The following is a 57,671-nucleotide window of genomic DNA, read 5'->3' on the forward strand; positions in this document are numbered from 1 at the left end:
AAGTGCCTTAACTTCTGAATCTATTTTGAAAGCTATCTGTTCACTAAAGTTTCTACTTTTACCTAAATCTCTTCCAAGGAATACTTCATTATGATCATTACCAAAAGATATTGGTCCAAGTTCATCACTCATACCATATTCCATAATCATTTTTCTTGCAATAGCTGATGCTCTATCAATATCATTCTTAGCACCGGTACTAATATCTTGAAGTATTAATTTTTCTGCAACTCTACCACCGAGAAGTCCAACCATTTCATCTTTAAGTTTTAATTTTGAAGTATAAGCAGTATCTTCTTCAGGTAGGTGCATTGTGTATCCACCCGCCATACCTCTTGGTATAATACTTATTTGATGAATTGGATCTGAAAGTGGTGAATATTTCATAACTACAGCATGCCCCGCTTCATGATAGGCAGTTAATTTTCTATCTTTTTCGCTGATAACCTTGCTCTTCTTTTCAGGACCTGCAATAACCCTAGTTACGGCTTCATCTAACTCTTTCATCTCTATAACTGTTTTATTATTTCTTACTGTAAGAAGCGCAGCTTCGTTCATTAAATTTTCTAAGTCTGCACCAGTGAACCCAGGTGTTCTTTTTGCTAATACTTGAAGACTTACTTGATCTGATAAATGTTTACCTTTAGAATGTACCTTAAGAATTTCTTCTCTTCCTTTAACATCAGGTGCACCGACTAATATATGTCTATCAAATCTACCCGGTCTTAAAAGAGCAGGATCCAATATGTCTGGTCTATTAGTAGCAGCTATCATGATTATACCTTCATTTACGCCAAATCCATCCATTTCAACTAATAGTTGATTTAGCGTTTGTTCTCTTTCATCATGACCACCACCAAGACCTGCTCCCCTTTGTCTACCTACTGCATCAATTTCATCAATAAATATTATACAAGGAGCGCTTTTTTTCGCTTGTTCAAATAAATCTCTTACTCTCGAAGCTCCAACACCTACAAACATCTCTACAAACTCAGAACCTGATATGCTATAGAAAGGCACTCCGGCTTCTCCTGATACGGCTCTCGCAAGTAAAGTCTTACCTGTACCTGGTGGTCCTACAAGAAGAATCCCTTTAGGAATTCTTGCGCCGGCTTCCAAATATTTTTTAGGTTGTTTTAAGAAATCAACAACTTCTGCCAGTTCTTCTTTTTCTTCATCTTCTCCTGCTACATCATCAAATGTAACTTTCTTTTTATCCGGTGTAGCTATTTTGGCTCTACTTTTTCCAAAATTCATTACACCTCTATTACCACCACCGCCACCACCTTGTGATTGCTGCATATACATAAACCAAAATGCTACTAACATTAGAATTATAAGCAATGTTGGTACTATTTGTAACCACATTGGCATGGTAGCGGGTTTTATATATGTTTCTTGGACATCTTTGTTTGGATTTTGGTCCATAACTTGCAATAATCTTTGTAATGGAACTATTGTTTCGTATTTTGTTCCGTCCTTTAATTCTCCTACTACAGTTTTATCTTCTCTTACTTGAACGCTTTTAATTTCTTTTTTATTCCAATATTCTTGAAATTTATCAACTCTAATTGTGCTAGCATCTTTACTAGTTTCACTTAAGGCTAATGCTGCTAAAATCACAAGTACAAGTACTACGAGCCAAATTGATGCACTCGAAATTTTTTTCATTAAAAACCCCCCTCTCTATTTAGCTACTTTAAAATTTTATCACATTAAAAATCACTTGACAATAAAATATATATTAATTATTGATTAATATATTATATGTTTTGTACATATTTACTTATAAATTTCTTCTTTAAGTATTCCTATGTATGGTAAGTTTCTATATTTCTCTGCAAAATCTAATCCATATCCTACAAGAAAATAATCTGGCACATTATAGCCCAAATATTTAACATCTATGTCTACGGCTCTTCTATCTGGTTTATTCAGTAAGCATATAATTTCTAAACTGCAGGGGTTCCTAGCGGATAGATACTTCATTAGATATTTAAGTGTAACCCCAGAGTCTATAATATCTTCTACTATTAGAACATCCTTTCCTTCAATTTCAAAGTCTAAATCCTTTAAAATTTTCACAACTCCTGAGGTTTTAGTGGAATTACCATAACTTGAAACTGCCATAAAATCCATTTTACAAGGAATTGTAATTTCTTTTAACAAATCCGACATAAATATAACGGATCCCTTTAAAATACCAATTAGTATAAGATCTCTTCCAGCATAATCATTACTTATCTTTGCGCCCATTTGCCTGACTTTATCTCTTAATTCATCTTCATTGTACAATACCTCTTTAATATCATTGTTCATTTTTATTCCTCGCTTCCAATTCTAATCTGCAATATATTTTTAGTATTCTTTGATACCTTGAATTTTTCACTAATTCTATATCCAACTACCCATGCTATATCGTTGCCAAAGCATATTAGAGGGATTTCGTTTCTCTTATCTTTATGTATTTTTAAATCCATAAATAAATCCTTTAATTTCTTATTTCCCTTCATACCAAGTGGCGTGAACTTATCCCCTTGTTTCCTATATCTGAGTGTTATTGGCTGAGCAATCTTATCATAGTCAAAATAAACAATAAAATCATTTCCTTTAACTTCCTCAAATTGCAAATATGATTTAACATCGATTTCTATTACTCTATTTAAAGATTGAATAGTATTTTTCTCATTAACCAATAGATCATACTCTTTATTATTAACTTCGGTAACTTTTTTATGTATATGTATATGTATATTTCCATAACAGTTTTCAGCTATTATATCCTGAGGTAACATTGTGGTTTTACCGGTATTATGTTTTTGAAGTTCTATAATGTTCCATACATGAATTTTCTCAAAGTTATATAAATTATGATTTACAGAAAGAAGCGCGCGTCGTATAATCCTACTTATGATTGCTTCATGCTGCAAAAAAGCACTCTTATTTATTATAACCATTTGCTCACCTATCACACAATGTTTTTTATATTCTTTATCAGAAATATTTTCTAAATAATCATTATCATTTTTAAGAATACCAGATAAGCGATTTAGTGTATTAATTATGTCACTATTAAAATTATCTTCGATATATGGAATTAAATCTAACCTAACTTTATTTCTAGCATAAATTGTTTCTAAATTTGATTTATCTATTCTTGGATGAATATTATTATCCTCACAATATTTTTCTATTTCACTTCTACTAATGTGAAGTATAGGCCGAACATATATTTTATCCCTGACAGGCTTGATACCTACCATTCCTTCAATACCTGTTCCCCTCATTATCCTCATTAAAATAGTTTCAGCTTGATCGTTAGCATTATGCGCTAATGCAATTTTACTTGCATTAAATTTAATCATAAGCTCTTCAAAAAATTCATATCTTACTTCTCGTCCTGCCATTTCACAAGATATATTCTTTTCCTGCGATATTCTATGTATATCCACTTTCTTGCTATAGAACTCTATATTCAAACTCTCACAAGTTTTTTTTGCATATTCCTCATCTTTATCAGCTTCAAGACCTCTAAGGCAATGGTTTAGATGAGCACCAAGGAGTGTGATTCCCATTTCCTCCTTAAATTCATTTAAAATATAAAGCAAACATGTGGAGTCAGGACCGCCAGAAAGTGCTACTATAACCTTATCACCCTTATCAAACATATAATTTTCCACTATAAAATTTTTAACCTTATCCCGCAAAACTTTCACTTCCCAAGTATAATTTTTAAAAACATATTGATTTACTATGTTTCTATCTTCACAATCTCTTATTACTATATCATATTACCATATAATTTAATAATATATATTTTTCGTTTTTTTTAACATTACTATAAAAAAGAAAAAAATGAAGAATGTAAATGAGGTTGCTCTCCTACAAATTCTTTTCTTCATTTTTTACTTTTATTTATATAGATATACCTTAAATCTTAGAAAAAATTTAATTTTTTTAAAATCCATTAATATAAACTATATATCTTTGAAACAAGAACCGTCATATCGTCTTTTACTCTATTTCCACTTAATTTTTTAGCTTCGCTTAGTAGCCCCTCTGCTAAGTCTTTTGGATTGTTACAATTATTTTTACCCAAATAATCAACTATCCAGTCCACTCTACCTACATTTTCATCATTATAATCTAATACTCCGTCACTAAGCATAACTATAATATCCCCATTTTTTAGTTTTGTTTGCTGTATGTCTATATCCGCCTTGTCTAAAACACCAATCGGCAGAGATTTTGATTTTATAATTTGTAAGCTATCACCAGATTTTAAGAAAGTTGCAACAGCTCCTACTTTCATGAAATCAATTTCTCCAGTATATAAGTCTATGCTACTTAAATCTATAGTTGAAAATTTTTCTTCCTGGGAAAATCTCAGTGTCATTATTGAGTTTACAGTATTAATAGCCGTAATTTTACTAAAACCTGCGGATGTAAATTTTTCTATTAATTCAACGGCTGCCTCACTCTCTCTCCCTGCCTCCGGACCAGATCCCATACCATCACTGATAATTGACATATAACTACCGTCCAAAAGCTTTCCAAAACTATAGCTATCTCCATTATACTTTTCACCATCTTTACACTGCCTAGCCACATTAGATACCACATGGAACTTAGGTGTTTCTTCAATAGTTACTTTGCACACATTAGTCTTTGGATTTATACTGCAGCCCTCATCACTAACACACATACACTTCCCAGTGACATCATTTATAATAGGCAATAATTCTTTAACACACATTTGCCTTCCACTACACGCATCAAGTGAAAATTTAATGCTCATTCTTCCCATCTTGTCATTTAAACACATAATATCATTATACTTAATTCTATTTTTATCTAAGGCTCTACAAATAAGCTTTTCCATAGAAGTATCTATTTGAATCTCAGAATTAAAATCTTCAACGATTTCAGAAACAGAATCCGCCATATTACTAATCTGATTTGCTAAAAGTTCTCTACCTTCACTAAGTCTTGTTCTCCACATTTCATTTATAATATGCTTATTAACAATGTCCTCTGTATTTTTAAGTAGTGCAGTTCTCTTTATACATTTTCTTTCAATTTCTTCCGGTACAAGATCGCTCTTCCTTTCAAAATTTTGAATCAACTCTTCAAATGCTGCATATGTATAATGTAATTCTCTTTTCCAACACATAGACTTCATATTACAATTACTACACACACGATCTGCAAGATTTTCAACTAAAGCACTACTTTTGCCCTTCATCGCCAACTTTTCATTATCCACTAAATTATTTAGTATATCTGACATATTAGAAAGTACATCGGAAAAATTATTTAGCCTTCCTACAAATGTATCTTTGATTTTATTTATATATCCTTGCTCAACATATTCCCTTTTTTTATCTGAGTTAAACTCTGTAGATAATTCCGCATATACTTTTAGTGGTATTGTCAAAAATATCACCGCTGCCAGCATTGCCTCAAATATTATAAACTCGGACCCTGTGATGCAATATATTTTTATTATTGAAAAAGCTACAAGGTAAGCTGCTACACTAAGCCACTTTCCAGTTTCTTTAAACACACCTGTTATTAGCCCACAAATACCATACATTCCTATAAATATAATCATATTTTCAGAAGACATTCCTACAATAATACCCATAGCAACTCCAGATGCCGCGCCCGCTCCACTTCCGTTAATATAAGCTATTATTATAACAAAAGCTAGCCCTAAAACATTTGTAATTGATATGTTAAAAATACTAAGTCCCCAAGTTCCTGCTATTATTAGTGAACTTATAATGGACATACTTATTATCTCTTCATTGGAAAATATATGCTTTGTTTTGATTTCCTTAAAGCATAAAAGACTATAATCTAGAATAAAATATAAAGGAAAGATACATAAAACTAGAAATATTGAATTTAAGGAAGCCATTAATCCGCTTAACTTAAGGATAAAAAAATTATAGATAAACAATTCAAATATAATAATGGAAAACATGAAAGCTAAAGCTCTAGTTTTCGCCTGTATCTTATTGAAAGTATTACTTAAAACAGCAATGGTAATTACTAATACCAAATATGATGGCAAATTTGCTATGCTCCGGTATAAAGTAATATAGCCTAAAAATGTACCACTTGCTGTAATTATTAAAATTTTTTCATTATTAATAAATATTGTAGCTATCAAAAAAGCTATACCAAATGGTGCCGTATTATTAATAAGCAACACCCTACTTATTAATAAACTTACTGTAAAATAAACAATTGCTCTAATAATCAAATTAATATTTAATGCATTTTTCTTTTGTACTTCCTCTTTTATCTTTCTAAGTCTTTGGTATGGAAATATATCAATACCGTATTGCATTTTACAAATCACCCACCTTTGTTAATTAGGATTTCATTATAACAAAGGCTTTTGGAAATAATTGTCATAAGATGAGATGATTGTACATTTTTTTTGAGACATTGTTTTGTATATTTTTTACAATTACATTTTACAATCTCCTATAATATAAAAAAACCTACTATATTTATATAGCGGGTTTTAAAATATTAAATGAAGCTTGTCACTTCATGCCATTATATATTTGTGAAAATTATACTTATATGTTTTTACCTACCGATATATTAAAATGCAAATTTTTCTGTACAAATAAAAAATAACTCAGAAGTTTCCTTTTGAGTTATGGTAGCGGAAATAGGACTTGAACCTACGACCCTTCGGGTATGAACCGAATGCTCTAGCCAGCTGAGCTATTCCGCCATGTTTGGTTGCGGGAGCAGGACTTGAACCTGCGACCTTCGGGTTATGAGCCCGACGAGCTACCAACTGCTCCATCCCGCGATATTTGGTGCTGAAGACCGGAATCGAACCGGTACGGTGTTTAACCACCGCAGGATTTTAAGTCCTGTGCGTCTGCCAGTTCCGCCACTCCAGCTTATTGGCTTTTAGGTGTTAATTTAGCGTATTAAAGTTTCCAAACTTATTGGTTGCGGGAGTAGGACTTGAACCTGCGACCTTCGGGTTATGAGCCCGACGAGCTACCAACTGCTCCATCCCGCGATATTGGTGCTGAAGACCGGAATCGAACCGGTACGGTGTTTAACCACCGCAGGATTTTAAGTCCTGTGCGTCTGCCAGTTCCGCCACTCCAGCTTACTTAATTCTAGCATATTTGTTATGAAATTTTATTTAACCGACGTATTCAGTAATTTAAAATTCATTGGTTGCGGGGACAGGACTTGAACCTGTGACCTTCGGGTTATGAGCCCGACGAGCTACCAACTGCTCCACCCCGCGATATTAGTGCACAAGACCCTATAAGAATTAGTATGGTGTTTTAACACTTTAGGATTTTAAATCCTTCCTATTTCTAATTTTTGCTTTGCAACTTAGTATGAATTTTTATTTAACTTACATAATGAGTAATTTTAAACTCATTGGTTGCGGGGACAGGACTTGAACCTGTGACCTTCGGGTTATGAGCCCGACGAGCTACCAACTGCTCCACCCCGCGATGTTATTAATGAGATCCTAAACCAAATTATTATGGTGTTTTAGATTTTTTTGTTTCTTTAGTTTTAGTTTACTAACTTGACATGAATTTTTATAAAAGCACTTATAATATTACACTTATGCTCTTACTCTGTCAATAGTTTTTCATAAACCCAAATTGGATTTATAATGGTAGCGGAAATAGGACTTGAACCTACGACCCTTCGGGTATGAACCGAATGCTCTAGCCAGCTGAGCTATTCCGCCACGTTTGGTTGCGGGAGCAGGACTTGAACCTGCGACCTTCGGGTTATGAGCCCGACGAGCTACCAACTGCTCCATCCCGCGATATTTGGTGCTGAAGACCGGAATCGAACCGGTACGGTGTTTAACCACCGCAGGATTTTAAGTCCTGTGCGTCTGCCAGTTCCGCCACTCCAGCTTATTGGTTAGCAGTTACTTGTTATCTGCTACCTGTTAGCTTACTTACTAGCATATAAAGTGTTGCCTCGTAGCAACATTTTTTATTATATATGATGTACAAACTATTGTCAATAACTTTTTGTTTTTTTTAAAATAGGAACTAAATACTTAGTTCCTAAAATTTATTAATAACTTGAAGTTTTTTTACTATAACCTCTGCCTTTGCCCTCTTGATGTTTTTTAACATCTTGAAATCTTTCTTCACTGTCTTTTAAAAACTTAGTCATTATATCTTCAAACCCACTTGCATTTGCTTTACTTTTTTCCTTTTCCCAATCTATTTCCATTGGTTTAATAGACTTTTTAGGTACTCCAGCTTGTTTTATGGATAAACTTATTTTACCATTATCATCTACAGAAATTACTTTAACTTTTACTATATCATTTTCTTTAAGATGATCATTAACATTTTTAACGAATGTATCTGAAACCTCAGATATATGCACTAATCCTGTTTTGCCCTCCACTTCTACGAATGCACCGAAATTGGTGATATTTACTACTTTACCTTCTACAATACTTCCAGCCATTAAGGTCATATTAAAAAGTTCCTCCTCAAAATAATGTTTTTTATTTTATATATTAATTTAATAATAAGCATAACAACGATTATAATCATAACAACAATTATAGCATTTAGTTTTTATTATCTATTACAGGAGTTTCACCTTCTTTAACAAGACCTAAAATTTCTCTTGCCAATTTTTCTATATATTTGTCAGTTTTAGATAATTCTACTTCATCCTTCAATATTTCTTTTTCGTCTTTTTTCTTTTGCAATTCAACATTATACTTTTGTAGCTCTTTCTTTTGTCTTACCATAGTTGCCTGTTGATGAATTAAAACATAACATACATATACAACAGCAAAAACTAATACCACACTTTTAATAGTAAATTTTTTTTTCATACATTATACCCTTTTCCTTTCAATGGAATGAGTATTTTTAAGTTACATAAATCTATTTTAATTTGTATTTCACATTTCTTCAAGCTATTTCTTTATAATTTATTTATTTTTTTTTATTCTTAGCTTATAAAGTAATAAATCTGCTGGATATAAAACGAGATTCCATACAACTCTAAATGATTTCCCATGGAATTTTAACAATTTATATTGCACCTTTATAAAAACTCTGCTTAAGAGTTTTAAATATAAGTATGCTCCTATTATTAAACAAACATACACATAGAAGTTTATGTACCCATCATTAGTATACATCAAAAATATAAAAACAACTATAGAAGTTAATGTCCAAAATAGCAAATCTTGTATTACTGTTAAAATCTTATTAGGATTTTCAAATCCTCTTATTAATCTATATACATCAAAAAGTATTCCAGTTATTATTCCAGACAATACACCGAAAATTATAAGCTTAACTTGGTTTATAAGTGAAATTATCATAACCCTTTACCTAAACAATCTGGATATTATACTATCTTTTTTAACTTTTCTTTTGTCCGTAGTATACACAAACGCATCCACTTTACCAGATATTATCACGTCTCCATTTTGAACATCTAGCTTGTTCATCTTTAATTGTTGTCCTTTTACTATCATCATTCCAACATCTGTGTTCAATAATATTTGATTTTCATTAAAATTTATAACCTCAATAACTCCATTAATAGTTAATTTTTTTCTGTTTTCAAGCAATAAATTGCTTCTCTTATCTTCTATTTTTATTTCTTTTTTTACTTCCATAATATCCTCCTTATTAATTTTAATAATTAAAATTGGGAATTGTGAAACTAATCCTACTTTCAATCCGCAACTGGCATATACCTTTATATTCCTATAAAATATATATGCTTATTAAACTTAATTAAGAATTATATTTAGTAACATTTATTCTTTGTCTTCTCTTCCTGAAACTATTTCATACATTTCTTTTGCACTGTCTTTTGTTACGTGCTCTGCAATATTCACAATTTTAGCTTTTAAAATTTGATTTGCAAATTTAATTTCTATAGTATCGCCTTCCGCTACTACAGTACCTGCCTTTGCAACCTTATTATTTATAGCTACTCTACCACTTTCGCAAGCTTCCTTTGCTATGGTTCTTCTCTTAATAATTCTAGAAACTTTTAAATATTTATCGAGTCTCATATAATCTTCTCCTTTTTTAATATTATTTAGCATTATAAGCCTTTATAAAAAAAAATTATTAAAATAAAAAACCTAGATATACATCCAGGTTTTTTACATCATAGTAAATTTATTTATTTACTATATCTTTAAATTCTTTACCAGCTTTAAATACTGGAACTGTTGATGCTGAAATTTGAATTTCTTCTTTTGTTCTTGGGTTTCTACCCATTCTAGCAGCTCTTGCTCTTGTTTCGAAAGTTCCAAATCCAACCAATTGAACTTTTTCACCTTTTTCTAATGTTTCTTCAATACTTTCTATAATTCCTTTTAGCGCCGCTTCTGCATCTTTTTTTGTTAACTTAGATTTTTCTGCAATACTTGTTATTAATTCTGATTTATTCACTTTTGTTACCTCCTTATTATTGAGTACACTACCTAGTAGTGAGTACACTATTAAATAGCATATTCTTCGCCATTAGATAGCATATTCTTCACCGATTTAGAAATTCCTTCTTTTTGGTGTAGATTTTATTTTTTAAATAAATTTATCAGCTTTTAGATTCATTCCATAAAGCATCCATTTCTGCAAGGGACATATCCTTTAAATCTAAGTTTCTATGCCTTGCATTTTCTTCTATGTACTGAAAGCGATTAATAAATTTATCTATAGTATAATTTACTGCAAATTCAGGGTCTATGTCAAGTATTCTCGCAACATTTACAGTAGTAAATACCAAATCTCCCACTTCTTCTAGTATTTTTGCCCTATTTTTACCTTTATATACATCTTTTACTTCCTGTAGTTCTTCTAATACTTTCTCCATGGCAGGCTCAGCTGAGTCAAAGTCAAACCCTAATTTTGATGCTTTTTCTTGAACCTTATAGGCTCTCATTAAGCCCGGAAGATTTTTAGGAACATGCTTTAATGTATCCGTATAATTATTAAAGCCTTTTTCTTCAATTTTAATCTTTTCCCAACTTTCTAAAACTTGCTGAGAATTTTTACTTTCGATATTTTTAAAAATATGAGGATGCCTGTTTATCATTTTGCTCGTAACACCTTTAATAACGTCATTTATATTAAAATAGCCCTGCTCTTTTCCTATTTGAGCATGAAAAACCACCTGTAGTAATACATCTCCTAGCTCCTCAATAATTTTATCTTCGTCCTTCTCGTCAATGGCTTCCAAAACTTCATAACATTCTTCAATAAGAAATTTTTTCATAGATTCATGGGTTTGCTCCCTATCCCATGCACATCCATTTTCATCTCTTAAGGTATTCATAACTTCGATTAAATCATGAAAATCCAATGTAGCTTCTAATTCTTTGGGGATATATATAGAGGTTAGGTAGTCAATGTCTTCTTGCCTATCTAGTTCATATAATTTAATTTTTCTGGTACACTCGAGCCCTTTTACACCTGCAGCCCTAACAAAATAAATTTCCATATCATCTTTATAATACTCGAGTAGGGCAAGTTTAGTATCCGTTGCTATAGATTTATTGTAAACTTGTGTTAATAAAAGTCCTACTCTTTTGTCTAAAACTTGATTTTTTATATCAAAGGCATCTATAATTTTTAGTCCCTCAATAGGATCTAATTTTAAGCTTCCAATAACTGCATCTATAAAACTAACTGCGGGAAGAATTTCTATATCTATTTTATTTTTTGCGCAAAGCTTTATTAAAAGTTTAACAGTAGTTTCTGCCACTAGAGGATGCCCTGGAACCCCATAAATAATATCTTCATACATTTCATGTTTTTTGATGAGATCCTCTGCAATAGACCTATATACATCATCAAAACTATTATATTCTTCGTATCTATCATCATAGGTTTCAAATTGAATTGATAGGGATTTTAGGTAGTCCACCGTAGGATGTTTTTCTGTTCTCAAATAAATTTTTTTACCGTTTTTAAGAATTTCCAATGTCTCTATAGTTAGTGATCCTATAGCGCCAGGTCCGAGTCCCACTACTCTAATCATTAGCTTTCACTCCTTTGTTTTTTTATTTTCGTTTTAAACTATCACTTAACCTCTTCTTAATTTATTTTTAATTTCCTCATATTCAAATATTCTAAGAATAAAAATGAATAACAAATAAACAATAATGCCAATTAATATGGAAATAACACAAGATAATTCCGTGCTCATTGTATAATTATAGACAGTATCGTTGCTAAATACAACTGCAATTATCATTATACCGGCAGCAATAGCTGGTTTTATAAAAGCATCCGCTTTGTTTATTTTTATATTTAAGGCACTCTTTAAATCCTTCATATTTAATAAGCAACTTGCAGCATATCCCAAAATAGTTCCTATAACTGCACCATAGATATTTACAAACGAAAATGAAACCAATACATATGTTACAATAACCTTAATTATGCACCCTAGCGCTAAATTATATACAGGCTTCATATAATTGCCTATACCTTGAAGTATTGCTGTACTGGTTTGTGTTAAGATTAAAAAAGGTATGGATATTGATATATATTTCAAAATTTCAGATCCCGCTGCGTCCTTCATAAAAATCAAATGCATTATAGGATAAGCCATAAAAAACATGCCGAGAGCTGATGGTAATGAAATAACATTAGACAATTTCACAGCCATAGCTACCCTTTTAACCAGTTCGCGCCGTTTGCCTAAATAAAAGGCTTCGGCGATTATTGGCATCAGAGACGCGCATAGTGCCACGGAAAGAGCTAAAGGTACATTCATCAAGGTAAACACCTTTCCAGTCAATTGACCATACATCACAGCTGATTGTGTTTGTGTGAATCCTGCTTTTAGTAGCTGCTGCGGTACTAAAACAGAATCTATTAATGACATAATAGTTCCAACTGCAGCCCCTAAAGATATTGGAAAGGCAGCCTTACCTAAATCCGCTAAAATATGCTTATGCTTTGATACTTTTCTTACTGGTAGCTCTTTTTTCACCTTAAAGTAAGTTAAGATTAAATATACACTTCCCATAATTGCGCCAACTAGGGTTCCAAGAGCCGCTCCTCCAGCCGCATATTCAATTCCCTTTGGAAACAATAAATATGCAAATAAAACTCCAGCCACAACTCTTCCAACCTGTTCTACTATTTGAGAAATTGCAGTTGGTCTAACATTCTGTAGACCTTGGAAAAAGCCCCTAAAGGTACACATAATAGAAACAAAAATTGGTGCTATAGCAATTATCGAAAAAGAGTAATAGGATTTAGGATCCCATTTTAATATAGAAATAATAGGCCTTGCAAAGGCTAACATTAGTATTGTAACTACTGAGCCTAATGTAATCATAAAAAAAAGTGTTTGTCTTAATACTTGCACTACTCCATCTCTATCGTTTTTAGCATTCATCTCCGCAATAAGTTTAGACATAGCTAGTGGTACACCTGAAGCTAATGCTACAAAAGTCAGAAAAAGTGGATAGGACATCTGGTAGTATCCCATGCCCTCATCTTTTATTAGTGCCTGTATTGGGATTCTAAAAAATAATCCTAAAAATCTCGCAAATATTCCTGCTAGTCCAAGTATAATAGTCCCTTTAATCAATGAATGTTTCTTCATAACAGCCTCCTTGTATTCCTGTGATGCATATAACAATTACATTCTATGATTATAATTATTTAATTTAAGGGTTTATTATTACTAATACTTCAAAAAAATAAAAGTATATATTACTGCAAATATGTTTCACTTTGCTAAGTAATATATACTTTTTATGCTCTCTCTTTATTGTTCCATTTGTTTTCCTAAAAAAGATGCTGCTGTTTCTGCTAGTTTTAATTCTAAATTTCCAAATTTAATTCCTGGCTCTGTAGAAATTATTAGTACTGCTCCAATTGCATCGCCTTCTGTTATTATAGGAGCAATTACTTGGGCATTATATTTATTTTCCATTTCATCATCATACAATGCAATAACTTTTTCCGATCCTTCACCAAGCACAATAGCTTTTCTATCTTCCATTGCTTTTTCTAATTCATTACTGACTTTTTTATCAACATACTCTTTTTTAAGTCCTCCGCTTACAGATATTATGTTATCTTTATCGCAAATAATTATTATGTTACCTATAGTTTGTTGTAATGATTCAGCATATTCTCTAGAAAATTCACTTAATTCACCTATAGGGGAGTATTTCTTTAAAATAACTCCACCTTCTCTATCAGTAAATATTTCTAGTGGATCTCCTTCTCGTATTCTCAAAGTTCTTCTTATTTCTTTTGGAATAACAACTCTTCCTAAATCATCTATACGTCTTACTATGCCAGTTGCTTTCATTTAAATAATTCCCTCCTTATATAAAATTTCATATAATATACTTGCACTATTATTATCTTTCTAAACTTGAAATTTTATGCACATTTGTATATGTTTAATTTTAATATAAGAAAAAAATATATAAAAATAAAGAATACCCCCTACTAGAGATATTCTTTATACTATTTTGAATGTAAAATTCTAAAGATTTTTTTCGTATTTGGTTATTTTAGCTTCTTCAGTCCATTTTTTCATAGCTGCAGTCCATGCTGCTTCTTTGTCCTTTGCTATAAGTGTTTTTTCTACTTCTGCCTTAACCGCTTCAAATTTCTTTACAGGAAACTCTTCTTTTGCAATAGCTTTTATTATATGCCATCCATATTGAGTGTTGACCGGTGCTGAAATCTTACCTACCTCGAGCGCTGAGGCCGCTGCCATAAAAGTTTTATCCATTTTAGGCTCATTGTATTCTACAAATCCTAAATCTCCACCATTATCTTTAGCAGTTTGGTCTATACTTTTTTCTTTTGCTACCTTTGCAAAGTCTTCGCCAGCATCTAATTGTTTTTTAACAGCTACTGCTTCAGCTTCAGTTTTAACTAAAATATGAGCTGCGTGAACTCTGTTTGGTTTTTCTGTATATAGTGTTAAATTACTATTGTAGTATGCTTTTTCTTTTGTCTCATCAGTTTTAACGTTTTTTGTAATTTCAGTGTATAATGCATCTTGAATAATACTTGGTCTTATTCTTGCTTTTAGTTGATCTTCTGTAAGGTTAGCCTGCGCTAGTGCTTCTTTATACTTAGCATCTGTTTCTAAACTTTTCTTAATTTCTGCTATTTGCTTGTTAACTTCTTCAGTTAATTTAGCTTCCGTAGGCATTACTTTTAACTCTTCGGCTTTATATTTTACTATTTCTTCATTAATTAGGCCTTCTAACACCTGTTGTTTTTGAGTTGTTATTTGAGTCATAGCTTCAGCATTATCTTTATAATTTGCTCCATACTGTGTTTGTATTTGTTTAATAACTGCGCCTAGTTGTTCGTCCACCTGGCCTCTAGTTACTTTAGCATTAAAAACCTTAGCTACTGTACTTTTAGCAATACCTGCTGGTGTTTTTTCAATCATATTACAACCAACTAATGATGTAGCAAGTATAGTTATTAAAGCAGCACTAATTAATTTTTTTACGTTTTTCATTTTAATTCCCTCGCTTTCGTATGTAATATTGCCATTTAAAGTTTTGTTACATTACATATCAATTTTAATAGAAATTTTAATACATAGAAATTTTAATACATACTAATCTTATCACAAATTCACTTTATTTCAACTTTAATTTATACCACACTTTTTATATACTTAACAATCTCAATTAGATTTGCAAGCATTTCTTCTTTATTTAAATTTTTATATTTATACGCAAAGGCTGGTTTAGTACCTAATTTAAATACAATGCTTCTATTATATTTACTAACCAAGGCTTTAACTAATGCTCCATTTATTCTTTCGCTACTATCAAATTGTAGCACTATCTCCTCCTTTTCCTCTTTAATTTCTACTATTCCCACCTGTTTAGATATAGATCTGAGATAGGCAATATCCATAAGACTTGCAACTGACGATGGTATATCTGAGAACCTATCCTCTATTTCCTCTTGTATATCCATCATATCCTCATGGCTATCAATAGCTGCGATTTTTTTATAAATTTCAATTTTTTGAGTCTCATCTTCAATGTAGGTACTAGGAATATATGCATCTATTTTGATTTCAACGGAAGTTTCAATAGGTTCCACTTCCACATCACCTCTTATTTTTTTAACTGTATCTTCTAGCATCCTACAATACAAATCGTATCCTACCGCAGCCATATGTCCATGTTGAGCCGCCCCCATCATATTTCCAGCGCCCCGAATTTCAAGATCTCTCATTGCAATTTTAAAACCTGACCCTAGCTCTGTAAAATCCTTAATTGCTTTAAGTCTTTTTTCAGCCACCTCAGTTAATACCTTGTCTTTTCTATAAGTAAAATATGCATAGGCTATTCTATTTGAACGCCCTACTCTACCCCTTAATTGATAAAGCTGAGAAAGCCCCATCTTATCTGCTTCGTATATTATTATGGTATTTGTGTTTTGGATATCTATCCCAGTCTCGATAATGGTAGTACACATTAATATATCATACTTATTCTCCATAAAATCCAACATGACAGATTCTAATTCTCTTTCTGTCATTTGTCCATGACCAATACCTATCCTGGCTTCTGGAACTAGTTTACCAATGTACGCTGCCATGTCCTTGATTGTTTCTACTCTATTGTACACAAAGAAAACTTGACCATTTCTATTTATTTCTCTGAGTATTGCATCCCTTATTAGTTGGTCATTAAACTCCACTACATAGGTTTGTATTGGATACCTTTCCTCTGGAGGGGTTTCAATTACACTTATATCTCTAACTCCAGTAAGAGACATATGTAGCGTTCTTGGAATTGGAGTGGCAGTTAGAGTGATTACATCTATATTCTTTCTTATACTCTTGATTTTTTCCTTGTGCGTAACTCCAAATCGTTGCTCTTCGTCTATAATTAATACCCCTAAATCTTTGAATTTTACATCTTGTTGAATTATTCTGTGGGTTCCTATCAATATATCCACATTTCCTTCTTTTGTAGCCTTAAGCACAACCTGCTGCTGGGCTGGTGTTCTAAACCTACTTACCATTTCAACCTTTACTGGAAAATCTGAAAATCTTTTGGTGAGATTTTTATAATGTTGCTCAGCTAGTATAGTAGTTGGTACTAAGAATGCTACTTGTTTGCCATCCATAACTGCTTTAAAGGCAGCCCTAACAGCTACTTCTGTTTTACCATATCCAACGTCACCACATATCAATCTATCCATAGGTTTATCAGATTCCATATCTTTCTTTATCTCTTCAATTGCAATTAATTGGTCTGGCGTTTCTTCAAATGGGAATTCTTCCTCAAATTGTTTTTGCCATACAGTATCCTTGCTATATCTGTATCCCTTAAGAGTAGCCCTCGATGCGTAAAGCTTTACTAAATCCTCTGCAATATCAGCTATAGAGTTTTTAACCTTATTCTTAGCCTTAGTCCATTCTACTCCACCTAGCTTAGTAATCTTTGGTGCTTTTCCTTCACTTCCGATATATTTTTGAACTAAATCTAATTGTTCTACTGGAACATAAAGAGTATCCCCGGAATTATATCCAAGTTCTAAATAATCTCTTTTATGGCCATGAACCTCTAACTGCTTAATTCCTTTGTATACTCCTATACCATGATTTACGTGAACAACATAATCTCCCAATTTCAGCTCTGTAAAACTTTTAATCTTACTTACGCCCTTTTTACTGGAACGACTAGTAGTTTTTCTTTTTGATTGTCCAAAAACCTCTTTATCTGAGATAACACATAGTTTTAATTCTGGGTATTCAAAGCCTTTTAATTGGTTCCCAAAGGTTATAACCACCTGACCTAACTGAATTTCCGAGATATTGTCCTTATACACACTTTCAATTCCCCTATCCCTTAGGATATCTATTAATCTTTCCCCTCTAGTTCTTGTACCAGAAAGGATTACTGTCTTGTAGCCTTTAAACTTTTTATCTTTTATATCTTCAATAAGTATATCTAATTGGCCATGATAATCATTAATTGTAATTTGAGAAAAAGATACAATAGACCTTGGCTTTAGAATTTTTGTGCTTTTGGCGATAGCATTTATTGTCATAACTTCCCTAGTATCTAAGTCTTCATATATACTTTCCTTATTAATTAAAAGTCCTGCTTGACTCGGCAGTATACTTCCTCTTTTTAGAAAGTTTTCGTAATTTTCCTGGAACTCAAAATATACGCTATCCAGTTTTCCAACGCACCTTTGTGCATCATCAACTATTATAAATGAATCCTTCATATAATCTAAAAAGGTAGAGGTAGCATCATAAAAATAAGGCATATAACTATCAATGGCTTCGAATCTCCAAGTTTCTTTTAGTGATTCTAAGTTAATATTAACTAACGAAGTTATTCTTTCTATAGTTTCCTTGTCTTTTTTTTTATTAAAGCTGCCTACTACATTTTCTAAATCTTCCTTTATTTTATTGTACCCGCTTTCCATGCTTTCCTGAGTTAGTATTATTTCCTTTGCTGGGAATACTTCTATTTCGGATACCTTGTCAATACTTCTTTGAGTTTCGCTATTAAAGGTTCTTATAGAATCTATTTCTTCATCAAAGAGCTCTATTCTAAAAGGCAACGATGATATAGGGGGGTATAAATCTATTATTCCCCCCCTTATAGAAAATTGACCTTTAGTATCGACTCTATCTACTCTCTCATATCCACACTGAATTAATTTTTCTGTGAAATCCTTCAAATTCAATGTGCTTCCTACAGATAATTCAAAAATATACTTTTGCAATAAATCTATAGGCATATAAGTAGAAGCCAGAGCTTCGATACAAGTAATTATAATTTTTTTACCCTTTTGCGTAATCTTTTTCATTACCTTAAGTCTTTCCCATCTAAGATCCCCAGATATGGCATCTGCATTATAAAAGCCCACTTCTCTGGTTGGAAAATAGTACACATCATTCACATAAAAAGACAGGTCATCGTAAATATTTTTAGCCTCTACATCACTATGTGTTAAAATTAGTAAGGATTTATCTAATTGCTCGTACACACCATTTATTAAATAGTTCTTAGCTGATTCTGAAAGCCCATATAGTCCAATTGGGTAATTTTCATCTTCTATATTCTTTAGTATATTTTTAAATTGAATACTATTTTTTAAAGGCTCCATAAGCCCACTCAGTCTCATTTTAACACCTCTCACTCACTGCATAAATATAAAAATAATAATTTCATTTAAGCATTAAACCCATTAAATTCGTTCATAGCCTCAGTGCTTCCTTTTGCTATTATAGCTTCAACAGCTTTTATAGTCGCTTCAAAGGTCTTTTCTACCAGTATTCGGTCCCCACTTCCAAATCGTCCTAAAACGTAAGATACTCGCGACCTTTCTGGTTGTCCTACACCTATTTTTATTCTTGGAAATATGTCTGAGCCCATACTCGCAATAATGCTTTTTATCCCATTATGTCCCCCAGCACTGCCTTTACTTCTTATCCTTAATTTACCTACATCCAAACTAATATCATCATATATTATGATGATATTTTCATTAGGAATCTTATAAAAAGAAGCTGCTTGCTGCGCACTCTCTCCACTTAAATTCATATATGTACTAGGTTTTAAAAGGATAACCTTTTGGGATGATATATTAATTTCTCCATACACACCTTTAAATTTTACCCTATTAACTGAAACATTATACTTGCCTGCCATTAAATCAATTACATCAAATCCTACATTATGCCTTGTATGTTTATATTCGTCTCCTGGATTTCCTAGTCCAATTACCAAGTACATTATTGCCTCCAAATATTATTATGTTTAAGCCATTTATCCACCACATAATATTTTTTTATTTTATTTATAATATTATACTAAAAAAAAGTTTAATCCACAACTTTATATAAAATTTACGGACTAAAATTATGGTAATAATATTATTACCATAATTTTTATTTAATATCTTTAAATTGTAATTTTATATCAATATTTTATTGTATTTTTAATTCAGAGAGAACTATGCTAATCTCCTTAATTTTTCCACCTCTCCAAATTTTACAGGATAAGCGCCCTCCAACTTTGTATTTCTCCAGAATTCTGCTTAGCTGCTCCATGTTTTTAACACTTTTTCCACCTATTTCAGTTATTATATCAGTAGGCATAATTCCAGCTACAGCAGCACCACTTCCCCTAACAACTTCTTGTACATACACGCCCTCTACACCATTATTGCCCACCGAAATCGCAGTTCCTCCATAAATGCCTATTGCCGGTCTAATAACTTTACCATAAGTCATTAAATCATTAATAATTTCTTTAGCTGCATTTGTACTTATAGCAAAACCCGTGCCTTCATTTCCAATGACTGAATTAATTTTCAAACTATTTATACCAATAACTTCTCCATAGATATTGCATAATGGTCCCCCACTATTCCCTGGATTTATAACTGCATCAGTTTGTATTACTTTATAGATTGTTTGTTCCCCAGTTTTTTTATTAACTATATTAATTTTTCTGTCTAGTGCGCTTATAATACCCGCAGTAACAGTTCCTGAAAACTGCTCCCCAAGTGGATTACCAATAGCAACAGATAAATCTCCTACCTTGACCTTTGATGAATCACCAAATTTTGCAGTAGGCAGATTGTTAGCTTCAACTTTTATAACCGCTAAATCCGATATAGCATCCCCACCTATAACTTTTGCTTTCAAAACGTTATCATTACTCAATTTTACTTTTATTTCTGTTGCACCTTCAATTACATGATAATTAGTAATAATAAACCCATCGCTTTTATATATAATTCCTGAACCACTTCCTTCTGGAGTGTTCCACAATTCTTCTTCTTTGTTACTTATGCCAACTACTGTTGGTGATACTTTTTGAGCAACTTGCGAAATAGAATTTTCAAATATTCCCTGGATGCCACTCCCTGAAGCATTTGAGTTTAAAATACCACTAACATCTTTTGGTGCTTTATCTTTATTAATTGCATACTGGGCTGTAATTCCCCCAGAAAGGGATGCTATTAGTATAAAAGTAAATACTTTCGTAAATGATTTAAAATAATTTTTTTTATTGTTTTTTCTAAATTTAATTTCTCCAAACATATTATTACTAGACTCTGCATTCTTCCAAAAAGCATCTTTTATTTCTTCACGAACCTTATAGTTATTCTTATTACCCATAACATCACCCCCCTAATGGTTATAACTAAATCACGGAAAAAGTATTTTATTTTACTCTCATCAATGTAAAAGTAAAGTAAACACCATTATCCTTATTTTCAACCCATATATCTTCCTGTAATTGAGTTATTATATTTCTCACTATAGATAATCCAAGTCCAGTACTATCCTTCGCTGTTCTTGCTTTATCTGCTTTATAAAATCTATCCCAAATATGCAATAAATCTTCCTCTGCTATTTTGGGGCCATCATTGAAAACAGTTATAAAGGCTTTTTTTCCTTTAATTTTTGAGCTGATTTTTATTTTACCGCCTTCATTTACATATTTTATTGAATTATCTAATAAATTTGTAATCACTTGAACTAACCTATCCTTGTCTCCCGCTACAAATAAATTATCCTCATCAAAGCATACATCTACAGATGCCCTTTTCTCTTTAATTTTTCTTTCATAATTTATAACTGTAAGTCTAATTATTTCGTTAATATCCACTTCCATAATTCTTAAACTAAACTCCCCTGCTTCAATTGCAGACATATCTAGTAAGTCATTTACAAGTCTAGTTAACCTTTGAATTTCTTCATAGGCGATAGACAAGTAGTATTTTTCCTTTTCCTTTGGAATTACACCATCTAGTATTCCACTAATAAACCCCTTAATTGAGGTTATTGGAGATCTAATCTCATGGGATACATTGGATATAAATTCACGTCTATTTTTCTCATTTTTCTCTATAGAATCAGCCATAGAATTAAAAGATTGAGCGAGTTCTCCGATTTCATCATCCGATTTCAAATAAACTCTCTTATCTACATCTCCATTAGATATTCTTCTAGCTACAGAATTAATCTCTGCTAAGGGCTTTATGATTATCTTTTGTGAAAAATAATATATAACGACACAAGAGAATATTATTGCAAAAATTGAAGATACCCAAATTATCTCATAAACTCGTTTTAAGGATTGGCTTAATTCTTCAACAGAATTGTACAATATTATAGAACCCTTAAATGTCCCTGCCGCTGTCATTATGGGTGTTCCATAAACTCTTACGGCTTTATCAAATATTCCAGCATAAGGTCCTGTAACCTCGAAAGTGTTACCAAGCCTAAGCTGCTCTAGTTCCTTAACAAAGACCTGTTTATACATAAATTCTTTATGCTCTTTATTTGATACAGCATAAACAAATCCGTTACTATCTGTAAGCCAAATATCAGACTTTATATAATCACCAATTATTGTTATTATATCGTTCACTTGCTCGGAAGTAACATCCCCCGCCATATATTTCTTAGCATAATCTTGTATCATATTGGACTTATCGAGAAATTGATCTTTCCGCTCATTGAAAAAATAATTTTGAAACCAATAGGATAGAAAAGAAGCAATAATTATAAGGCTCATGGATATTATAATAGTATAGGTTGCTAGCATCTTAGAAAATAGTCCTTTTTTAACCATCTATTTCACCTCGAATTTATATCCTACTCCCCAAACAGTCTCAATTTGCCAATTCGGACCTCCTTGAAGCTTTTCTCTTACTCTTTTAACATGCACATCCACGGTTCTAGAATCTCCTGGATAATCGTATCCCCAAACCTCACATAGTAGCTGCTGCCTAGTAAAAACCCTATTCTTATTAAGAGCTAAATAATGTACTAATTCAAATTCCTTAGGTGGCATTTTTACTTCTTCACCTTTATAAGTAACATTATAAGAATTAATATCAATTTCTAAATCCTCAAAATTCAAAACTTCTTTACCACCATTATCTAAGTTGTAACGCCTAAGCACAGCCTTAACTCTTGCAATTATTTCCTTTGGCTCAAAAGGTTTTACTACATAGTCATCAGCTCCTAATTCTAGCCCTAGTACCTTATCAAAGGTTTCTCCCTTGGCAGTAAGCATAATAACCGGCGTTTCATGTTCTTTTCTTATCCACTTCAAAACATCTATACCATCAATATAAGGCAACATTATATCCAGTAGTACCAAATCTGGTTTATAGCTTAGAAAAGCTTCCTGTGCAGCCCTACCATCATGTACTACTTTTGTTGCATACCCTGAACTTTCAAGATACATTTTGATTACCTCAGCAATATTTTTATCATCATCAACTATTAGTATTTTCCCTATAGTTCCTTCCATATCCTTACCTCCAAAATATTTTCTCTATTATTTTTTCTATTATTTTTTGTATTATCATATTGTAAAAATAGCTAACAAATTATTCTTGTTTATTTTTTTGAAAATTTTTAACAAATAATTTATCTTATTATTAATTTATCATACTTTAATGTCAACTGATTAGCTTTTTTGAAAATGTTACAAATTATTCACTGTTGTGATTATCTAATTGCTGCTTTTACATGTTTATTTCTTATGTATAGTATAATCATTATCTCACTTGTATATAAATATTACAAAAAATATATTTTTGCAAACTTCATAATTAGCAGTAAGGCCACCCATATAAATATTATAGATTATAAAAAAATAGCGATACTTAATTATAAAAATAATTAAGCATCGCTATTTTAACCTATGTATTTATAAATTAGAGTCTTCCTCGAATAGTTTGCTTACAGAAACATCCTCGTATATTCTCTTTATGGCCTCAGCCAAAATTGGTGCTACAGATAATGTAACGAATTTATCACAATGTTTATCTTCTGGCAAATCAATGGTATTTAATATTATTAATTCTTTTATTACTGAATCATTTATTCTTTGAATAGCAGGTCCGGATAGTACACCATGACTACAACAAGCATAAACATCTTTTGCTCCCAGTTTAACTAGTGCATTAGCTCCATTAGTTATAGTTCCAGCTGTATCTATCATGTCATCCATCATAATACATGTTTTTCCTTTAATATCCCCTATAACATTCATAACCTCTGTAACATTAGCCTTTGGTCTTCTCTTATCAATTATAGCTATTGAAGCATGTAATTTATCTGCAAACTTTCTTGATCTAGCAACGCTTCCAAGGTCTGGCGCAACTACAACTACATCATCTCTATCCTTAAATCCTTTTTGGATATAATATTTTGCAAGTATAGGTGTACCCATTAAATTATCAACAGGAATATTAAAATATCCTTGTATTTGAGCTGCATGTAAGTCCATAGTAAGTACTCTATCTGCTCCTGCAGTTGTTAAAATATCTGCCACAAGTTTCGCTGTGATTGGATCTCTAGCTTTTGCTTTTCTATCTTGCCTTGCATACCCATAGTATGGTATAACCGCAGTTATTCTTCCTGCAGATGCTCTCTTAAAGGCGTCAATCATAATAAGTAATTCCATTAAATTGTCATTTACTGGAGCATTAGTTGATTGAACAACAAATACATCTGCGCCCCTAACAGTTTCATGAATATTAACAGATATTTCACCATCACTAAAAGTTCCTACGTTTGAATCTCCAACTTTTAGTCCTAGTATTTCAGCAATATCTGTTGCCAATTTAGGATTTGAATTACCTGTAAAAATCTTAATATTTTTGCCGTGGTTTATCATCTGTAATCCTGATTTCCAAAATCATATAAATTATATTTTATTATACTTTATATAAATTTTCATTCCATCCACTAAATAGAATGGTAGTAACATATATATCCCTTTTACTACAAAAATCAGTTTTCCACCTCCCTTTATTATTTACTTATTAAATCATCACCTTTGGTGCTGAAATATGGTTAACTATTTTGACTTGTTACTTTGTTTCATAGGTCCTTTTTCTACTACCCAATTTTCAATATTCACTTGCCTTGCTCTAGCTATGGCCAATGCATTTTTAGGAACTTCATTTGTAATTGTAGAACCAGCTGCGATATATGAATTATCATTAACTTTTACAGGTGATACAAGGTTAGTATTGCATCCTATAAAAGTATTATTGCCTATTATTGTTTTGAATTTTGATTTTCCATCATAATTTACAACTACAGTGCCGCAGCCAAAATTACAGCCACTTCCAACCTCAGCGTCACCTATATAAGTAAGATGGGATACCTTTGTATTATCTCCAATAGTTGATTTTTTAATTTCAACAAAATCTCCTATTCTAGCATTTTCACCTATATTACTTTCTGGTCTAATGTAGGCATATGGTCCCACAGTTGTTCCCTTGCCTACCTTACTTTCGATTATTACAGAACTTTGAACTGAAACTCCATTTTGAATAATACTATCCACAATTCTATTGTTCTGATAAAGAACACAGTTTTCTTTAATAATTGTCTTGCCTTGTAGTATATTCCCTGGGTATATAATCGTATCTTTTCCTATTATAACTTCTGAGTCAATATAGGTGTTATTCGGATCCATTATTGTAACTCCATTTTCCATATGCATTCTATTTATTCTCGTTCGCATAATTAATTCTGCATCTGCAAGCTCTACCTTGGAGTTAACAGCAGTAATTTCTTCAATGGGAACATCAAAAGCTCCAATTTTAAGCCCTTGACTTTTTAATATACCAATAACATCTGTTAAATAGTATTCCCTTTGGGCATTATTATTATTTAATTTATCTAGACCATTGTGTAATTCTTCTATATTAAAGCAATACATTCCTGAATTTATTTCTTGAACTAATACTTCTTCAGGAGTACAGTCTTTAAACTCAACTATTTTTTCAACATCATCAATTTCATTCCTAATTATTCTACCATACTTTCCAGGTTCCTTCATGGTTGAAGTTAATATAGTAGCTTTAAACTCTCCCTTTTCATGATAATCTAAGAGTTCTCTTACAGTTTTTTCAGTAATTAGTGGCCCATCTCCAACAAATATGGCTACCGTGCCTTTATGACCAGACAAAAATTCACTAGCACACATTACTGCATGTCCTGTTCCTAACTGATCTTCTTGAAGGGAATAGTTGATTTTTCTGTCTTCTGTTGCTTTTTCAACTTTCTCGGCTCCTCTTCCAATTACCACATCAACCATTTCAATATCTGCACTTCTAATAGTGTCAATAACATGATTTATCATTTCTTTACCACAAACCTTATGTAGAACCTTAGGAGTATTAGAATTCATTCTTTTCCCTTCACCTGCAGCTAATATTATAGCGCATTTATACAAATTAAACACCTCTTTATACATTAATTCGACACATTTAAACATTTTAATTACATTATATTCAATTAAATTACTTCTTACATTATATTTTATATTATATTTAATTGCAAGAAGCCTTGTGGCTTTTTAAATGTTTTCTTTCAAAAAAATAAAAAGGGGTTTTCACCCTTTTTATACTTCTGGATTTTCTACTTCTTTTTCTTCTTCTTTTTCTTCTACTTTGTCCTCTAAATTTTCTACTGTTTTTACTACTTTTACAGGTTCTTCACTTTTTACTTTTTCATACTCTTCCAAAATAGCTGTTTGAATCTTTTCCCTTGTTTGAGTATTTATTGGGTGTGCTATATCCTTGAATTCTCCATCTGGAGTTTTCCTACTCGGCATAGCGATAAAAAGTCCACTTTGTCCTTCTATAACTTTAATATCATGAACAACAAATTCATTATCAAAAGTTATTGATACAATGGCTTTCATTTTACCCTCTGTAGCTATTTTCCTGATTCTAACGTCTGTAATTTCCATATACTCCACCTCCAAGTTGCATTATATTGCGTTATAATTATACTATTTCTCTATAACTTGGCTTATTCCTTCTTAAATTGTAAAAAAATATTAAATCTTTTGAATATTATGCTTTTTCAAAGGTTTTTGATGGAGTTAACTGAGATTTACCTTCTGTATTTATTCCTTTAAACTGAATAATTGATATATACTCTTCTATTAATTTATGCCCACTTTCAATATTCTCAATGAAAACTCCAATACCTAAAAGTTCACTTTCAAACTCTAAAAGCAAATTAATTATGCCTCTTGCAGTTCCCCCAGCTTTCATAAAGTCGTCTATAAAAATGCATTTGCTTCCTTTTTTTATAGAGTTTCTTGTAAGCGACATAGTTTGAATTCTATTGGTAGAACCAGATACATAGTTGATGCTAACGGTACTTCCCTCAGTAACCTTAGGGTCACGCCTAACTATAACTAATTGAACCCCTAGCATTTTTGCCACTTCATACGCCAGTGGTATTCCTTTAGTCTCTACAGTTACTACATAGTCTATATGCAGTTCATTAAAAGCAGATGCAAGAATTACTCCTGCTTTGTGTACTATTTCTGGATTATACATAATATCAGTCATATATATAAAATTTCCTGGTATTACTCTATCTTTGTGGCTTAAAACCTCACATAGATCCTCTGCGAATGTTCTACTTTCCTCCTGGGAGACTCCACAAATATACTTTACTCCACCAGCTGCGCCTGCAACTGTTTCCACTCTTCCCATTGATAGGGCACTTAGCGTTTCGCGGACAATAACAATGTCCTCGCTAATTGTGGATTTAGCTGCATTAAACATTTCTGTAAATTTTTTTAAATTAATTGTCTTATTAGGATTTTCTGTTAATATTTTAGTAATTCCTGTAACTCTTTGATTTCTACTATATTTATTCATTAATTATCACCCATATCTTTATTTTACGAATTTTACCTAGCAAAAATTTAACTATCATTCGTAATTTTATTGTAAATCTTTTTAATAACTATTACAATGCTTATCTAAGTAATTTCAAAACATTGTATTTATTGCTTGCTAACCATCACCTTCCATTCCCCTATAATTTCCTATGAGACACCTTAAAAAAAATATTGTTCTATATCTGTGTTGTTTTTGCGAGATTTTGTATATAATTAAGAAGAAGCTTTAAACATATGAAAATAGACTAGCTTCATGATTTGTTATTTATTCGAATGTGCCTTATGTTCATTAATTTGTTATAATCAATATTAATGGGACTTGCATATACTAAATAAGTGTAATAATTTATAAGGAGTTGATATAATGTCTTTTGATTTTATAAAAGATAAAAACAAGAAAATTCATTTTATAGGTATTGGCGGTATAAGCATGAGCGGCCTTGCTGAAATACTTATAAAAAATAATTATAAGGTTTCTGGTTCAGACATGCAGTCATCACATATAACAAATAAACTTATTAAAAATGGTGCTGAAATTTCTATAGGCCACAATGCCGATAACATAAAGGACGCAGATTTAGTTGTTTACACTGCTGCTATTTCTCCTGAAAATCCTGAATACCTTAAAGCTATGGAGTTAAATCTCCCTTTAATGGATAGAGCTGAATTTTTAGGTCATATTATGAAAGGCCATAAGTACAATGTTGCTGTATCAGGTACACATGGTAAAACTACTACAACATCCATGGTAGCCCACATTATTTTGAAGGAAAATGTGGACCCTACAATCCTTGTGGGTGGGGAACTGGATGTTATTTCCGGTAATGTTTTAGCTGGAAATGGTGACTATTTTATTACGGAAGCTTGCGAATATAAAGCGTCATTTTTAAAGTTCTTTCCCTATATTGCAACAATAACAAATATAGATGCGGATCACCTAGATTACTATAGAGATATAAATCACATTAAAGAGACTTTTGTAAAATTTATTAATCTTATACCTAAGGAAGGTTATTTAATTGCAAATATAGATGATGATAATGTTAAAGAAATTCTAAATAATAATTCTTATAACTGTAATATACTTACTTATGGGATAAATGAAGGAATGCTTAAGGCCAAAGATATTAGCTATAATGAATTGGGCTGTGCAACTTTTGACGTATATAAAAATGATCATTTACTATTTAAAATAGATCTTAATGTACCAGGACAGCATAATGTTCTAAATGCGCTTGCAGGTATAGGAACCGCTCTATGCCTTGATTTTACTGAGGACTCAATTACTTCAGGTCTTTCTAATTTTAGGGGTACTCATAGAAGATTTGAGATAAAGGGAACTAAAGATGGGGCAACTGTTATTGACGATTATGCTCATCATCCTACGGAAATTAAAGCATTTTTAAGTGCTGCAAAAAATTATCCTCACAATAAAATCTATTGTGTATTTCAACCTCATACTTATTCAAGAACTATAAGCTTATTTGAAGATTTTTCAGATTCTTTTTATGATGTGGATAATCTAATACTAGCAGATATTTATGCTGCCAGAGAAAAAGATGCGGGTGTAATAAGCTCAAATATGCTCGGTGATAGAATAAGATCCAAAAATGTAAATTGCATAAATCTTCATAGCTTTGATGAAATTGTAAATTATCTTAAAAATAATTTAAAAGATGGTGATGTGCTTCTTACAATGGGTGCAGGAGATGTTTTTAAGGTAGGAGAAATGTATTTAAAGTAATTAATTTAATATTTTCCAATTTTAGTATTGACATTCATTGACAAGTAAAGTATTCTTAAAAAGGAATCATTTGAAAAAACTGTTAATAATTTTATGAAAAGGAGGTAGTCATCATGATTAATAATAAAATGCGTATTAATGATTGTATTGCAATTGATTTATTTACATCCAATGGCATTTTTATGTCTAAAACTTCATATGATAGTCCTACCTTAATGGATATTATCTTTTCATAATAGTTTATCTTTATTAAAGTATTTTTATGAAATTATAAACATTGGTCATGGGCTACTCGCCCATGACCTTTTTATATGAGTTAATTTTTTATGTGTGCATATTGATGTAGCATAAGATTAATGATTTTTTAAGCCATGGATAATTCCATGGCTTTTTTATGTTAACTAATCACATAAGTGATTAATTATAAATATTAAAAACAAACAAAGGGAGGAATTACAATGTATAGTACCAAAAGTTTAACAATACCAAAATCTAGTTTAGGAGGGATATTTATGAAGCTTAGTTTTTTTAAAAACAGAAAAACCCAATATACTTATTGGGCAAAACCTCTATTCTCAAATACATTTAAATGCATTAGTGACCTTGACTATTTTCTTATTACAAGCAGACACATTTAATTTATTTACTAATATCTAATAAAAATTTGAAAGCGAGGTAATTAAAATGTACAAATCTAAAGATTTAACAAAATCAAAATTTAGTTTAGGAGGAATCACAATGGGATCTGCATTCTTTAAACATAGGGATCTACTCAGTCGTTATCGGCGAAAGCCATTATATTTATGCAATACCTGCCAGAGCAATGCTTTATATTATTTCATAGTATTATATAAACGCGTCTGAGATTGTATCATTGCGATACCGATTATTATGATTTAATATTATATAAACACTTGAAATACTTTAAGAAATAGATTAAGTTCTATTTCTTAATCTACTAATCAATACTATATGGACCCTGAAGGAGGCGACATTTTATGAAACGAATTTTAAAATATGTTACAAAATACAAACTCTTTATTATTATAGCTACTATCGCAATGTTAATTAGCATTGCACTAGACATGTTTAATCCCTATTTAGTAAAAATTATGATTGATAAAGTACTACGCAATAGTGAATATAATCTTTTAACTTTTGTGTTAATGTCTCTTGCTGGAATTACTCTTGTAAGGTCGCTACTAGGCTATATTAGAGAATACAGCTTAGATTATTTATCTTCTAGAGTAAGCATAGATCTAAAAACAGATCTATTTGATCATATTCAAAGTTTACCTTTTAAATATTTTGATAGTATGAACACTGGCGAACTTATGTCCAGGATGGGTTCTGACGTGGATAATGTATGGCGGTCCATCGCTTTTGGTATAGGACTCGCTATAGAACAGGTGATTTATTTTCTAGTTGCCTCGGTACTAATATTTCGCATGAACTGGAAACTTGCACTAGTGACGCTTATAACAATGCCTCTTATTGGCTATATAGCATTGAAACTTGAAAACGAAGTTGGAGAGGCATTTGGCGCCATAAGTGATCATAATGCAGTTTTGAACACTACGGCTCAAGAAAACATTGCTGGTGTAAGGCTTGTAAAAGCTTTTGCTAGAGAAAGACATGAAACCTTAAAGTTTTTAAACCATAACAGAACAAATTATGATCTTAATATGAGGCAAACTAAGATATGGAGTAAACATTTCCCTATGATAGAATTTTTGTGTAATATGTCTGTACTGGCAGTAGTATGTGTTGGTGGAGTGCTGGTAATTGGAAAAAGCCTATCTATTGGTGAACTAGTGGCCTTTAGCCAATATGTTTGGATGTTAATTTGGCCGATGAGAATGATAGGTTGGCTTACAAATATCATAACTCAAGCAAATACTTCTGCTAAAAAAATCTTTGATATAATGGACGTAGAACCAGAAATTAAAGATAAAGATGATGCCATAGCTATGCCTGTAATTAAGGGCGCTATAAAATTTGAAAATGTATCTTTTAAATATAATGAGAATTATATTTTGGATAATATAAATTTAGATATACCTGCTGGAAGCACTGTTGCAATAATGGGCACGACAGGTTCCGGTAAAAGCTCTCTTGTAAATCTCATAGGCAGATATTATGAAATATCCAAAGGCTCAATTACTGTAGATGGTAATGACGTACGTGATATCTGTATCCATGATTTGAGGAGTAAGATGGCTGTAGTTGCTCAAGATACCTTCTTATTTTCAGAGAGCATTTTTGAGAATATCCGTTTTGGAAAACTTGAAGCCTCCCTTGAGGAGATAAAAAAAGCTTGTAGCGACGCCTGCGTGGACGAATTTCTAGGCAGTCTTCCAGAAGGCTATGAGACAATTATTGGAGAAAGAGGCCTAGGGCTCTCCGGTGGTCAAAAACAAAGACTTTCTATTGCAAGGGCGCTAGTTAAGGATTCTAGTATTTTAATACTTGATGATGCTACTTCAGCCCTGGATATGGATACGGAATACAATCTTTTAAAAAATCTTCACCATAGAAATAATAAACAAACTACTTTTATAATTGCACATAGAATTTCAGCAGTTAAAAATGCTGATATTATACTATTCCTTGAGAATGGTCATGTGGTGGAAATGGGAAATCACCAAACTCTCCTTGAAAAGAGAGGGCAATATTATGATGTATACACTCAACAATTTACAGACTTTATGGATCTCGAAGGGGCGGTGGTATAATGGCTAGAAATTCAACACAGCAAGATGAACAAATTGAGGAAGCTTCCAAGGGGAAATTAATAATAAGGATATTTAGTTATTTAAAGCCTTTTAAGCTCAAAGTAGTTTTAGTTATACTCCTTATGATAATAGTAATGGTATGCTCACTGCTAAACCCATATATTTTAAAGCTAGCAATAGACAAATATATAGGAACCTCTAATATACGAGGCCTGGCACAAATTGCTGGATTTATGTTAGTTTTCAATGTGATATCCCTCATTGCCTCTAGAGTAAGAATTAATATTATGGCCTCAGTCACCAACTCTGCGCTATTAAATATAAGGCAAGAATTGTATAATCATATTCAAAAACTATCCTTTACCTTTTTTGATAATAGACCCGTTGGCAAAATACTTGCAAGAGTAATTGGAGACGTAAGTTCTCTGCAGGATCTCTTTGATAATAGCGTAACTAGCTTTATACCTGAAATCTTAACTCTTGTGTTTGTAACAATTATTATGTTTTCTATGAATATTAAATTAGCGCTAATTTCAATTTCATTCTTACCAGTGCTAGTTATCTGTCTTTTTTCTATAGAAATATTTTCTAGAAAACGCTGGCAAATATATAGATCTAAACGTTCTAATCTTAATGCCTTTACCCATGAAGATTTTTCTGGCATAAGAATAGTTCAATCTTTTGCCACTGAAGACAAAACCTCTAAAAGCTTTACAACCTATGTTAGTGATATGATGAATTCCTTTCTAAGGGCTGTTAGATTAAATGATTTGTTTTGGCCCATGGTGGAGTTATCTTGGGGGCTTGGAAGTTTACTCGTATATTGGTATAGTGTGCCTCTTATAAAGGCAAAAACATTAACTATTGGTGAACTCGTCGCCTTTACTGCTTATATTTCAATGTTTTGGAGACCTATTATGAACATCAGTAATTTTTACAACACATTAATAACAAATTTCTCTTCTGCAGAAAGAATCTTTGAAATACTAGATATAAAACCAGATATTATAACTATTGATAAGGCTATAAAAATGCCTAAAATAAAGGGCGATGTGGAATTCAAAAATGTAGTTTTTAGTTATGATAGTGATGTTTCTGTATTAAACAATGTTAGCTTTAAAATAAAAGCAGGAGAAACTGTAGCTTTAGTAGGTCCTACAGGTGCTGGTAAAACTACCATAATAAACTTAATTAGTAGATTTTACGATGCGGGTAGCGGAGAGGTTTTAGTAGATGGCAAGAATGTATCTCATGTTGATATTGAATCCCTTCGAAGTCAAATGGGAATAATGCTACAAGATACTTTTCTCTTTTCTACTACTATTATGGAAAATATTCGTTATGGAAAATTAGATGCCACAGACGCCGAAGTAATAGCTTCAGCTATTGCAGTTAACGCGGATTCTTTTATCATGAAGCTAGATAATGGTTATGCCACAGAGGTAAATGAAAGAGGCTCTAGACTTTCAGTTGGTCAAAGGCAGCTTATATCCTTTGCTCGTGCACTGCTTGCTAATCCGAGAATATTAATATTAGATGAAGCTACTTCTAATATTGATACCACAACAGAAAAACTTGTACAAAAGGGCATTAAAAAACTCCTATTTAATAGAACCTCCTTTGTTATAGCACATAGGCTGTCAACTATAAGAGATTGCGATAAGATAATGGTTATAGATGATGGTAGAATTGTGGAGGGTGGAACCCACGCTCAACTTATTGCTCTAAAGGGATTATACTATGATCTTTATATGTCTCAGTATAAATTCTTGAATGAAGGGGCTTAAATCATCATCTGCGACGCTGCAATATTAACGGCTTCAGAAGTGGGCGCCTTTCCCTCTGAAATATCATTAAAAACTAATTAATGTAACACAAATGTAATTGAGTTATATTCAAAAGGCACATCAAATCATTGATAAGTCTACATTCCTTAAAAAGGAATGTAGACTTATAATATCAAGTATTTTTTTCTATTTATTTACATCTAAAATTTAAAATACTATGAGCGGGACAAAAATTATATCTGCTATAAAAAACAAAATACCACAAAACATAAATCCATAGACATTATAAATTAGTAACTACTATAGGTTGACCATCTTCATCAATCAATGTTATATAATCATTATTCTTAACGAACCTACTATATTGTTCTTTTTTTCCACATAAAAACTCATCCAAAAATCTTATTGTCATATCGTTTATTACTTCATGTGCTTTTTCTACAGATAAAGTTTCACTCTCCATTCTTTCACCTTTTATTATTGAATAATCTGTAAAGGTCATATGTCTAGAACCATTAAGCTTTATAAAAGACTTATAACCACATAAATAATTAAAAAGCGCTTTTTGTCCCTTATCTGAGTCTCTTAGAACATTATCATAGAGAATAATTTGCTTTTTAAAGTGTTCATCATCAAATTTATCTTTCAAATAATCAATAAACATCTTCATAGATGCTTCATAATTAAAACTACCTCTTCTAAAATTCAAAACAGGTGTATTTAATGTTTGCTTTTCTTTTATATCTTCGCTTAAATTTAGAAATTGTAAAGAAGCATCAAAAAGCACTGTAGCTTTAATTCTAGAATCACATTGAGAAGCTTTAAAAACAGCTGCACCTCCTAATGAGTGTCCTATTATTCCAATTCGTTGTAAATCAAGTTTGTTTTTTATAACATCATCTTCACTATTTAATTTTTCTAATTGATTTAATACAAATAGAATATCATTTTTTCTAACATCTATAAGATTTTCCTTTTCATCTTGAGTAAATTCTTCCTTTGATGGTTCAAGTATTTTACCATTTGGAAAAACAGTGAACATACTATCATAAATGTGCTCTATGGTAAATACCACATATCCCTCGTTTACTAATTCTTCAATGTTAAAAGTCATATAATCCCTTGGGGATCCGAGACCTGTTGAATGTATAATTACTGGATATGTAACCTGTTTTTTACTTATAGGAGCATCATTATATATATTAGTCTTTATACTTCCAAGGAATTTTTCCTTTTCTGTATCACTTTCTAAAGGTACCATTTCTTTAAACCTGTTAATAAATTCATCTTCCCTTGGACTATATAAGTCCGCATAAAGTGCCTGTCTACTTTCTTTCCATGTTTCATCAATAGGATAATAAAAACTTATAATCACCTTTCTATTCTCATCACATTCTATTAATGTTTCTTTTCTTTCTTTATCTTCTAGAACTTTTACTATTCTTCCTATTTTCATTTACATTTCACCTCATTTATATGATTCACCATATATCAATGAAAATATTATATTATTTACCAATATATAGTATACTTTATATTATATATTGGTAAAGTAAAGAATACTAGAATATAATTCCAAAGATATAAAATAAACTGAATACTGATATAGGAATAGACGGGTACTGCCTTATTCCTCAAGCTGTATCTACTGGGCTTACAGACATTATGCTTCCAGTTAAAAGTCTATCCGCATTAAGATCAATAAATCCAAACTATGATAGCTTAGCCCGATATAGTAACAAGTTAAATATTACTGGAGTTCACGCCTTTACCCTTGAAACTGAGGAAGAATCCTCTACTCTAGCTTGTAGAAACTTTGCTCCTGCTGCTGGCATAGATGAAGAAGCCGCTACGGGAACTTCTAATGGAGCACTTGGTGCATATTTAGTAAAAAATGATGTGCTAAACTTTGAAGATAATCTAACTATAATCTGTGAACAAGGCTACTATATGAATAGCCCTAGTAAAATAATTGTAAGACTCGAAGGGCGCAAGTATGACTTAACAGTAAAGGTTGGAGGTAAGGCCATAATTGTTAGGTCAGGGCTTACTTCAGAGTATAAAATTGCTGAAGTATAATCTTCATTTCATATGCCCTACAAATAATGTCTTAAAATTTCTCTAACTGTATGGCTGTTCATGAATTCATTTTCCCTTACCCCATATTCCTTTATTTTCTTTATGAATTCCTCATAAAGCACTGGACAATTCTTTTCAGTATATTTAAACGCCTTGTCTGGTAAGTCTACTGAAAAATCTATAGGATATATTTCAGTATGAATAGCGTTGTTTCACTTGCTAGTAATACATGCCTTGCTGCATTATTTCGATTCTCTCTATTATGTTTTTTTCCAATAATTTAAAGATTCTCTCGCCCTTTTCCACTGTTGCTAAAGTTGCATCTCCAGTAAGTGCATCTTGAAAAATAGTTTTCCCTCTATCCACAAATCGTACAGGTATAAGTTGCTTATTAGGATTTTTCATTGCTTTATCCATTTGTACAAGCTCTTCATTGTAATATAAAATAGCTGAAGTTTCATCTTCCCCAGCATGCCCTTGCCCTTCTGTAATTGTAAGTATATCTCCTGAAAAATCTAACCACCAATTTATTGTCATGACAGTGGCACCAAGCGGAACCAATTTTTCGGCCGCTAAACTAAGGGCCGTTATGTTTCCTCCATGTCCGTTAAAAAAAATAATATTTTTAAGTCCATTTTCATAAAAGCTTTTTCCTACATAATACACATACTCTGCCATAACTTCAGACGGCATAGTTACTGTCCCTGGATAAATGGACAAATCATAACTCTGTCCATATGGAATTTCTGGAGCAATCCATATTTTATCACCTATTTTTTCATTTATTTTTTCACAAAATAATCTAGGTGAAAAAATATCTGTACCTAAGGGTAAATGATGCCCATGTGCTTCCACTGATCCTATAGGAATAATTATTGTATGATTTTTTTCACTATATTTTTTAAAATCATCAGAGGTATACTCTATTATATACATAAATTATCTTTAGTGAGAGGGTGTACAACAATTACACAAACCCACTAAATATTCACTTCCCTTCTTTGTTAGGTTTTAAACTATTTAATATTATTGGCTTTATAAAATGATAGTCCAAATAAAATAAATAATATAATAGAAATTCTATCAGCAATTAAATTATTAGGAGGATATATGAAGATGAAAGTATTTACAGTATTATATATAGCAGCAATAATAAATGATATTATAATATATATATTATTAATCTTTTTTCTATATAAATATATTAGCAAGAGCATAGCTAAATTTAATGATAATGATATAGATATTAGGAGTAATAAACTTATCATATTTTTTAAATAAAATAGTTTTAAGACAAAAATAATTGTAAATAAACATATTAAGTACATAGCATACCTATTTTTAATGATTTTTTTCATTTCTCAATCCTCCAATTTCCATGATTATTTTCATATTATATCAATATAACTATTTTACTTTCATATTTATGATTTTTATACTTATTATATATATTTCCATATAAGTTTATTAAATCCTCTTAATAAGCTTATGTGAAAAAATAAAACTCATATCCTTATAATAAAATAAGGATATGAGTCTGTTATTATCTATATTAAATTTTAAAATTTAGGTTAGCGATCTAGGAGGCGTAACAACTAATAATGCAAACGAAGCGAAAGGACTGTTGAAATTCTATTTAGAAATTCTATACCTTTATTTCCTATTATATTTCATAAAAAGCTGTTCCACTACTTTTCTACTTTCAGGCTGAATATGTTGAAGAAGGATATTGTAAGGTTTTTTATCTACTTTTATAATATAAATTTCTTTGTTATTTCAACCTTATTTATATCATTAAACATAATAATCTTACCCTTTGCCGAAAAATTACTATTAAGTTCAAATCTGTCCTTTTCAAAGGTCAAATAGTTTAAATTCTCTAGTCTTCTATGATTACTTTAATATATCAAAAATTATTTTCATATCCACAAAAAATTCACTTTCTCTTACTTCTATATGTATTTCACTATAATCCATTTCAAAATTTGCCATGGTGGAGTGAACTCCACTATCACTTAAAAAGTGTACCGTACATATATTGTTATCTTCTAGAATGCAAAATCTTATAAGTATGCTTTTAACTGATGGAAATTGCACTCTAGACAGTATATACTTAGGGGCATTGTGTAAATACATATTTACACATCTAGTATCTATTGGGATTATTAAATCAAGGTTATACGCATCTTTTTGTATTTCCCTTACCTGGAAATCGCTATCTATTTTAAGGTTACTTTTTTCATAAATCATAGGTACCTCCAGTATAAAATTTAATATAACTATTTTATTTACAATATATTATATCATATTTATTTAAAAATGCCTTGATTCTAATTTTTATTATCTTTTCTTTATCATAATATTAAATTTTAATAATATTTATTTATGAAAACAACTATTATTAGTTGAAAACAGTTATCAAGATGCTTATAATATAAATAAGCAATAGACATTTGCGGCAAGCTACATTTATATTATAGTGAAATTTGGAGGTATTATTATGAGTATACAAATTAAAATTTTCTCCGACTATATTTGACCCTTCTGTTATGTCGGCAAAGGTATTGTCGAGAAACTAGAAACAGAATACGACCTTGATGTGGAATGGTTGGGGCTAGAAATACACCCTGAAACTCCTGAAAGCGGCGTAAATCTTAACGAAAAATTCAGTAAATCTAATTTAGACCAAATGTTAAATAACCTTAGTCACTCAGGTTCTCAATATGGAATTAGCTTTGGAAAATTAGAAAGAATGCCTAATTCTCATAACGCTTTAGAGGCTGCAGAATTTGCTAAAGCCCATGACAAGTCAAAAGAGTATCATTCTGCACTAATGGATGCTTACTTTAGAGATTTAAAAGATATCGGTGATTTAGAGGTGCTTGGTAACTTAGGTAAAGCCCTTGGTCTAAATAAAGAGGAACTTATTGCTGCTGTCAAAGATAGATCCTATGAAACAACTTTAAATAATAGTAGCAAGGATGCTCATAACATGGAAATTAATAGCACGCCTACTTTTGTTATAAATAACAAATATTCTATAGTTGGTGCACAACCTATAGAAGAATTCAGAAAATTATTAGATAAACTCAAATAAAACAATAAGCCTTGCAAAATGCAGGGCTTATTTATTATTATGCTATTTCATAAGTTTCTTTAGCAGTTTAATTTTATCATTATATGGTGCATATCTTATTTTAACATCTATAAGATTGCTCTTTTTTATTACACTTTTTTTGTGAGAAAAAACATCATAGCTTCCTTTGCCATGATAAGCACTCATTCCACTAGCACCTACGCCCCCAAAAGGTAAATATGGTGACGCTACATGCATAATTGTATCATTTATGCATCCTCCACCATAAGAAATCATTTCTATTATCCGCTTTTGGTGGTTTTTATTAGTAGAGAAAAAATATAATGCTAGAGGTTTAGGTCTTGAATTAACCATTTTTATAACCTGCTCTAAATCCTCAAATTCTATGATTGGCAGAATAGGTCCAAATATTTCATCCAGCATAATAGGGTCACTCCAGGATATATTATCAATAATAGTTGGTGCAATATATTTTTCTATCTTGCTATATTCTCCGCCTGTTACAATGTTACCACTGCCTAGCAATCCTACGAGCCTATCAAATTGCCTTTCGTTTACTATCCTTGGAAAATCATTACTCTTTGCTGGATTTTCTCCGAAAAATTCTTTGATGTATCCTGTTAATTCAGTTAAAAGTTTTTCTTTAACACTTTGGTGTACTAATACATAGTCCGGTGCAACACAAGTTTGTCCTGCATTTAGAAACTTGCCCCAAGCTATTCTTTTTGCCGCTAGCTTTAAATCAGCGTCTTTGTCCACAATGCATGGACTTTTTCCACCTAGTTCTAAGGTTACAGGAGTAAGATGTTTTGAAGCTGCCTCCATTACTATTTTACCAACAGGTACACTACCGGTAAAAAATATATAATCAAACTCCTCTTTCAAAAGTGCCTCGGAAGATTCCTTACCGCCGTAAGCTTCAACAACACAAACAAACTCCTCAGAAAAACTCTCCTCAATTACTTTTATAATTACTTCAGTGGTCTTTATGGCATTTTCAGAGGGTTTTAACATGGCACAGTTGCCTGCAGCTATAGCTCCAATTAGTGGTGCCATTAATAGCTGGAATGGATAATTCCAAGGTGAAATAATTAAGCTAACTCCATAAGGCTCTGAATATATATAACTAGAAGATAAAAAATTTGTTAGCGGAGTCCTTACTTTTTTAGTTTTAGACCAGGACTTTAAATGTTTTACAGCAAAATTTATCTCATCTAGAATTATTCCTATTTCAGTAGCATAGGCTTCAAATTCAGACTTATGCAAATCAGCCCATAGTGCCTCTAATATTTGCTTTTCATTCTTTTTGATAGACTTTTTTAAGTTAACCAGCTTCTCTATACGAAAATCTAAATCTCTCGTTGCTCCAGTATTAAAATAATTCCTTTGCTTTTCTAAAACCATCTGTATATTATTCATTTTTCACTGCTCTCCCCCTAATAATATTTTTTCTTGCACATTTAAGTTCTCATCATGAGGTGGTTTTCAACTTCTCATAACTAAACTCTATTCTTTTGTTTAGTCTATTAAACATAGTCTAGTCTTTTTCATTTCATTTGACAATCATTATTAACTTAAGCCCATAAAAATATATCTACTGGAATTATTAGCTTCCAGTAGATTTATAATGTGCAACTCCAAATTTAAACACCTGCAATGCCAGAATGAAGAAAACTATTCCTACAATTGGTGATACCCACGGTAGCCAAGTTGGTGAATTTAAGGGATCCGTTTTATTTAAAATCCCCATGGCTGGAAAATAATTAACACATGCTAGCGGGACTACAAATATAAAAAACTTTCTAAACCAAGAATCATATATAGTTACAGGAAATTGAGCTATTTCTACGCCCCCATAGGTAACCATATTAACGACCTCAAGGCTCTGGACAGACCAAAAGGATAAAGTGGCTTGTAATACAAATAACCCAGAAAACAAAAATGCTCCCCCCAAAATTGAAATAATTATAAGCATAACCTTAATAAAACTCAAGCTATTATTTAGAGACCACATAGCCCAACAAAGGACTATGAACCCCTGTGTAAATCTACCTATTCTCATCAATTGAAATTCCTGTCCAACAATTTGAAGTACGAGGCTTCTAGGCCTCAAAAGTATTCTGTCAAACTCCCCAGTCCTAACCTTACTATCAAAGGTATCAAACCCTCTAGCCGCTGTTTCTGCTATAGCAAAAGCCATGTGTATCATTCCATAGAAAAGTGCAATCTCAGGTAAATTCCACCCTTTTATAGCACCAAACCTATCAAATAAGACCCAAACACCTATAAAATCTATAAATGTTATTGCAAAATGAGCTATGGCCATCATTATAAATGATGCCTTGTATTGCATTTGACTTTGAATTGAAACACTTATATATCTTAAATAAAGTTTAGTAGCATTCTTCATATCTTACCCCCTTTTATTCCTCTAAAGGAGATAACAATTATCAATTGTTACCCCTTAGCATTCCTCTGGAGGAGATAACAATTATCAATTGTTATCCCCCTTGAACCTCAACACGTTTTAATCCTCTTGAAATTAACCACTTCCCATATAAAATTAATATCCATGTCCAAATAAGCTGGTGAAAAAGAAATGGAAGTATGCTATTTGGCTTTATATGACCTAAATAAAATCTCATAGGTGTATCTACCAGTCCACTAAACGGAAGTATTCTAAGTATTGGCTGCATCCAGGTCGGGAACAGTGGTAACGGTACTGTCATACCAGAAAAAATCATAACCACTGCAGGCAATAATCTTTTAATCCCATCTCCTGATATAGTCCAGAGCATAGAAATGTTAAATAAATTGGTTATAGCACAAGAAAGTAACAAAGCACCAATGGTGACCAAAATCCATGCTCCAAAGGAGGCAAACGAATTTGGTGGTTGCATACTATACTTTTCCGGCAAAAAAAATAGTGTGACTACAAATAAGGGTATTGCGCGAAGTAAGGTGGGTGCGGTTCTTTGTGCAAATGCCCTGCAAAACCAATGATTATATAAATCTAATGGCCTGCAGAGTTCGTAAGCCACATTGCCGGAGCTAATCATTTCTTGAATTTCAGCGTCTCCGTTCCAAGGTAGCATCCCTAAAAAAGCTTGACTAATCCATATGTATGTAACTGTTTGACCATAAGACATAGGTTGAGTGGTGGAAGTCGAGGCATAAAATGCTGCAATAACCATAACTCTAACAAACCCAAATAAGAATTGCGTACAAATCCCTGCTATAGCTGCAACTCGATACTGTATTAATAGCATAAACCTTAATTTTACAATGGATATATAGGCTCTCATATCTTAAATTCTCCATAGAATTTTGCAATTACTTCATCTATAGGCGGATTTTCAATAAATAAATCTTTTATCATATATTTAGATGATATATTCCCTATTAATTGTGCTGGAGTTATTTTATCTGGATTGAAATCTAGATAAGCCCTATTGCCTTCTACTTTTACTAGTTTAGCTCCTTCTATAGATATTTCTACAATTTGCTGCTCCAAATCTATTATTAGCCTACGCTCTTTAGACACTTTATTTCTAATCTCATTAATGGTTCCATCTAAAAGGATTTGACCTTTTCCAATGACCATAACTCTAGAACATAGTGCCTCAATATCATCCATATCATGAGTAGTTAAAATAACAGTTGTCCCATGTTTTTTGTTAAGATCTTTTATAAATTCTCGTACAGCAATTTTTGATACAGCATCTAGTCCAATAGTTGGTTCATCAAGAAAGAGAATTGGTGGTGTATGAAGTAAGGATGCTGATATTTCGCATCGCATTCTTTGACCTAAGCTTAATTGGCGTACCGGCACCTCTAAGATTTGCTGGAGCTTTAATCTTTCAACTAATTCATCTTTAGTTGTCTTATACTGAATTTCCGGAATATTATAGATATCTTTTAAAAGTTCAAAGGAATCAATTACAGGCAAATCCCACCAGAGCTGAGAACGTTGTCCGAATACAACGCCTATATTTTTAACGTGAGAAATTCTATTTTTCCAAGGTACATTACCTAAAGCCTCACAACGTCCTGAATCTGGAACAAGAATTCCACTTAATACTTTAACTGTAGTAGATTTTCCCGCTCCATTAGGACCGATATAACCTACTAATTCTCCTGCATCCAGTTTAAATGAAATTCCTTCTAAGGCATTTACAGTGGTATATTCCCTATGGATAAGCCCTTTTGTGGCATTCCATAAGCCTGTCCTTCGTTTAGCTATTTGAAAGGTTTTTACTAAGTTTTCAACTATGATTTGTGGCACCATATCCCCCCTTGCAGTTCTCTGTAGTACAAAACAATTATTAATTGTTTTGCCCCCTTCACTTTTTAATATTTTCGCATTCTAAAATCACATAATTTAACACTTTTAAAATAGTCTACTTATGTAAATACTTATATACACATATTTTAGTTTCAAATTTTATAAATATATTGTGTAAAAGCATTAATCTTTGGTAACACTAAATACGAAAAATTGTTTTGGAGGTATACAAAATGAAAAATTTTATAATTTCAGCTATAGTAGATATAATAATAATTTTCTCTTCTTATTTTCTATTTAGAAGTGTTATAAGTGGACCAACTCGTCATAGATTATATGAAAAATTTATGAGTTCTTTTGCAAAATTTATAATTGTTATTTTTGTAGCTAGTGCATTAATCACGTCTCTCACTGCACTAGTTTTGTACAAAACAAGGTATATTGTATATATCAACATATTAGCTCCCGCACTAGTGTCAATACTTGTAGGCTTCGTAATGTCTACTGTACCCACTAGAGGTGTGGGCGATAAAGAAAAGGATGCTAAAAAATAAATATAGAGCAGTTTTCCCGATGATATTATTTTAATATCATCCGAAAAACTGCTCTATTCTTTTAAATCTCACTTAAGTTTTATTTTCTGGCCTGTTTACCTTTGAATTCTATTAGATAATCAAGAGAACAAAAGAATATGCTAATTTAAATCCATATAAAATTATAACTACTCCACAGACCAAATTTATTATTTTAATAACCGAAATATTAAATCTACCTTTAAAAAATGAAATGATTGTTGCGAGTGAAGTAAACCAAATGAAGGATGCCATGCATACCCCTATAATAAAGTAGATACCCATATCTACTGGAAGCATCGCTCTCATACCACCAAGTAATAAGGATCCATCAATTATAGCCTGAGGATTTAGCCAAGTTACTGCAAAACATGTCCATATTATTTTTATAATGGATTTATTCACATCTATAGAGTCTTCAGATTGAATTTTGGGCACCTGCCTTAAAAGTCCTACCCCAATATAAATTACCGCTATACTCCCTAGTAAAAGAATAATCATCTTTAAAAGGTTGAACCTTTCCATAAGTTCCCCTACACCTAAAAAACATGATAGTGCAAGAGAGATATCAAAAAATATAGTGATAAATGCCACCTGATATGCTTTTAGTCTGTTTTTGTGTATAGCCGTATTTATTACAAATATGTTTTGTGTTCCTATAGGAGCCACATAAGCAAACCCTAAAAGCAGTCCTTGTATTAAATATTCATGCATTTGTTTCCTCCTATCTATTGCATCTTTAAGATAGTAAAATACTATTGAATCTCACAGGTCTGAAGTTACATAGTTCTTGACTAATTGTTATTTCTTTTTAAATTATAACTTATACATATTATCATGTATAGACTGAATATATTTCGGTCTTATTTTTCATAAATCATCACCTTCCGCACTTTAATATTAGGGGATTCAGAAGGAAATCTATAATATATAAATCCTATATTTCTTGCATTGGAGAAATACTTGTAAATACTGTTGACATTTATACCTTCCTATTATATAATAAAGAAGTCGTCGGGGTGTAGCGCAGCTGGGAGCGCGCGTGGTTTGGGACCATGAGGTCGCAGGTTCAATCCCTGTCACCCCGACCAAAAAAGAGTTGTCTAACGGCAACTCTTTTTTTATTATAAATTTTTAATGCTTTAAGTATAAAACTACTCCTTTTTCATAAGATAAACAATATTCTACTATTTTATTGTTTTTTATAAAAAAAATGCTAACATTATTACATAGCTAATAACAACTTAGGAGTGATTATTTTGTATAAAATCTATAATGAAATTTTTAAAACCCTAATTAAATCCTATCATGAAGATAATTTTGAAAATAAGCTGCAGGAATTACTGTCAAAAGATAATATTAATAAAACTGAGTTAAGCTCTATAATTTCTTCACTTTGTGGAGTTGACGTAGTCTTTTCAGATAATTATATAGAGGATTTGAAAAAAGCTATACAATTTTATGAATCAAATCATAAAATTGTAGATAAAGTTAAACACTGCAACATGGATTGTGCCGATAAGTCTGGGAAAACCCTTTGCCAAGCATCTTGTCCTTTTGATGCCATATTAATAGATAATAAATGTAATACTACCTATATTGATAATGATAAATGCATAGACTGTGGATTTTGTGTAGATGCATGTCCTACTGGTGCCTTGATGGATAAGGTAGAGTTTATTCCACTTTTAAATTTACTTAAAGGAAATACTCCAATAATAGCAGCTGTAGCCCCTGCCATTACTGGACAATTTGGTGAAAATGTTAATATAGATAACCTTAGAACCGCTTTTAAAAAAATTGGTTTCACAGATATGGTTGAAGTTGCTTTTTTTGCAGATATGCTTACATTAAAAGAAGCCATAGAATTTGATGAACATGTCAAAGTAAAAGAAGATTTAATGATTACCTCTTGCTGTTGTCCTATGTGGGTAGGAATGGTAAAAAAAGTATACCATAATTTAGTGACACATGTATCCCCCTCTATTTCTCCTATGATTGCTGCCGGAAGAGTTTTAAAGCAATTAAACCCCAATTGCAAAGTGGTCTTTATAGGACCCTGCATTGCAAAAAAAGGCGAAGCTAAAGATCGTGACCTTTTAGGTGATATAGATTATGTGCTTACCTTCTCAGAACTTAGGGATATTTTTGATATATTAAATATCCAGCCTGAAAAACTACAAGAAGATATCTCTAGTGAATATGCTTCTAGGGGTGGTAGGCTTTATGCTCGGACAGGTGGCGTATCTATAGCTATTGGAGAAGTTATAGAAAGATTATTTCCTGAAAAATACGATTTATTTAATCCCATTCAAGGAAATGGTGTAAAGGAATGTAAAGAACTGCTTACTAAAGCCCAAAACGGTGAAGTTAATTCAAACTTTGTAGAAGGAATGGGTTGTGTTGGCGGTTGCGTTGGAGGGCCTAAATCATTAGTCGACGCGAGTTCCGGAAAAATTAGAGTAGATGAATTTGCAGAAAATTCAAAGATTAAAGTAGCCATAGATAGCGATTGTATGAACGAGATCTTAAATAGAATTGGAATTAATCATGCTGTGGACTTTAAAGATAAAGATAAAACTAAAATATTCCATAGAGAATTTTAGATAATATTTTGCAATGTAAATTCCAGCTAAAATATGATACAATATTAAGTAATCGAAAAAATAATTCACTGTGCAGATGGGAGGGTTTTATGAAAGCATTATTTGAATATATAAGCCATAGAGATATTAACATACTTAGAATTATAAACAATTCTTGGAAATGTAGGTTTTTAGATGTTGTGATGCCAGCTATGACTTACTTAGGCTCTTTTTCTTTTATGTTTGTATTTTGCACTGTTGCTTTTTTATTAAGCACTACCCTACTTCACGTCATGGCTATTAAGGCTATGATCTCCATAACACTCAGTACTGGCATTGGTAAGCTTCTTAAAATTAGCGTTACTAGATTAAGACCGTTTATGGATATTCCAAATTTAAATATAAAAAAAATAGGTATAGATAAATATTCATTCCCGTCAGGCCATACTACTGGTGCATTTTCATTAGCTGTAATAATAGCTTTATATTTCCCTATTTTCGGATTCATAACTATACCCATAGCTTGTCTTGTAGGAATTTCCAGAATGTACATAGGGGTTCATTACCCTACAGATGTCATTATGGGTGCCATTATAGGAAGTACCTGTTCTTTTCTTACTTACAGATTCCTTTAAAAAATATAGAAGCAGCTACGTGGGAAAGCCTCCATCGTAGCTATTTCTATCTAAGGTAAAACAATGAACTTCAATTCCAGTATATTACTGTATTTATCCGGGTTATAATTTTATAAGAGGTGATTAAATGCTAACAAATATTAAAGCTGCAATCTTTGATTTAGACGGAACCCTTGTGGACTCAATGTGGGTTTGGGGTAAAATAGATGAAGATTATTTTAAAAATAGAAATATGGATCTACCCTTAAATCTAAAAAGCCAAATAGAACATCTTAGCTTTGATGACACTGCGCAGTATTTTAGAACCAATTTCGGTATATTAGATACTATAGAAGAAATTAAAAAGGAATGGACAGATTTTGCCTATGTAGAGTATCTTAACAATGTAAAGCTAAAACCTGGCGTAGTTGAGTTTTTATCTTTACTTAAAACTATGAATATAAAAATCGGACTAGCTACAAGTAATAGTAAATCATTATTAGAAGCCGTGCTTAAGGCTAATGATATATACAATTATTTTGATTCTATAACTCTCACTGATGAAGTGACTAGAGGAAAAAACTTTCCTGATGTATATTTACTTGCTGCTGAAAAATTAGGTGTAAAACCAGAGGAATGTATTGTATTTGAAGATATTCTCCCTGCAGTTAAAGGCGCAAAAGCTGCTGGAATGAAGGTAGTAGGTGTATATGATGATTTTTCCAAAGAACAAAGGGAAGATATTATTAATCATGCAGATATGTTTATAATTGAATATCATGAATTAACGCCAGCCATATAAAGCTCATGCAATGCATGAGCTTTTTTTTATATGAATTATTTTGTTTTATATAGAATACTATATACTAAGCATAAATATAACATATGCACAAACTTTTAGGTTAAACCCTATTATATTAGTAAATCATTGTTTTAATAAGTAATTTTAAAGGAGCGATACTATTGCTTATTTTTCTGTTTTCAGTTATTTTGATATGCTTTGGTGTATATTATACTATCATGAATCAAAAGTTATCAACTCAAAAAACACAACTAAAGATTATTTCTAGGCAAAATAGAGAATTCAAATCAAAAATTGCAAGCGCGCGTAGTGCTGATGGACCTATTATAATAAAATACAAAGCACCGCTTTTTAAAACAGGAACCACAAAAGAAAGTTGCAGTCTGTATCTAAGCCCTATGGAAACTTCACCAGTTCTATCTAATGTAGTGAAAAGTACCCTTGTAGAAATTCAAGATTGTGCTGAGATTTTTGATATTACTTGGTATGAAATATCTTTAAAATCCCAGACTAACATTAATAATAAAGGGTGGATAAAAAAAGATATGATAATTACCCAAGATGATACTGTTAATAGTCAAGAGGATACCGTTACTTAAAAACGTCAAAAGGCATATATTTGTATAATATATGCCTTTTAAAATTAATCTTTTTTATGTGTTTTTTTATTGTGTTTAGCTCCTAAATTATTTACTTTCTTTTCCTTTTCTTGTTGACTTGCACAAGAAGGATCTTTTTTTTCACCCATAGTATTTATACCTCCCTTGATAAAACTATTTTATCCTGTATCACTCTACTATTTTGTTCAATATACGGATTATAATGCTATGAAATTAATAACAAAAAATGCTTTTCCGTGATCTATTCAGAAAAATTACATATAAAAATAAGCCTGGAGATTTACCAGGCTTTCTTTTTTGGATATTTATTTTATATGATTTATATTTTATTATCATTTCATAATATTTTCAGTGTAAATTTTCCCAATAACAGCACTTGTCATATCATCTGCTTTTTTAAGTCTTATATCAAACCAATAAGTTTTACCTTCAACTAATTTGTTATAATCCTCAGTTTTTAGGACAAATATGTTCTCAGTAGACATACCGCTGCCAAGTCCATAATATTTTAAACTACCACTATCTTTAATTGCATATGGCGCATTACTTCTATTACAAATTTTTATTTGCTCTGAATCACTTGCTGCAATAATTAACGTTTCACGTGTATATATTCCGTATGCTTTATTTTTTCCAAGCATAAAATACGCTATTGCAGATACTGTAAGTATAAAAACAAGTAATATAGCTGCTACTACCAGTCTGTCTTTTGAAGATGATTTCATAATTCCCCCCTTTAATAATTTTTAATTTAATGTTTGTGTGCTTATTATAAATTATACCACAAAATCCAATATTATCTTAATATAGATAAAATTTAATAATTTCACTACATCATGCATTTCTGATAATTTATCAATGAGCTAATTATCGCCTTGCAACAAGGGCTACTAACGTTAAAAATACTAGTTCAATTATAATAATAGGTAACGGGTAATATCTTCGAGATTAATTTTTTACGTTTTGATAGTACTTCAATATCCCAAAAGTCATTGTATTATTTATCTCTTTTTTAAATTCTGCTTAATGTACAATTTATTGTGATAAAAGCTTTTCATACGCCTTATTTAAAAATTCATCTTCACCTACACTTAAACTTTTTGCAATAAAAATTACTTTATCTTCTGATACTATTACAAGAAAATTCGAGATATTTAAAATCATTTGACCGTATACATTTTTCATTGAAGATTTAAAAACAGCTTTAAACTTTTCCTCTTCATCAGTATGAATTGAGATAATTTGCTTATCGCCCTCTGTATAAAAAATTTGAGTACTGCCGTCCTCACATATATATGTCCAACCAGCAGCCTCACAATATTCCCTGTATTCTAAAGCTACATCACTATCATTATGACATTCTGTTTTACAACGCCACTTCCACCTCTTGCATATATGATATTATCATTAATTAAGTTTTTTATTTTTTCGAATGCTAATTATGTTATAATTTATAAATCAACCTAACAATCTTGTTAGAACTAAAGGAGTTTAATATGAGAATAATATCTAAAAACAACCTATGTATAAATAGACCATATATAAATTTAAAGAAGCTACCGAGAAAAAGTTCATTGAGAGTTGGTGAAATTACTGAAGTTGGTTTTAAAAGTACTTATATAATAAATCAACATACACAAAACTTATCTATTAATAAGAATTACATTCTACAATTTAGTGAAGGAATTGAGAAAATAACACTTGATACGGAACTATTAAATGAACTCTTATTAGTTGAAATCAATTATTCATCTAGAAATAGTAATAAATCTTCTAAATTCAAGGTTTACCTTGTTTTAGATAATATAAAATATTCCTTACCATTTAGCTTCTTTCAAGATATTTATGATAACTGTATGAATATCTTAGCTAGAGAACTTGATGGAAAAGAAGAATTAACTTACATAAAAGAATGTTTTAATAATTTAGAAAATGACGAAATCTCAATAGATATAAAGTTAAATTTAGAAAGATTACAAGAGTTTAAAGATAAGGTAAACTACAAAAGAAATATTTATTATTTTGTTATAAATAACATTGCTGCGACTACTTCAAAGTATGATATTAACACTAACCCTAAGGAGATACTAATAAGTGATACTTTAAAAGTTCTAAGATATAACTGTTCTACAAGACTTTATATCATACTAGAACCTATTAATAAAGCGATTAAAATAAAATTAAATGAAACTGATATTATTTGTAACCTCAGTGAAATTGATTTCCCTACTGTCAGTATATACACTGATTATGGACTTGGAAAATTATTAGATGTTAAAAATAATGTTATTCCAAATACTAATACATTATCATTATTTGCTAATATATTAGACCTAGGACTCGAAGTTTTATAAAATTGATAATATAAAAAGAGCTAGAAATTATTCTAGCTCTTTTTAGGGTGGATTATACTATTTTAGTTGTCCACTCTTCGCAGTCCCATACATCTGTCACTACATCTTGATAGAATTCTGGCTCATGGCAAACTATAAGTATACTTCCTGTATATTCTTTTAGGGCCCTCTTTAACTCCTCTTTAGCATCTACATCTAAGTGATTGGTAGGCTCATCTAGGATTAATATATTAGTTTCCCTGTTTAGAAGCTTCGCAAGTCTTACCTTTGCTTGCTCTCCACCACTAAGCACAGTAATTTTACTTTCAATATGCTTTGTAGTAAGTCCACACTTAGCAAGTGCAGCTCTTACCTCCCCCTGAGTGAAGCTAGGGAATTCTTGCCAAAATTCTTCAATACAATTATTGCGGTTGACTCCCTTTATTTCTTGTTCATAGTATCCTATATATTGATAATCTCCTAAGTTTGTATGACCAGAAACAGCTTTGATATCACCCATAAGGCTCTTTAATAATGTTGTTTTTCCAACACCATTAGCACCAGTTAAAGCAATTTTTTGTCCTCTTTCCATATATAAATCTAACGGCTTAGATAATGGGCTATCATATCCAGTGACTAAATCCACAGTTTTAAATATTATCTTCCCTGAAGCTCTTGCAGTTTTAAAATTAAATTGTGGTTTTGGTCTATCTTTTGTAACCTCTATTCTATCAATTTTATCCAATTTTTTTTGTCTTGATTTTGCCATTCCACTAGTAGAAGCTCTTGCTTTATTTTTAGCAACAAAAACCTCTAGTCTATTAATTTCCTTTTGCTGTCTTTCATAATCAGCTTCCAGTTGCAGTCTTTTAGCATCATGAACTCTCAAAAATTCTTCATAAGAGCCTATATATCTAGTTAATTTTTTATTTTCTACGTGATATATTATATTAACAGCATCTTTTAGGAATTCAATATCATGAGATATTAGAATAAATGCATTTTCATAATTTTGAAGATATCTCTTAAGCCACTCCACATGCTGCTCATCCAAGAAGTTAGTAGGCTCATCAAGCAGTAGGACATCTGGAGTTTCTAATAAAAGTTTTACAAGAAGAACTTTCGTTCTTTGTCCTCCACTTAAATCTGCAACATCATTTTCAAGACCAACATCTTTAAGTCCAATTCCTGCAGATACCTCATCTATCTTGGAATCAATAGCATAAAATCCATTATGATCCAGCAAGTCTTGAATTGTTCCCATTCTATCCAATAACTTTTCTAACTCCTCAGGTGTTGCCTCTCCCATTTTATCTGTTACCTCGAGCATTTCATCTTCTAAGTCAAAAAGATATTTAAAAGCATCCCTTAAAACTTCTCTAATAGTTTTACCTTTTTCCAAAACAGTATGCTGATCCATATATCCGACTCTTACGCTACTTGACCATTCAACGTCTCCCTCATCTGGCATAAGCTTACCTGTAATAATGTTCATAAAGGTTGATTTACCTTCTCCATTTGCGCCTATAAGCGCTATGTGCTCCCCTTTAAGTAATCTAAAAGATACATCTTCAAATATTGCTCTGTCACCAAAGCCATGGGTCATATTTTTTACTACTAATCTACTCATTTGTTATTCTCCTTAATATAGTGTAATTTTATATTTTTTTATATTTATTTTTATTTTAAAAGCATTTCTTCTCATATACTTATTTATTTTTAATAATTGGATATTATATATATGGATTCCCATTCAAAGAAAATCCGTCCACTTTTTATCTAAATACCCTTAATTCAAGTATGCATTTAAAAATGGCACATATATTAGTGTAATTTATAAATTCACTTTTGTCAAAAGATTTTTTTGGATTTTATATTGCAAATTAATTCAGTGTGGTATAATACTATAGATAAATAATTTGATATTTTTTATTTAAAAATGCTTTACAACCCCAAAGAACACAGGAGGGATTTAAAATGGCTTGTAAATTTTACTTATATAGAGGCAAAGGCAGAAATGCAGAAAATGGTCACCTTTGGATATATGCCAATGAAATAGAGAATTTTGATGGTGAATATGAAAATGGAGATATAATTGAAGCATACAATTTTAGAGGAGAGTTTATCGGAAAAGGCTTCATAAACGATGTTTCTAAAATTGCCATAAGGATAATGACAAGAGATATTACCGAAGAAATAAATGAAGAGTTTTTCAGAAAAAAACTTCGCGCTGCTTGGACATATAGAAAAACAGTTATAGATACTTCTAGTTGTAGATTTTTGTTTGGAGAAGCGGATTTTGTACCTGGAATGATTATAGATAAGTATGAAGACTATTATGTTATTCAATCTTTAGCACTAGGTATAGATAAATATAAAGATATAATTGTTAAGCTACTAATAAATGAATATAATGCAAAGGGCGTATATGAAAGAAGTGACGCTAGAGTCCGTGAACTAGAAGGTATGGAACAAACAAAAGGCTTTTTAACAGAGCCCTTTGATACTAATATAGAAATTATTGAAAACGGTGTTAAATATAATGTTGACATTGAAAATGGTCAAAAGACCGGATTTTTCCTAGACCAAAAGGAAAACAGAGCAGCTATTCACAGGTTATGCAAGGATGCTGATGTTTTGGATTGTTTTACTCACACAGGTTCTTTTGCACTTAATGCAGGTATAGCTGGGGCTAAAAGTGTACTTGGAGTAGATATTTCTGATTATGCAGTAGAATGCTCTAGAAAAAATGCAGAACTTAACGGACTTTCAGATACAGTTAAATTCGAATCCCATAATGCCTTTGACGTGCTAAGAGAATGGTCAAGAGAAGGAAGACAATACGATGTAGTAATACTAGATCCACCTGCATTTACAAAGTCACGTTCTACTATAGACGGTGCCACAAGAGGATATAAAGAGATTAACCTACGTGGTATTAAATTGGTTAAGCCGGGCGGATATTTTGTAACCTGCTCTTGCTCTCATTTTATGTACCCTGATTTGTTTAGAGACACCATAGCTGAAGCAGCATTAGATGCTAAAAGAACTCTTAGACAAGTAGAATTCAGAACTCAAGCAGCGGATCATCCTATACTATGGAATTCTGATGAATCATACTATTTGAAATTTTATATATTCCAGGTAGTCTAAATATAAAAACCGGTACTATTTATTATATAGTTCCGGTTTTTTTTAATTATAATACCATCTTTATATTTTAAAACATTGTATATAATATCCATCCTAGCTAGAGATAATAAACAGACTAAAATAATGTAAAACTGGAAATTTATGTTGACTTTTACTGATTACAGTTGTAAACTAAAAATATGAATTACATTTGTAAACAAAGTGGAGGTAGAATAATAATGCGTGAAATTCCTAAAATATCGAATGCTGAATGGGAAGTAATGAAAATAATATGGGATCATTCTGAAATCACATCGACTAATATTATACAGGAACTAAAGGATAAAGTCGAATGGAAACCAGCTACAGTTAAAAGTCTAATAAACAGATTATTAAATAAAAATGCAATTAGTTTTAATAAATTATGCAGTGAATATTTATATTTTCCCTTGGTGTCAGAAGATGAATGTATAAAGTTAGAAAGTCAGTCCTTTATTAATAAAGTATTTAATGGTTCCGTCAAATCTATGCTCCTAACGTTTGCCCAATCAAACGAAATTTCTGAAACGGATATAAATGAATTAAGAAATATACTAAACCAATCAAGTAAAAAGGAAGGTTGATAGTATGAATTTTTTAAATATTTTCGAGGTGATTATACTTTCCTCCTTAATTGGTAGCGTAATTGTATTAATAATATTAATTACTAAAGGTCTATTTAAAAATAAATTAAATCCTACCTTTCACTATTATATATGGTTAATATTGCTCATAAAGTTAATAATTCCTATTGGGCCACAAACCCCTTTAAACATTTCTAATATATATGAAAATTTACAAGTTCAAAGTACAGCAAATGAAAATACACAAATTAATTCTCCAAAACAGCTTGAAACTTCAGACTTGGGCGATTCAATATCAACAAGTTCACCTCTGCCTTCAAATAAAAGTGTAATTATGAAAGTTATGAATATCCCTTTAAAAAATCAAATTAGCATTGAAAAAGCATTCTGTTTTATATGGTTGTTTGGAATTCTATTACTTATGTGTATAGTAGCTTTTGGACATAGAAAACTCCGGAAAATTGTTAGGGCTTCTATAAAAAATATAAGCAGCACGCATAAAGAAATTTTTTATAAATGCATGAAAACTATGAATATAAAAACTGAGGTAGAACTATCCTATTCTTCAAAAGTAAGTAGTCCTTCTTTATGCGGGTTCATTAAACCAATGATATTAATTCCGGTCAGAGTAGCTGACAATGTTTGTGATGAAGAATTTAAGTATATTATAATACACGAGTTAACCCATCTTAAAAACAAGGACATACTTATAAATTGGGTTATAACTTTATTATCCATGACTTACTGGTTTAATCCAATCTTGCTCTATGGGTTTCATAAAATAAGACAAGACTGTGAATTTTCCTGTGATGGTAAGGCAATCTCTTATTTAGATAAAGGGAAAAACCTTCAATATGGAAATGCAATAATAAGAGTACTAGAGCTCGGCGGCAACAGCAATAGACTTATGGGCACTACTTCGATGGTTATGAATAGTTCAGAAATAAAAAGGAGGATTATTATGATATCAAAGTATAAGAAGGTAAATATTAAAAATGTATTACTAGGTGCTGTCATTGTAGTTATTATAGGAAGCCTCGGAATTGCACTAAACACTTCAAAATCGCAAGCAGAAAAACCAGCTAAGGTTGCCGAAGAATTTGTTAGAACCATCTACACAGTGGATGCAAAAAAAGTTGCTGTATTTAATACACCTCTTACACCAAGTAATATAATTGGTGAAGGTGTTACCAAAGGAATAACAGGTCCTAGTGAAGAGCAAAATAAAATTATGCGGTCCCTTGACAAAAACATACAACCTTTAATGACAAAAGAAGGGTATGAAAATACTGTAAGGACTCAATTCAACACTTTGAGCACGAGAATTTGTGCTATGGGTAATTATACCGCCCAGATTATAGACTTTACTCTAGGTGAAAATGTATATAGCAAGGATGATGACAAAGTAAGATATCGGTATGAAGTTAAATTGAAGTTTATCTCGACTGATGGTAAGAGTGATCAATCAGATTCAGCAACAGGAGCTGTAGACCTATTAAAAGAAAATGGTCAATGGAAAGTGTGTCTGTATGATATAAATCAATTCCCCAAATTATCCAAATAGCTAATGTTAAAAAACGTTTTTAAATAAATGATTATCTTAAAATTTAAAGCCTGATAAGTCTTCTTGCCATTGCTGGAGGTTTTATATATTTCAAGTGGTGTAGATGTAAAAAAGTATATATTACTAGTGATGCTTTCACATCGTCAAGTAATATATACTTTTTAATTCTGTTTGAGCCCACATGATTTTTCTTAAATTATAATCCCATCTTTATATTCTGGAACATTATCTATAATATCTTTTCTACAGCAGTATTCTAAATCCGCCTCGAGTCCTAGCTGTGTAATCCTTTTGTAATGACTTGCATACTTTATAAAACTATGAATATCTTCATTATTTTTATAAATATAATGAGAAGTTATAGCAATATCAGAAAGGTCTACTTCTATTTCTTTTAACACACAATCAATTATGTAACCACTACATAAAAAATCATCTATAGAAAATTCACCATAAGTCCCCGCATTAACTATTACTACATCTTTATTTAATTCTACTATTCTTCTTGCTATAGACTTAGCATTTAACATGGCACCTATTAGAATGCTACTAGCCCCCGTGCAGCCCTTTATAGCTTTAGTACCATTAGTAGTAGTCATCACAAGTGTTTTGCCTTCTATGGTATCTCTAGTGTATTCTAATGGAGAGTTTGAATAGTGAAACCCTTCTATTTTTAATGCATCTCGCTCTCCTCCAAGCATAAACTCCTCTTTGCCATTTCTCACAATGTCAGCTGCAGCGTCAACTGTTAAAACCGGAATAACACCTTTGCAGCCGTTATTCATTGCAGTAATTATTACACTAGTTGCCCTAAGCATATCTATTACTACCACTGTTTTATTCTCTATTTTTTCTTTTTTTATATCATCAGCCGAAACTATTATATCTATTTTCATATCATTGGTCCTCCTTTAATAATCCCTTTTTTCTTAAGTGGTTCACATCTAATTATAGAATAAGTAGGGACGGTTAACAACTTTTTAAAGTAATTTAAATAGTAAAATATTAAAATAGGAAAATAATCGGGGACGGTTAACAAATCTTTGAACTAATAACTTAAGAATATGAATATCATCCCAACCCATTGGCAATAATTCAAAGAAAATCTTATTAGTAGGAGTGGTTTATATGGCAAGAAAAGCAAGATTAAAAGCAGCTGACGCTATATTTCATATTATGTGCAAAAGTATCAGTGAGGTTGATTTATATAGGGATTCTGAGGACAAAGAAAAATATTTATCACTTGTGAAGAAGTATAAAAAGCTCTATAATGTTAAAATTTACGGGTACTGTCTTATGGATAACCATGCACATTTATTAGTTGATGCTAATGGATCAGATA

General features: G+C 31.4%; 52 protein-coding genes, 11 tRNA genes and 2 pseudogenes (2 of these 65 only partly in view). 19 read left to right on the plus strand and 46 right to left on the minus strand.

Annotation, left to right across the window (positions count from 1 at the left end):
- The 33 genes from ftsH to purR all read right to left on the minus strand — a co-directional run.
- Positions 1 to 1,671, minus strand: partial view of an ATP-dependent zinc metalloprotease FtsH gene (gene ftsH / locus G9F72_RS24905; protein WP_164957090.1) — the 5' portion only. Its footprint begins 165 nt before the window's first position; the window shows 1,671 of its 1,836 coding nt (coding positions 1-1,671); it begins with the start codon at positions 1,669 to 1,671; its stop codon lies off the left edge, out of view.
- A 111-nt stretch (positions 1,672 to 1,782) separates the two neighbouring features.
- On the minus strand, positions 1,783 to 2,319 hold the full coding sequence (hpt, locus tag G9F72_RS24910; RefSeq protein WP_164957091.1) for a hypoxanthine phosphoribosyltransferase: 537 nt from the start codon (positions 2,317 to 2,319) through the stop codon (positions 1,783 to 1,785).
- Positions 2,320 to 2,321: 2 nt separating this feature from the next.
- Positions 2,322 to 3,668 carry a tRNA lysidine(34) synthetase TilS gene (gene tilS / locus G9F72_RS24915; protein ID WP_224676247.1) on the minus strand — a complete coding sequence of 449 codons (1,347 nt, stop codon included), beginning with the start codon at positions 3,666 to 3,668 and terminating at the stop codon, positions 2,322 to 2,324.
- Positions 3,669 to 3,967: 299 nt separating this feature from the next.
- On the minus strand, positions 3,968 to 6,358 hold the full coding sequence (gene spoIIE, locus G9F72_RS24920) for a stage II sporulation protein E (protein ID WP_164957093.1): 2,391 nt from the start codon (positions 6,356 to 6,358) through the stop codon (positions 3,968 to 3,970).
- Between the two features lie 322 nt (positions 6,359 to 6,680).
- Positions 6,681 to 6,757: transfer RNA gene (locus G9F72_RS24925), tRNA-Met, on the minus strand.
- Positions 6,758 to 6,762: 5 nt separating this feature from the next.
- A tRNA-Met gene (locus G9F72_RS24930) sits at positions 6,763 to 6,838 on the minus strand.
- A gap of 5 nt (positions 6,839 to 6,843) precedes the next feature.
- Positions 6,844 to 6,932 (minus strand) — tRNA-Leu (locus G9F72_RS24935).
- A 49-nt stretch (positions 6,933 to 6,981) separates the two neighbouring features.
- Positions 6,982 to 7,057, minus strand: a tRNA-Met gene (locus G9F72_RS24940).
- Between the two features lie 4 nt (positions 7,058 to 7,061).
- Positions 7,062 to 7,150, minus strand: a tRNA-Leu gene (locus tag G9F72_RS24945).
- A gap of 68 nt (positions 7,151 to 7,218) precedes the next feature.
- Positions 7,219 to 7,294 (minus strand) — tRNA-Met (locus G9F72_RS24950).
- Between the two features lie 141 nt (positions 7,295 to 7,435).
- Positions 7,436 to 7,511, minus strand: a tRNA-Met gene (locus G9F72_RS24955).
- Positions 7,512 to 7,679: 168 nt separating this feature from the next.
- A tRNA-Met gene (locus tag G9F72_RS24960) sits at positions 7,680 to 7,756 on the minus strand.
- 5 nt (positions 7,757 to 7,761) lie between these two features.
- Positions 7,762 to 7,837, minus strand: a tRNA-Met gene (locus G9F72_RS24965).
- 5 nt (positions 7,838 to 7,842) lie between these two features.
- Positions 7,843 to 7,931 (minus strand) — tRNA-Leu (locus G9F72_RS24970).
- A gap of 166 nt (positions 7,932 to 8,097) precedes the next feature.
- Positions 8,098 to 8,511, minus strand: a complete 414-nt coding sequence (locus G9F72_RS24975) for a S1 domain-containing RNA-binding protein (protein ID WP_164945020.1) — start codon at positions 8,509 to 8,511, stop codon at positions 8,098 to 8,100.
- A gap of 97 nt (positions 8,512 to 8,608) precedes the next feature.
- On the minus strand, positions 8,609 to 8,881 hold the full coding sequence (locus tag G9F72_RS24980; protein ID WP_164957094.1) for an FtsB family cell division protein: 273 nt from the start codon (positions 8,879 to 8,881) through the stop codon (positions 8,609 to 8,611).
- 99 nt (positions 8,882 to 8,980) lie between these two features.
- The gene (gene yabQ, locus G9F72_RS24985) at positions 8,981 to 9,379 is read right to left on the minus strand and encodes a spore cortex biosynthesis protein YabQ (RefSeq protein WP_164957095.1); all 399 of its coding nucleotides are present in this window, start codon (positions 9,377 to 9,379) and stop codon (positions 8,981 to 8,983) included.
- Between the two features lie 6 nt (positions 9,380 to 9,385).
- A complete protein-coding gene (gene yabP / locus G9F72_RS24990) occupies positions 9,386 to 9,679 on the minus strand; it encodes a sporulation protein YabP (protein WP_164957096.1) in 294 nt (97 codons plus the stop codon).
- 144 nt (positions 9,680 to 9,823) lie between these two features.
- Positions 9,824 to 10,084 carry an RNA-binding S4 domain-containing protein gene (locus G9F72_RS24995; protein WP_164957097.1) on the minus strand — a complete coding sequence of 87 codons (261 nt, stop codon included), beginning with the start codon at positions 10,082 to 10,084 and terminating at the stop codon, positions 9,824 to 9,826.
- A gap of 109 nt (positions 10,085 to 10,193) precedes the next feature.
- The gene (locus G9F72_RS25000) at positions 10,194 to 10,469 is read right to left on the minus strand and encodes an HU family DNA-binding protein (protein ID WP_124998401.1); all 276 of its coding nucleotides are present in this window, start codon (positions 10,467 to 10,469) and stop codon (positions 10,194 to 10,196) included.
- A gap of 145 nt (positions 10,470 to 10,614) precedes the next feature.
- Positions 10,615 to 12,057 (minus strand): nucleoside triphosphate pyrophosphohydrolase, encoded by a 1,443-nt coding sequence (gene mazG, locus G9F72_RS25005; protein WP_164957098.1) that lies wholly within the window; start codon positions 12,055 to 12,057, stop codon positions 10,615 to 10,617.
- A gap of 45 nt (positions 12,058 to 12,102) precedes the next feature.
- A complete protein-coding gene (locus G9F72_RS25010) occupies positions 12,103 to 13,638 on the minus strand; it encodes a polysaccharide biosynthesis protein (RefSeq protein ID WP_164957099.1) in 1,536 nt (511 codons plus the stop codon).
- A 165-nt stretch (positions 13,639 to 13,803) separates the two neighbouring features.
- Positions 13,804 to 14,355, minus strand: coding sequence for a stage V sporulation protein T (gene spoVT / locus G9F72_RS25015; protein ID WP_164957100.1), 552 nt, complete (start codon positions 14,353 to 14,355; stop codon positions 13,804 to 13,806).
- A 180-nt stretch (positions 14,356 to 14,535) separates the two neighbouring features.
- The gene (locus tag G9F72_RS25020) at positions 14,536 to 15,534 is read right to left on the minus strand and encodes a peptidylprolyl isomerase (RefSeq protein ID WP_164957101.1); all 999 of its coding nucleotides are present in this window, start codon (positions 15,532 to 15,534) and stop codon (positions 14,536 to 14,538) included.
- A gap of 140 nt (positions 15,535 to 15,674) precedes the next feature.
- Positions 15,675 to 19,187 carry a transcription-repair coupling factor gene (mfd, locus tag G9F72_RS25025; protein WP_164957102.1) on the minus strand — a complete coding sequence of 1,171 codons (3,513 nt, stop codon included), beginning with the start codon at positions 19,185 to 19,187 and terminating at the stop codon, positions 15,675 to 15,677.
- Between the two features lie 47 nt (positions 19,188 to 19,234).
- On the minus strand, positions 19,235 to 19,798 hold the full coding sequence (gene pth, locus G9F72_RS25030; protein ID WP_164957103.1) for an aminoacyl-tRNA hydrolase: 564 nt from the start codon (positions 19,796 to 19,798) through the stop codon (positions 19,235 to 19,237).
- Positions 19,799 to 19,992: 194 nt separating this feature from the next.
- A complete protein-coding gene (locus tag G9F72_RS25035) occupies positions 19,993 to 21,192 on the minus strand; it encodes a trypsin-like peptidase domain-containing protein (protein WP_164957104.1) in 1,200 nt (399 codons plus the stop codon).
- Between the two features lie 46 nt (positions 21,193 to 21,238).
- Positions 21,239 to 22,654 (minus strand): sensor histidine kinase, encoded by a 1,416-nt coding sequence (locus G9F72_RS25040; protein WP_164957105.1) that lies wholly within the window; start codon positions 22,652 to 22,654, stop codon positions 21,239 to 21,241.
- Positions 22,655 to 23,341: a response regulator transcription factor gene (locus G9F72_RS25045; RefSeq protein ID WP_164957106.1), complete on the minus strand. Its 687-nt coding sequence runs from the start codon at positions 23,339 to 23,341 to the stop codon at positions 22,655 to 22,657.
- A 402-nt stretch (positions 23,342 to 23,743) separates the two neighbouring features.
- On the minus strand, positions 23,744 to 24,715 hold the full coding sequence (locus tag G9F72_RS25050) for a ribose-phosphate diphosphokinase (RefSeq protein WP_164957107.1): 972 nt from the start codon (positions 24,713 to 24,715) through the stop codon (positions 23,744 to 23,746).
- 183 nt (positions 24,716 to 24,898) lie between these two features.
- Positions 24,899 to 26,287 (minus strand): bifunctional UDP-N-acetylglucosamine diphosphorylase/glucosamine-1-phosphate N-acetyltransferase GlmU, encoded by a 1,389-nt coding sequence (glmU, locus tag G9F72_RS25055; RefSeq protein ID WP_164957108.1) that lies wholly within the window; start codon positions 26,285 to 26,287, stop codon positions 24,899 to 24,901.
- 168 nt (positions 26,288 to 26,455) lie between these two features.
- Positions 26,456 to 26,806 carry a septation regulator SpoVG gene (gene spoVG / locus G9F72_RS25060; RefSeq protein ID WP_168714448.1) on the minus strand — a complete coding sequence of 117 codons (351 nt, stop codon included), beginning with the start codon at positions 26,804 to 26,806 and terminating at the stop codon, positions 26,456 to 26,458.
- A 106-nt stretch (positions 26,807 to 26,912) separates the two neighbouring features.
- A complete protein-coding gene (gene purR / locus G9F72_RS25065) occupies positions 26,913 to 27,734 on the minus strand; it encodes a pur operon repressor (RefSeq protein ID WP_164957109.1) in 822 nt (273 codons plus the stop codon).
- 387 nt (positions 27,735 to 28,121) lie between these two features.
- Between purR and murC the strand changes: the two genes are divergently transcribed.
- The 5 genes from murC to G9F72_RS25085 all read left to right on the plus strand — a co-directional run bounded on the left by murC (position 28,122) and on the right by G9F72_RS25085 (position 34,023).
- Positions 28,122 to 29,501 carry a UDP-N-acetylmuramate--L-alanine ligase gene (murC, locus tag G9F72_RS25070; protein ID WP_164957110.1) on the plus strand — a complete coding sequence of 460 codons (1,380 nt, stop codon included), beginning with the start codon at positions 28,122 to 28,124 and terminating at the stop codon, positions 29,499 to 29,501.
- Positions 29,502 to 29,614: 113 nt separating this feature from the next.
- Positions 29,615 to 29,737 (plus strand): hypothetical protein, encoded by a 123-nt coding sequence (locus G9F72_RS27260; protein WP_263487072.1) that lies wholly within the window; start codon positions 29,615 to 29,617, stop codon positions 29,735 to 29,737.
- 222 nt (positions 29,738 to 29,959) lie between these two features.
- Entirely contained in the window at positions 29,960 to 30,139 is a 180-nt protein-coding gene (locus G9F72_RS25075) for a hypothetical protein (protein ID WP_164957111.1), read from the plus strand.
- A 360-nt stretch (positions 30,140 to 30,499) separates the two neighbouring features.
- Entirely contained in the window at positions 30,500 to 32,236 is a 1,737-nt protein-coding gene (locus G9F72_RS25080) for an ABC transporter ATP-binding protein (protein WP_164957112.1), read from the plus strand.
- Positions 32,236 to 34,023: an ABC transporter ATP-binding protein gene (locus G9F72_RS25085; RefSeq protein WP_164957113.1), complete on the plus strand. Its 1,788-nt coding sequence runs from the start codon at positions 32,236 to 32,238 to the stop codon at positions 34,021 to 34,023. Before G9F72_RS25080 ends, G9F72_RS25085 begins: the two co-directional genes overlap by 1 nt.
- A gap of 283 nt (positions 34,024 to 34,306) precedes the next feature.
- Here G9F72_RS25085 and G9F72_RS25090 read toward each other — a convergent pair whose 3' ends face one another.
- Positions 34,307 to 35,479 (minus strand): alpha/beta hydrolase family protein, encoded by a 1,173-nt coding sequence (locus G9F72_RS25090; RefSeq protein WP_164957114.1) that lies wholly within the window; start codon positions 35,477 to 35,479, stop codon positions 34,307 to 34,309.
- Between the two features lie 173 nt (positions 35,480 to 35,652).
- On the opposite strand from G9F72_RS25090, the gene G9F72_RS25095 reads away from it, so the two are divergent.
- On the plus strand, positions 35,653 to 36,102 hold the full coding sequence (locus tag G9F72_RS25095) for a PhzF family phenazine biosynthesis protein (RefSeq protein WP_224676324.1): 450 nt from the start codon (positions 35,653 to 35,655) through the stop codon (positions 36,100 to 36,102).
- A gap of 219 nt (positions 36,103 to 36,321) precedes the next feature.
- Here G9F72_RS25095 and G9F72_RS25100 read toward each other — a convergent pair whose 3' ends face one another.
- Positions 36,322 to 37,038 (minus strand): creatininase family protein, encoded by a 717-nt coding sequence (locus G9F72_RS25100; protein WP_164957116.1) that lies wholly within the window; start codon positions 37,036 to 37,038, stop codon positions 36,322 to 36,324.
- A gap of 174 nt (positions 37,039 to 37,212) precedes the next feature.
- Here G9F72_RS25100 and G9F72_RS25105 point away from each other — a divergent pair, with 174 nt between their 5' ends.
- Positions 37,213 to 37,383, plus strand: coding sequence for a hypothetical protein (locus G9F72_RS25105; RefSeq protein WP_164957117.1), 171 nt, complete (start codon positions 37,213 to 37,215; stop codon positions 37,381 to 37,383).
- A gap of 612 nt (positions 37,384 to 37,995) precedes the next feature.
- Here the strand turns inward: G9F72_RS25105 and G9F72_RS25110 are convergent.
- Positions 37,996 to 38,352 (minus strand): hypothetical protein, encoded by a 357-nt coding sequence (locus G9F72_RS25110; RefSeq protein WP_164957118.1) that lies wholly within the window; start codon positions 38,350 to 38,352, stop codon positions 37,996 to 37,998.
- Between the two features lie 301 nt (positions 38,353 to 38,653).
- Here G9F72_RS25110 and G9F72_RS25115 point away from each other — a divergent pair.
- Positions 38,654 to 39,199: pseudogene (locus G9F72_RS25115) on the plus strand (DsbA family protein); the annotation flags it as partial.
- 42 nt (positions 39,200 to 39,241) lie between these two features.
- Here G9F72_RS25115 and G9F72_RS25120 read toward each other — a convergent pair.
- From G9F72_RS25120 to G9F72_RS25135, 4 genes are all read right to left on the minus strand, one after another.
- On the minus strand, positions 39,242 to 40,618 hold the full coding sequence (locus tag G9F72_RS25120; RefSeq protein WP_164957119.1) for an aldehyde dehydrogenase: 1,377 nt from the start codon (positions 40,616 to 40,618) through the stop codon (positions 39,242 to 39,244).
- 187 nt (positions 40,619 to 40,805) lie between these two features.
- Positions 40,806 to 41,609: an ABC transporter permease gene (locus tag G9F72_RS25125; protein ID WP_164957120.1), complete on the minus strand. Its 804-nt coding sequence runs from the start codon at positions 41,607 to 41,609 to the stop codon at positions 40,806 to 40,808.
- 91 nt (positions 41,610 to 41,700) lie between these two features.
- Complete coding sequence (locus G9F72_RS25130) at positions 41,701 to 42,504, minus strand: ABC transporter permease (RefSeq protein WP_164957121.1); 804 nt, start codon at positions 42,502 to 42,504, stop codon at positions 41,701 to 41,703.
- Positions 42,501 to 43,484: an ATP-binding cassette domain-containing protein gene (locus tag G9F72_RS25135; protein ID WP_164957122.1), complete on the minus strand. Its 984-nt coding sequence runs from the start codon at positions 43,482 to 43,484 to the stop codon at positions 42,501 to 42,503. Before G9F72_RS25135 ends, G9F72_RS25130 begins: the two co-directional genes overlap by 4 nt.
- A 233-nt stretch (positions 43,485 to 43,717) precedes the next feature.
- Between G9F72_RS25135 and G9F72_RS25140 the strand changes: the two genes are divergently transcribed.
- A complete protein-coding gene (locus G9F72_RS25140) occupies positions 43,718 to 44,038 on the plus strand; it encodes a hypothetical protein (RefSeq protein WP_164957123.1) in 321 nt (106 codons plus the stop codon).
- Positions 44,039 to 44,149: 111 nt separating this feature from the next.
- Here the strand turns inward: G9F72_RS25140 and G9F72_RS25145 are convergent, their stop codons facing one another.
- Positions 44,150 to 44,770 (minus strand): LysE/ArgO family amino acid transporter, encoded by a 621-nt coding sequence (locus G9F72_RS25145; protein ID WP_164957124.1) that lies wholly within the window; start codon positions 44,768 to 44,770, stop codon positions 44,150 to 44,152.
- A gap of 301 nt (positions 44,771 to 45,071) precedes the next feature.
- Here G9F72_RS25145 and G9F72_RS25150 point away from each other — a divergent pair.
- The 5 genes from G9F72_RS25150 to G9F72_RS25170 all read left to right on the plus strand — a co-directional run bounded on the left by G9F72_RS25150 (position 45,072) and on the right by G9F72_RS25170 (position 48,656).
- A tRNA-Pro gene (locus tag G9F72_RS25150) sits at positions 45,072 to 45,147 on the plus strand.
- A gap of 168 nt (positions 45,148 to 45,315) precedes the next feature.
- A complete protein-coding gene (locus G9F72_RS25155) occupies positions 45,316 to 46,662 on the plus strand; it encodes a [Fe-Fe] hydrogenase large subunit C-terminal domain-containing protein (RefSeq protein WP_164957125.1) in 1,347 nt (448 codons plus the stop codon).
- An 89-nt stretch (positions 46,663 to 46,751) separates the two neighbouring features.
- The gene (locus tag G9F72_RS25160) at positions 46,752 to 47,276 is read left to right on the plus strand and encodes a phosphatase PAP2 family protein (protein ID WP_164957126.1); all 525 of its coding nucleotides are present in this window, start codon (positions 46,752 to 46,754) and stop codon (positions 47,274 to 47,276) included.
- A gap of 127 nt (positions 47,277 to 47,403) precedes the next feature.
- Positions 47,404 to 48,057 (plus strand): HAD family hydrolase, encoded by a 654-nt coding sequence (locus G9F72_RS25165; RefSeq protein ID WP_164957127.1) that lies wholly within the window; start codon positions 47,404 to 47,406, stop codon positions 48,055 to 48,057.
- 161 nt (positions 48,058 to 48,218) lie between these two features.
- On the plus strand, positions 48,219 to 48,656 hold the full coding sequence (locus tag G9F72_RS25170) for a hypothetical protein (protein ID WP_164957128.1): 438 nt from the start codon (positions 48,219 to 48,221) through the stop codon (positions 48,654 to 48,656).
- Positions 48,657 to 49,009: 353 nt separating this feature from the next.
- Here G9F72_RS25170 and G9F72_RS25175 read toward each other — a convergent pair whose 3' ends face one another.
- From G9F72_RS25175 to G9F72_RS27270, 3 genes and pseudogenes are all read right to left on the minus strand, one after another.
- Positions 49,010 to 49,402, minus strand: coding sequence for a hypothetical protein (locus tag G9F72_RS25175; RefSeq protein WP_164957129.1), 393 nt, complete (start codon positions 49,400 to 49,402; stop codon positions 49,010 to 49,012).
- 310 nt (positions 49,403 to 49,712) lie between these two features.
- A complete protein-coding gene (locus G9F72_RS27265; protein WP_263487073.1) occupies positions 49,713 to 49,862 on the minus strand; it encodes a hypothetical protein in 150 nt (49 codons plus the stop codon).
- Positions 49,863 to 49,880: 18 nt separating this feature from the next.
- Positions 49,881 to 50,072, minus strand: a pseudogene (locus G9F72_RS27270) (DUF2812 domain-containing protein); the annotation flags it as partial.
- Between the two features lie 101 nt (positions 50,073 to 50,173).
- Here G9F72_RS27270 and G9F72_RS25185 point away from each other — a divergent pair.
- Positions 50,174 to 51,031: a hypothetical protein gene (locus G9F72_RS25185; RefSeq protein ID WP_164957130.1), complete on the plus strand. Its 858-nt coding sequence runs from the start codon at positions 50,174 to 50,176 to the stop codon at positions 51,029 to 51,031.
- Between the two features lie 52 nt (positions 51,032 to 51,083).
- On the opposite strand, the gene G9F72_RS25190 is transcribed toward G9F72_RS25185, so the two are convergent.
- On the minus strand, positions 51,084 to 52,640 hold the full coding sequence (locus G9F72_RS25190) for an ABC-F family ATP-binding cassette domain-containing protein (RefSeq protein WP_164957131.1): 1,557 nt from the start codon (positions 52,638 to 52,640) through the stop codon (positions 51,084 to 51,086).
- Positions 52,641 to 52,987: 347 nt separating this feature from the next.
- On the opposite strand from G9F72_RS25190, the gene G9F72_RS25195 reads away from it, so the two are divergent.
- From G9F72_RS25195 to G9F72_RS25205, 3 genes are all read left to right on the plus strand, one after another.
- Positions 52,988 to 54,163, plus strand: coding sequence for a class I SAM-dependent rRNA methyltransferase (locus tag G9F72_RS25195; RefSeq protein ID WP_164957132.1), 1,176 nt, complete (start codon positions 52,988 to 52,990; stop codon positions 54,161 to 54,163).
- A 218-nt stretch (positions 54,164 to 54,381) separates the two neighbouring features.
- A complete protein-coding gene (locus G9F72_RS25200; RefSeq protein WP_164957133.1) occupies positions 54,382 to 54,765 on the plus strand; it encodes a BlaI/MecI/CopY family transcriptional regulator in 384 nt (127 codons plus the stop codon).
- 4 nt (positions 54,766 to 54,769) lie between these two features.
- Positions 54,770 to 56,329, plus strand: coding sequence for a M56 family metallopeptidase (locus G9F72_RS25205; protein WP_164957134.1), 1,560 nt, complete (start codon positions 54,770 to 54,772; stop codon positions 56,327 to 56,329).
- Positions 56,330 to 56,520: 191 nt separating this feature from the next.
- Here G9F72_RS25205 and G9F72_RS25210 read toward each other — a convergent pair whose 3' ends face one another.
- Positions 56,521 to 57,225, minus strand: coding sequence for a 2-phosphosulfolactate phosphatase family protein (locus G9F72_RS25210; RefSeq protein ID WP_164957135.1), 705 nt, complete (start codon positions 57,223 to 57,225; stop codon positions 56,521 to 56,523).
- Between the two features lie 232 nt (positions 57,226 to 57,457).
- Between G9F72_RS25210 and G9F72_RS25215 the strand changes: the two genes are divergently transcribed.
- Positions 57,458 to 57,671 carry the 5' end (the start) of a transposase gene (locus G9F72_RS25215; RefSeq protein ID WP_164957136.1) on the plus strand. It continues 698 nt past the right edge of the window, so 214 of the gene's 912 nt are visible here — the first part of the coding sequence; its start codon is at positions 57,458 to 57,460; the stop codon falls past the right edge of the window.

It is taken from the genome of Clostridium estertheticum (genome assembly GCF_011065935.2).
In the GTDB taxonomy this organism is placed as follows: domain Bacteria; phylum Bacillota; class Clostridia; order Clostridiales; family Clostridiaceae; genus Clostridium_AD; species Clostridium_AD estertheticum_A.

Coding starts and splice junctions, on each gene's coding strand:
- hpt (WP_164957091.1), bottom strand. CDS start 2,319: ATGAACAATGATATTAAAGAGGTATTGTACAATGAAGATGAATTAAGA.
- tilS (WP_224676247.1), bottom strand. CDS start 3,668: ATGTTTGATAAGGGTGATAAGGTTATAGTAGCACTTTCTGGCGGTCCT.
- spoIIE (WP_164957093.1), bottom strand. CDS start 6,358: ATGCAATACGGTATTGATATATTTCCATACCAAAGACTTAGAAAGATA.
- G9F72_RS24975 (WP_164945020.1), bottom strand. CDS start 8,511: ATGACCTTAATGGCTGGAAGTATTGTAGAAGGTAAAGTAGTAAATATC.
- G9F72_RS24980 (WP_164957094.1), bottom strand. CDS start 8,881: ATGAAAAAAAAATTTACTATTAAAAGTGTGGTATTAGTTTTTGCTGTT.
- yabQ (WP_164957095.1), bottom strand. CDS start 9,379: ATGATAATTTCACTTATAAACCAAGTTAAGCTTATAATTTTCGGTGTA.
- yabP (WP_164957096.1), bottom strand. CDS start 9,679: ATGGAAGTAAAAAAAGAAATAAAAATAGAAGATAAGAGAAGCAATTTA.
- G9F72_RS24995 (WP_164957097.1), bottom strand. CDS start 10,084: ATGAGACTCGATAAATATTTAAAAGTTTCTAGAATTATTAAGAGAAGA.
- mazG (WP_164957098.1), bottom strand. CDS start 12,057: ATGATTAGAGTAGTGGGACTCGGACCTGGCGCTATAGGATCACTAACT.
- G9F72_RS25010 (WP_164957099.1), bottom strand. CDS start 13,638: ATGAAGAAACATTCATTGATTAAAGGGACTATTATACTTGGACTAGCA.
- spoVT (WP_164957100.1), bottom strand. CDS start 14,355: ATGAAAGCAACTGGCATAGTAAGACGTATAGATGATTTAGGAAGAGTT.
- G9F72_RS25020 (WP_164957101.1), bottom strand. CDS start 15,534: ATGAAAAACGTAAAAAAATTAATTAGTGCTGCTTTAATAACTATACTT.
- mfd (WP_164957102.1), bottom strand. CDS start 19,187: ATGAGACTGAGTGGGCTTATGGAGCCTTTAAAAAATAGTATTCAATTT.
- pth (WP_164957103.1), bottom strand. CDS start 19,798: ATGTACTTGGTAATTGGACTAGGAAATCCAGGAGACGAATATAAACAT.
- G9F72_RS25035 (WP_164957104.1), bottom strand. CDS start 21,192: ATGGGTAATAAGAATAACTATAAGGTTCGTGAAGAAATAAAAGATGCT.
- G9F72_RS25040 (WP_164957105.1), bottom strand. CDS start 22,654: ATGGTTAAAAAAGGACTATTTTCTAAGATGCTAGCAACCTATACTATT.
- G9F72_RS25045 (WP_164957106.1), bottom strand. CDS start 23,341: ATGGAAGGAACTATAGGGAAAATACTAATAGTTGATGATGATAAAAAT.
- G9F72_RS25050 (WP_164957107.1), bottom strand. CDS start 24,715: ATGATAAACCACGGCAAAAATATTAAGATTTTTACAGGTAATTCAAAT.
- spoVG (WP_168714448.1), bottom strand. CDS start 26,806: ATGGAAATTACAGACGTTAGAATCAGGAAAATAGCTACAGAGGGTAAA.
- purR (WP_164957109.1), bottom strand. CDS start 27,734: ATGAATAAATATAGTAGAAATCAAAGAGTTACAGGAATTACTAAAATA.
- murC (WP_164957110.1), top strand. CDS start 28,122: ATGTCTTTTGATTTTATAAAAGATAAAAACAAGAAAATTCATTTTATA.
- G9F72_RS27260 (WP_263487072.1), top strand. CDS start 29,615: ATGATTAATAATAAAATGCGTATTAATGATTGTATTGCAATTGATTTA.
- G9F72_RS25075 (WP_164957111.1), top strand. CDS start 29,960: ATGTATAGTACCAAAAGTTTAACAATACCAAAATCTAGTTTAGGAGGG.
- G9F72_RS25080 (WP_164957112.1), top strand. CDS start 30,500: ATGAAACGAATTTTAAAATATGTTACAAAATACAAACTCTTTATTATT.
- G9F72_RS25085 (WP_164957113.1), top strand. CDS start 32,236: ATGGCTAGAAATTCAACACAGCAAGATGAACAAATTGAGGAAGCTTCC.
- G9F72_RS25090 (WP_164957114.1), bottom strand. CDS start 35,479: ATGAAAATAGGAAGAATAGTAAAAGTTCTAGAAGATAAAGAAAGAAAA.
- G9F72_RS25100 (WP_164957116.1), bottom strand. CDS start 37,038: ATGTATATAATAGAGTATACCTCTGATGATTTTAAAAAATATAGTGAA.
- G9F72_RS25105 (WP_164957117.1), top strand. CDS start 37,213: ATGAAGATGAAAGTATTTACAGTATTATATATAGCAGCAATAATAAAT.
- G9F72_RS25110 (WP_164957118.1), bottom strand. CDS start 38,352: ATGATTTATGAAAAAAGTAACCTTAAAATAGATAGCGATTTCCAGGTA.
- G9F72_RS25120 (WP_164957119.1), bottom strand. CDS start 40,618: ATGAATAATATACAGATGGTTTTAGAAAAGCAAAGGAATTATTTTAAT.
- G9F72_RS25125 (WP_164957120.1), bottom strand. CDS start 41,609: ATGAAGAATGCTACTAAACTTTATTTAAGATATATAAGTGTTTCAATT.
- G9F72_RS25130 (WP_164957121.1), bottom strand. CDS start 42,504: ATGAGAGCCTATATATCCATTGTAAAATTAAGGTTTATGCTATTAATA.
- G9F72_RS25140 (WP_164957123.1), top strand. CDS start 43,718: ATGAAAAATTTTATAATTTCAGCTATAGTAGATATAATAATAATTTTC.
- G9F72_RS25145 (WP_164957124.1), bottom strand. CDS start 44,770: ATGCATGAATATTTAATACAAGGACTGCTTTTAGGGTTTGCTTATGTG.
- G9F72_RS25160 (WP_164957126.1), top strand. CDS start 46,752: ATGAAAGCATTATTTGAATATATAAGCCATAGAGATATTAACATACTT.
- G9F72_RS25165 (WP_164957127.1), top strand. CDS start 47,404: ATGCTAACAAATATTAAAGCTGCAATCTTTGATTTAGACGGAACCCTT.
- G9F72_RS25175 (WP_164957129.1), bottom strand. CDS start 49,402: ATGAAATCATCTTCAAAAGACAGACTGGTAGTAGCAGCTATATTACTT.
- G9F72_RS27265 (WP_263487073.1), bottom strand. CDS start 49,862: ATGAAAAATGTATACGGTCAAATGATTTTAAATATCTCGAATTTTCTT.
- G9F72_RS25185 (WP_164957130.1), top strand. CDS start 50,174: ATGAGAATAATATCTAAAAACAACCTATGTATAAATAGACCATATATA.
- G9F72_RS25190 (WP_164957131.1), bottom strand. CDS start 52,640: ATGAGTAGATTAGTAGTAAAAAATATGACCCATGGCTTTGGTGACAGA.
- G9F72_RS25195 (WP_164957132.1), top strand. CDS start 52,988: ATGGCTTGTAAATTTTACTTATATAGAGGCAAAGGCAGAAATGCAGAA.
- G9F72_RS25200 (WP_164957133.1), top strand. CDS start 54,382: ATGCGTGAAATTCCTAAAATATCGAATGCTGAATGGGAAGTAATGAAA.
- G9F72_RS25205 (WP_164957134.1), top strand. CDS start 54,770: ATGAATTTTTTAAATATTTTCGAGGTGATTATACTTTCCTCCTTAATT.
- G9F72_RS25210 (WP_164957135.1), bottom strand. CDS start 57,225: ATGAAAATAGATATAATAGTTTCGGCTGATGATATAAAAAAAGAAAAA.